The 57,101-nt window shown below is 71.3% G+C and carries 55 protein-coding genes (1 of these 55 running past the window's edge); 33 read left to right on the top strand and 22 right to left on the bottom strand.

Going from position 1 to position 57,101, the window contains the following annotated elements; genetic code table 11:
- The 6 genes from VHW64_RS01735 to VHW64_RS01710 form a co-directional block, all read left to right on the top strand.
- Window positions 1-338, top strand: the 3' portion of a protein-coding gene (locus VHW64_RS01735) for an FAD-dependent oxidoreductase (protein WP_329648774.1). Its footprint begins 481 nt before the window's first position; 338 of the gene's 819 nt are visible here — the last part of the coding sequence; its start codon lies off the left edge, out of view; it ends in the stop codon at window positions 336-338.
- Window positions 339-361: 23 nt separating this feature from the next.
- Window positions 362-580 carry a hypothetical protein gene (locus tag VHW64_RS01730; RefSeq protein WP_329648773.1) on the top strand — a complete coding sequence of 73 codons (219 nt, stop codon included), beginning with the start codon at window positions 362-364 and terminating at the stop codon, window positions 578-580.
- A complete protein-coding gene (locus VHW64_RS01725; RefSeq protein WP_329648772.1) occupies window positions 577-1,356 on the top strand; it encodes an HAD-IA family hydrolase in 780 nt (259 codons plus the stop codon). Before VHW64_RS01730 ends, VHW64_RS01725 begins: the two co-directional genes overlap by 4 nt.
- Window positions 1,353-2,336 carry a phosphotransferase gene (locus tag VHW64_RS01720; protein WP_329648771.1) on the top strand — a complete coding sequence of 328 codons (984 nt, stop codon included), beginning with the start codon at window positions 1,353-1,355 and terminating at the stop codon, window positions 2,334-2,336. The genes VHW64_RS01725 and VHW64_RS01720 overlap by 4 nt, the downstream gene beginning before the upstream one ends.
- Before the next feature lie 157 nt (window positions 2,337-2,493).
- Window positions 2,494-4,056 carry an amino acid permease gene (locus VHW64_RS01715; protein ID WP_329648770.1) on the top strand — a complete coding sequence of 521 codons (1,563 nt, stop codon included), beginning with the start codon at window positions 2,494-2,496 and terminating at the stop codon, window positions 4,054-4,056.
- A 141-nt stretch (window positions 4,057-4,197) separates the two neighbouring features.
- Window positions 4,198-5,067: a class II fructose-bisphosphate aldolase gene (locus VHW64_RS01710; RefSeq protein ID WP_329648769.1), complete on the top strand. Its 870-nt coding sequence runs from the start codon at window positions 4,198-4,200 to the stop codon at window positions 5,065-5,067.
- A 621-nt stretch (window positions 5,068-5,688) separates the two neighbouring features.
- On the opposite strand, the gene VHW64_RS01705 is transcribed toward VHW64_RS01710, so the two are convergent.
- The 11 genes from VHW64_RS01705 to VHW64_RS01655 form a co-directional block, all read right to left on the bottom strand.
- Complete coding sequence (locus tag VHW64_RS01705; protein WP_329648768.1) at window positions 5,689-6,060, bottom strand: hypothetical protein; 372 nt, start codon at window positions 6,058-6,060, stop codon at window positions 5,689-5,691.
- A gap of 318 nt (window positions 6,061-6,378) precedes the next feature.
- Window positions 6,379-6,810, bottom strand: a complete 432-nt coding sequence (locus VHW64_RS01700) for a hypothetical protein (protein ID WP_329648767.1) — start codon at window positions 6,808-6,810, stop codon at window positions 6,379-6,381.
- 96 nt (window positions 6,811-6,906) lie between these two features.
- Window positions 6,907-7,125 (bottom strand): formate dehydrogenase subunit delta, encoded by a 219-nt coding sequence (locus VHW64_RS01695; RefSeq protein WP_329648766.1) that lies wholly within the window; start codon window positions 7,123-7,125, stop codon window positions 6,907-6,909.
- Window positions 7,122-9,977, bottom strand: a complete 2,856-nt coding sequence (fdhF, locus tag VHW64_RS01690; RefSeq protein WP_329648765.1) for a formate dehydrogenase subunit alpha — start codon at window positions 9,975-9,977, stop codon at window positions 7,122-7,124. Before fdhF ends, VHW64_RS01695 begins: the two co-directional genes overlap by 4 nt.
- A 2-nt stretch (window positions 9,978-9,979) precedes the next feature.
- On the bottom strand, window positions 9,980-11,569 hold the full coding sequence (locus VHW64_RS01685) for an NADH-ubiquinone oxidoreductase-F iron-sulfur binding region domain-containing protein (protein WP_329648764.1): 1,590 nt from the start codon (window positions 11,567-11,569) through the stop codon (window positions 9,980-9,982).
- Complete coding sequence (locus tag VHW64_RS01680; RefSeq protein WP_329648763.1) at window positions 11,560-12,015, bottom strand: NAD(P)H-dependent oxidoreductase subunit E; 456 nt, start codon at window positions 12,013-12,015, stop codon at window positions 11,560-11,562. Before VHW64_RS01680 ends, VHW64_RS01685 begins: the two co-directional genes overlap by 10 nt.
- A 103-nt stretch (window positions 12,016-12,118) precedes the next feature.
- The gene (locus VHW64_RS01675) at window positions 12,119-13,411 is read right to left on the bottom strand and encodes an alanine racemase (RefSeq protein WP_329648762.1); all 1,293 of its coding nucleotides are present in this window, start codon (window positions 13,409-13,411) and stop codon (window positions 12,119-12,121) included.
- Window positions 13,412-13,455: 44 nt separating this feature from the next.
- A complete protein-coding gene (locus VHW64_RS01670; protein WP_329648761.1) occupies window positions 13,456-14,064 on the bottom strand; it encodes a hemerythrin domain-containing protein in 609 nt (202 codons plus the stop codon).
- Complete coding sequence (locus VHW64_RS01665; protein ID WP_329648760.1) at window positions 14,061-14,726, bottom strand: class I SAM-dependent methyltransferase; 666 nt, start codon at window positions 14,724-14,726, stop codon at window positions 14,061-14,063. The genes VHW64_RS01670 and VHW64_RS01665 overlap by 4 nt, the downstream gene beginning before the upstream one ends.
- Entirely contained in the window at window positions 14,723-14,899 is a 177-nt protein-coding gene (locus VHW64_RS01660; RefSeq protein ID WP_329648810.1) for a CDGSH iron-sulfur domain-containing protein, read from the bottom strand. Before VHW64_RS01660 ends, VHW64_RS01665 begins: the two co-directional genes overlap by 4 nt.
- A 14-nt stretch (window positions 14,900-14,913) precedes the next feature.
- Window positions 14,914-15,885 carry an iron-containing redox enzyme family protein gene (locus VHW64_RS01655; protein ID WP_329648759.1) on the bottom strand — a complete coding sequence of 324 codons (972 nt, stop codon included), beginning with the start codon at window positions 15,883-15,885 and terminating at the stop codon, window positions 14,914-14,916.
- Window positions 15,886-16,064: 179 nt separating this feature from the next.
- On the opposite strand from VHW64_RS01655, the gene VHW64_RS01650 reads away from it, so the two are divergent.
- Window positions 16,065-16,220 carry an Hsp20/alpha crystallin family protein gene (locus VHW64_RS01650; RefSeq protein ID WP_329648758.1) on the top strand — a complete coding sequence of 52 codons (156 nt, stop codon included), beginning with the start codon at window positions 16,065-16,067 and terminating at the stop codon, window positions 16,218-16,220.
- A 98-nt stretch (window positions 16,221-16,318) separates the two neighbouring features.
- Here the strand turns inward: VHW64_RS01650 and VHW64_RS01645 are convergent, their stop codons facing one another.
- Window positions 16,319-17,812, bottom strand: coding sequence for an FAD-dependent oxidoreductase (locus VHW64_RS01645; protein WP_329648757.1), 1,494 nt, complete (start codon window positions 17,810-17,812; stop codon window positions 16,319-16,321).
- 235 nt (window positions 17,813-18,047) lie between these two features.
- Between VHW64_RS01645 and VHW64_RS01640 the strand changes: the two genes are divergently transcribed.
- The 3 genes from VHW64_RS01640 to VHW64_RS01630 all read left to right on the top strand — a co-directional run bounded on the left by VHW64_RS01640 (window position 18,048) and on the right by VHW64_RS01630 (window position 20,469).
- Window positions 18,048-18,482, top strand: coding sequence for an SRPBCC family protein (locus VHW64_RS01640; protein ID WP_329648756.1), 435 nt, complete (start codon window positions 18,048-18,050; stop codon window positions 18,480-18,482).
- The gene (locus tag VHW64_RS01635; protein ID WP_329648755.1) at window positions 18,479-20,104 is read left to right on the top strand and encodes an NAD(P)/FAD-dependent oxidoreductase; all 1,626 of its coding nucleotides are present in this window, start codon (window positions 18,479-18,481) and stop codon (window positions 20,102-20,104) included. The genes VHW64_RS01640 and VHW64_RS01635 overlap by 4 nt, the downstream gene beginning before the upstream one ends.
- Window positions 20,105-20,268: 164 nt before the next feature.
- A complete protein-coding gene (locus tag VHW64_RS01630; RefSeq protein ID WP_329648809.1) occupies window positions 20,269-20,469 on the top strand; it encodes an HNH endonuclease in 201 nt (66 codons plus the stop codon).
- Between the two features lie 16 nt (window positions 20,470-20,485).
- Here the strand turns inward: VHW64_RS01630 and VHW64_RS01625 are convergent, their stop codons facing one another.
- On the bottom strand, window positions 20,486-20,965 hold the full coding sequence (locus VHW64_RS01625) for a DUF421 domain-containing protein (RefSeq protein WP_329648754.1): 480 nt from the start codon (window positions 20,963-20,965) through the stop codon (window positions 20,486-20,488).
- Between the two features lie 30 nt (window positions 20,966-20,995).
- Window positions 20,996-21,535, bottom strand: a complete 540-nt coding sequence (locus tag VHW64_RS01620) for a hypothetical protein (protein WP_329648753.1) — start codon at window positions 21,533-21,535, stop codon at window positions 20,996-20,998.
- Window positions 21,536-21,722: 187 nt separating this feature from the next.
- Here VHW64_RS01620 and VHW64_RS01615 point away from each other — a divergent pair, with 187 nt between their 5' ends.
- Window positions 21,723-23,129, top strand: a complete 1,407-nt coding sequence (locus tag VHW64_RS01615) for an MFS transporter (RefSeq protein WP_329648752.1) — start codon at window positions 21,723-21,725, stop codon at window positions 23,127-23,129.
- 82 nt (window positions 23,130-23,211) lie between these two features.
- On the opposite strand, the gene VHW64_RS01610 is transcribed toward VHW64_RS01615, so the two are convergent.
- Window positions 23,212-23,673 carry a MarR family winged helix-turn-helix transcriptional regulator gene (locus VHW64_RS01610; RefSeq protein WP_329648751.1) on the bottom strand — a complete coding sequence of 154 codons (462 nt, stop codon included), beginning with the start codon at window positions 23,671-23,673 and terminating at the stop codon, window positions 23,212-23,214.
- Window positions 23,674-23,776: 103 nt separating this feature from the next.
- On the opposite strand from VHW64_RS01610, the gene VHW64_RS01605 reads away from it, so the two are divergent.
- Genes VHW64_RS01605 through VHW64_RS01575 form a run of 7 tightly spaced genes read left to right on the top strand, consistent with a single transcriptional unit; the run spans window position 23,777 to window position 32,487 of the window.
- Window positions 23,777-26,782, top strand: a complete 3,006-nt coding sequence (locus tag VHW64_RS01605) for an FAD-binding and (Fe-S)-binding domain-containing protein (protein WP_329648750.1) — start codon at window positions 23,777-23,779, stop codon at window positions 26,780-26,782.
- A complete protein-coding gene (locus VHW64_RS01600) occupies window positions 26,779-28,620 on the top strand; it encodes a thiamine pyrophosphate-requiring protein (protein ID WP_329648749.1) in 1,842 nt (613 codons plus the stop codon). Before VHW64_RS01605 ends, VHW64_RS01600 begins: the two co-directional genes overlap by 4 nt.
- Window positions 28,607-29,734, top strand: coding sequence for an enolase C-terminal domain-like protein (locus tag VHW64_RS01595; RefSeq protein WP_329648748.1), 1,128 nt, complete (start codon window positions 28,607-28,609; stop codon window positions 29,732-29,734). The genes VHW64_RS01600 and VHW64_RS01595 overlap by 14 nt, the downstream gene beginning before the upstream one ends.
- Window positions 29,735-29,759: 25 nt before the next feature.
- Window positions 29,760-30,104 carry a hypothetical protein gene (locus tag VHW64_RS01590; RefSeq protein ID WP_329648747.1) on the top strand — a complete coding sequence of 115 codons (345 nt, stop codon included), beginning with the start codon at window positions 29,760-29,762 and terminating at the stop codon, window positions 30,102-30,104.
- On the top strand, window positions 30,101-31,120 hold the full coding sequence (locus VHW64_RS01585) for an SDR family oxidoreductase (protein ID WP_329648746.1): 1,020 nt from the start codon (window positions 30,101-30,103) through the stop codon (window positions 31,118-31,120). Before VHW64_RS01590 ends, VHW64_RS01585 begins: the two co-directional genes overlap by 4 nt.
- Window positions 31,117-31,536 (top strand): hypothetical protein, encoded by a 420-nt coding sequence (locus VHW64_RS01580; RefSeq protein ID WP_329648745.1) that lies wholly within the window; start codon window positions 31,117-31,119, stop codon window positions 31,534-31,536. Before VHW64_RS01585 ends, VHW64_RS01580 begins: the two co-directional genes overlap by 4 nt.
- Before the next feature lie 3 nt (window positions 31,537-31,539).
- Entirely contained in the window at window positions 31,540-32,487 is a 948-nt protein-coding gene (locus VHW64_RS01575) for a TIGR03557 family F420-dependent LLM class oxidoreductase (protein ID WP_329648744.1), read from the top strand.
- Between the two features lie 9 nt (window positions 32,488-32,496).
- On the opposite strand, the gene VHW64_RS01570 is transcribed toward VHW64_RS01575, so the two are convergent.
- From VHW64_RS01570 to VHW64_RS01550, 5 genes are all read right to left on the bottom strand, one after another.
- Window positions 32,497-32,667 (bottom strand): hypothetical protein, encoded by a 171-nt coding sequence (locus VHW64_RS01570; RefSeq protein WP_329648743.1) that lies wholly within the window; start codon window positions 32,665-32,667, stop codon window positions 32,497-32,499.
- Window positions 32,668-32,695: 28 nt separating this feature from the next.
- Window positions 32,696-33,382, bottom strand: a complete 687-nt coding sequence (locus VHW64_RS01565) for an HAD family hydrolase (RefSeq protein WP_329648742.1) — start codon at window positions 33,380-33,382, stop codon at window positions 32,696-32,698.
- 67 nt (window positions 33,383-33,449) lie between these two features.
- A complete protein-coding gene (locus VHW64_RS01560) occupies window positions 33,450-35,045 on the bottom strand; it encodes a D-aminoacylase (protein ID WP_329648741.1) in 1,596 nt (531 codons plus the stop codon).
- Entirely contained in the window at window positions 35,033-35,791 is a 759-nt protein-coding gene (locus tag VHW64_RS01555; RefSeq protein WP_329648740.1) for a gamma-glutamyl-gamma-aminobutyrate hydrolase family protein, read from the bottom strand. The genes VHW64_RS01560 and VHW64_RS01555 overlap by 13 nt, the downstream gene beginning before the upstream one ends.
- Window positions 35,788-36,687: a MurR/RpiR family transcriptional regulator gene (locus tag VHW64_RS01550; protein WP_329648739.1), complete on the bottom strand. Its 900-nt coding sequence runs from the start codon at window positions 36,685-36,687 to the stop codon at window positions 35,788-35,790. Before VHW64_RS01550 ends, VHW64_RS01555 begins: the two co-directional genes overlap by 4 nt.
- 78 nt (window positions 36,688-36,765) lie before the next feature.
- Here VHW64_RS01550 and VHW64_RS01545 point away from each other — a divergent pair, with 78 nt between their 5' ends.
- From VHW64_RS01545 to VHW64_RS01475, 15 genes are all read left to right on the top strand, one after another.
- Window positions 36,766-38,163 (top strand): hypothetical protein, encoded by a 1,398-nt coding sequence (locus tag VHW64_RS01545; protein WP_329648738.1) that lies wholly within the window; start codon window positions 36,766-36,768, stop codon window positions 38,161-38,163.
- On the top strand, window positions 38,160-40,031 hold the full coding sequence (locus VHW64_RS01540) for an ABC transporter substrate-binding protein (RefSeq protein WP_329648737.1): 1,872 nt from the start codon (window positions 38,160-38,162) through the stop codon (window positions 40,029-40,031). Before VHW64_RS01545 ends, VHW64_RS01540 begins: the two co-directional genes overlap by 4 nt.
- Before the next feature lie 19 nt (window positions 40,032-40,050).
- Window positions 40,051-41,103, top strand: coding sequence for an ABC transporter permease (locus tag VHW64_RS01535; RefSeq protein WP_329648736.1), 1,053 nt, complete (start codon window positions 40,051-40,053; stop codon window positions 41,101-41,103).
- Entirely contained in the window at window positions 41,100-42,056 is a 957-nt protein-coding gene (locus tag VHW64_RS01530) for an ABC transporter permease (protein ID WP_329648735.1), read from the top strand. The genes VHW64_RS01535 and VHW64_RS01530 overlap by 4 nt, the downstream gene beginning before the upstream one ends.
- On the top strand, window positions 42,053-43,096 hold the full coding sequence (locus VHW64_RS01525) for an ABC transporter ATP-binding protein (protein ID WP_329648734.1): 1,044 nt from the start codon (window positions 42,053-42,055) through the stop codon (window positions 43,094-43,096). Before VHW64_RS01530 ends, VHW64_RS01525 begins: the two co-directional genes overlap by 4 nt.
- The gene (locus VHW64_RS01520; RefSeq protein ID WP_329648733.1) at window positions 43,089-44,186 is read left to right on the top strand and encodes an ABC transporter ATP-binding protein; all 1,098 of its coding nucleotides are present in this window, start codon (window positions 43,089-43,091) and stop codon (window positions 44,184-44,186) included. The genes VHW64_RS01525 and VHW64_RS01520 overlap by 8 nt, the downstream gene beginning before the upstream one ends.
- On the top strand, window positions 44,183-45,130 hold the full coding sequence (locus VHW64_RS01515; protein WP_329648732.1) for an LD-carboxypeptidase: 948 nt from the start codon (window positions 44,183-44,185) through the stop codon (window positions 45,128-45,130). The genes VHW64_RS01520 and VHW64_RS01515 overlap by 4 nt, the downstream gene beginning before the upstream one ends.
- A gap of 489 nt (window positions 45,131-45,619) precedes the next feature.
- The gene (locus VHW64_RS01510) at window positions 45,620-46,522 is read left to right on the top strand and encodes a LysR family transcriptional regulator (RefSeq protein WP_329648731.1); all 903 of its coding nucleotides are present in this window, start codon (window positions 45,620-45,622) and stop codon (window positions 46,520-46,522) included.
- A 203-nt stretch (window positions 46,523-46,725) separates the two neighbouring features.
- On the top strand, window positions 46,726-48,957 hold the full coding sequence (locus VHW64_RS01505; RefSeq protein WP_329648730.1) for a M36 family metallopeptidase: 2,232 nt from the start codon (window positions 46,726-46,728) through the stop codon (window positions 48,955-48,957).
- 170 nt (window positions 48,958-49,127) lie between these two features.
- Window positions 49,128-49,742 carry a hypothetical protein gene (locus tag VHW64_RS01500; protein ID WP_329648729.1) on the top strand — a complete coding sequence of 205 codons (615 nt, stop codon included), beginning with the start codon at window positions 49,128-49,130 and terminating at the stop codon, window positions 49,740-49,742.
- A complete protein-coding gene (locus VHW64_RS01495; RefSeq protein ID WP_329648728.1) occupies window positions 49,739-50,353 on the top strand; it encodes a hypothetical protein in 615 nt (204 codons plus the stop codon). The genes VHW64_RS01500 and VHW64_RS01495 overlap by 4 nt, the downstream gene beginning before the upstream one ends.
- Before the next feature lie 63 nt (window positions 50,354-50,416).
- Window positions 50,417-51,055: a hypothetical protein gene (locus tag VHW64_RS01490; protein ID WP_329648727.1), complete on the top strand. Its 639-nt coding sequence runs from the start codon at window positions 50,417-50,419 to the stop codon at window positions 51,053-51,055.
- 195 nt (window positions 51,056-51,250) lie between these two features.
- The gene (locus VHW64_RS01485; RefSeq protein ID WP_329648726.1) at window positions 51,251-52,699 is read left to right on the top strand and encodes an LCP family protein; all 1,449 of its coding nucleotides are present in this window, start codon (window positions 51,251-51,253) and stop codon (window positions 52,697-52,699) included.
- 4 nt (window positions 52,700-52,703) lie between these two features.
- On the top strand, window positions 52,704-54,296 hold the full coding sequence (locus VHW64_RS01480) for an HD domain-containing phosphohydrolase (RefSeq protein WP_329648725.1): 1,593 nt from the start codon (window positions 52,704-52,706) through the stop codon (window positions 54,294-54,296).
- Between the two features lie 113 nt (window positions 54,297-54,409).
- Entirely contained in the window at window positions 54,410-54,778 is a 369-nt protein-coding gene (locus VHW64_RS01475; RefSeq protein ID WP_329648724.1) for a hypothetical protein, read from the top strand.
- On the opposite strand, the gene VHW64_RS01470 is transcribed toward VHW64_RS01475, so the two are convergent.
- Window positions 54,742-55,752 (bottom strand): ABC transporter permease, encoded by a 1,011-nt coding sequence (locus VHW64_RS01470; protein WP_329648723.1) that lies wholly within the window; start codon window positions 55,750-55,752, stop codon window positions 54,742-54,744. The two genes, VHW64_RS01475 and VHW64_RS01470, sit on opposite strands and share 37 nt — an antisense overlap.
- Before the next feature lie 252 nt (window positions 55,753-56,004).
- On the bottom strand, window positions 56,005-57,101 hold a 1,097-nt coding region (locus tag VHW64_RS01465; RefSeq protein ID WP_329648722.1), incomplete at its 5' end, for an ABC transporter substrate-binding protein.

Below are 57,101 nucleotides of genomic sequence, written 5' to 3'. Positions count from 1 at the left end.
GCCGTACCGCCGAGCCGACGGAGTCGGGGGACGGCGAGCTCGGCGAGCTCGGGGAGGTCCGGTTCGCCGACGCCACGGTCGAGGCGGTGCACGGCTTCCCACGGGTGAGCGGTGCGACCGTCCGTCAGGGCGGGCGAGTGACTCACGTGGCGACCGACGCCGTGCTCCTGGCTGCCGGGCGGATCCCGATGCGCAACGTCGAAGGGGCGCTCTTCGCGAGCGACGACGTGGTCGAGTGCTTCAGCTCGGCCGACCCCAAGACCCACGAGGACGCGGTCGCAACAGCGACACGTGCATGCGAGCAGGCTCTGGCGGCCGTTGGACGCCGGACGTTGTGACGGTTGGACGGAAGTGGGAAGAGATGCAGGTACTGTCGCCGGTCGGCCGGTTCCGGGTGAGCCTGGGTGGCGTCCGCATGGACCGCGGCCGTCCCGTGCTCGACGTTCGCATGGGTGCCTGGCGGTCCGAGGTCACCCTGGAGCCTCGGGACCTACCCCTCCTGGGCGCGGCAGCCGGCATCGTCGCCTGCGCGGCGTGGGGCGGTTGGCGGGCCGGGCTGCGGAGCCGGGCAGCCTCGTGAAGGCCCTCGTCTTCGACTGCGACGGCGTACTCGCAGAGACCGAGCGCGACGGGCACCGCGTCGCCTTCAACCAGATGTTCGACGAGCAGGGCCTGGGTCTCTCCTGGAGCACCGAGGACTACGCCGAGCGGCTCACGGTGGCGGGCGGGCGTGAGCGGCTCATGCGGCTGTGCACCGATGACTTCGTGCGCAGTCACGGTCTGCCCACCGACCCCGCCGAGCTCGAGGGCGTCGTTCGCGGCTGGCATCGGCGCAAGACCGAGATCTTCGTGGGGATGGTCCGCGACGGCCTGCTCGAGCCGCGACCGGGGGTACGCCGCCTGGCGGAGGACGCGCACGACGCCGGCTGGGTCCTGGGGGTGGCGTCGACCTCGGCACAGGAGTCGGTGTGCGCGATCGCCGACCGCGCGCTGGGGGACCTGATGCCGCACCACATCGTGGTCGTGGCTGGCGACATGGTCGCCCACAAGAAGCCGGCCCCCGACGTCTACGTACGGGCCCTGGCCGACCTGGGGAGCAGACCCGAGGACTCGGCGGCGATCGAAGACTCAGCCATCGGCGTCGCCTCGGCGCGCGCCGCGGGGATGTCGGTGGTGGCGACCCAGAGCCACTACACCCGGGAGGAGGACCTCGGCGGCGCCCGGATCGTGGTCGACTCGCTCGGCGAGCCTGGAGGGCCGCAGCTTCGCGTGGTGCTGAACACCACGAGGGTGCCTGTCGGCGACTACGTCGGTGTCGCCCACCTCGAGGCCTGTGTCGGGGCGGGCGTCTCGTGAGCGGCGCCAACCAGCCTTTCGAGCGGCCCGGCTCGCCGTCGACCATGCCGCCGACGGTGGAGCTCGCGCTCCAGCGGCTGTGGCCCGGAGCTGCGTGGAGCTCGGAGCCACTCGAGGGCGGCATGACCAACCGCAACTTCAAGGTCGTGCTCGAGTCCGGGCCCGAGGCCGGTCGCGCGGTCGTCGTTCAGGAGCAGCTGCCCGACGCGTTGGCCGGCGTGGTCGGGATCCAGCGTCGTACCCAGAGCCTGGCCCTGGAGGAGATCGCGTCGCTCGGCCTCACCCCGCCGGTGCTCGCGCAGCTTGCTGACCTCGGCGTTCTCGTCGTCGACTTCGTCGACGGCTCCCTGCTTTCCGACGTCGCAGACCGCGCCGGCGCACTGACGATGCTGGGTCAGACGCTGGCTCGGCTGCACGCCCAGACGCGGGGAACGTCGGTGCACGGCCTGGTCTCCGACCCGTTCTCGGGCACCACATGGCTGTTCGAGCAGGTGGACCGGGAGAGCCCGGAACTGGTCGAGGACTTCGGCTGGACGATGCACACCCTCCATCGGATCGGTACCGCTCGTGGATCCTATGTGGCGCCCCTTCTGCACGCTGACGTGTCCGAGGGCAACGTCGTCTTCACCGCCGACCGGGCCTTCCTGATCGACTGGGAGTACGCCGGCTCCGGTGACCGGTTCTTCGACGTCGGCGACTTCGCGGAGAAGGCGAAGCTGGGACCCGAGGAGGTGGCCGCTCTCGTCTCCGGGTACGGCGAGGCCGCCGACGAACGAGTGCTCGCGGCGGTCCGGTGCTACCGCTTCGTCAGCATGCTCCGCGAAGGGCTCTGGTCGCTGCGCGCGGGGACCACCGGCTTCCTCGACTTCGACCACGCCGGATACGCGCGCACCTGCCTGGCGCGGATGGCCGAGATCGCCTCCGAGGCGTCGTTCGAGTCGGACCTGGCGCTCCTCGAGCGGGAGGAGAAGCTGCCGTGATCGCTCGGGCCAGCCCGCGACCGGTGGGCACTCGTCGTACGTCTTCCGAGAGCGCCCGCTCTCGACCCGCCAACGCGGGGCAAGGCCGGGGCTCCGGTCAGGCGACACCTGTCGCTCCAGGAAGGTCTCGGACTCCAATTGTGTCAACGAGGTGAACATGAGCATCAACCAAGATGACTCCGACTCGGCGGTGCTGGCCCGGCTCGGGTACCAACAACAGCTGAAGCGCCGCATGGGCGCCTTCACCAACTTTGCGATCTCCTTCAGCATCATCTCGGTGCTGGCGGGTCCGATCACCAGCTACTACATCGGGTTCTCCTACGGCGGCCCGGTGATGATGGCCTGGGGATGGCCGCTCGTCTCCCTCATGTGCGTCATCGTGGCGCTGGGCATCGCCGAGCTCGCGTCGGCCATGCCTACCGCCGGCGGCCTCTACTTCTGGGCCTGCCGGATGGCGTCTCCGCGGTGGGGATGGTTCACGGGGTGGTTCAACATCGTCGGGCTCGTCGGCGCCGTCGCAGCCGTCGGGTACGGCTTCTCGCTCACGTTCACCTCTCTGCTCGTGCTGCTGTGGCCGGGCGCGTTCTCGGCTACGACGGGCACCCTGTACGCGGTGTACGCGATCGCCATCATCGCGATGGGAGCCGTCAACTACTTCGACATCCGGGTTGTGGCTCTGACCAACAACATCTCGGCCTGGTGGCACATCATCGGCACCGCGGTGATCGTCGTGGCGCTCGTAGTCGTCCCCGACCACCACCAGTCCGCCTCGTACGTCTTCACCAAGACGATCAACGCCTCAGGCTTCGGCGGACATCACTGGTCGCAGCCGATGTTCTGGTTCGTGCTCGGACTCGGACTCCTCCAGGCGCAGTACACGATTGGTGGCTTCGACGCCTCGGCGCATATGTCCGAGGAGACCAACAACGCCGCCCGCGCCGCCGCACGAGGAGTGTGGACGTCGGTGTTCTGGTCGGGCGTCGGGGGGTGGATCCTCCTGCTCGCGATCACGTTCGCGATCCCCAACACCCAGGACACGCTCAACGCGGGTGCGTTCGACGTCCAGTACATCTGGTCGACGGCGCTCGGATCGCGCTGGGCAGAAGCGCTGCTCCTCATCGCCAGCGTCGCCCAGTTCCTGTGCTGCAACGCGGTTGTCACGGCGAGCTCCCGGGTGGTGTGGGCGCTCTCACGAGACCGGGCCACCCCGGCGTCGCACCTGTGGACCCGGCTCAACAAGTTCCAGGTGCCGTTCAACGCCGTGGCCGTCATCGTAGGCATCAACCTGCTGCTGATGCTGCCGACGTTCTGGAACGCGACCATCGGCTACCTGATCGCGACCGCCGTCGTCGTGATCGGGCTGTACCTCGCCTATGCCTTCGTGATCCTCCTGAGGTTCCGGCTCGGCGACGAGTTCGAGACCGGACCCTGGAACCTCGGCCGCTGGTACAAGGTCGTCGACCTCGTGAGCATCGTGTGGATCGGCCTGGTCTGCCTGCTTTTCATCTCGCCCACCACGCCGGCCGGAATCCCGTTCCACCACGACTTCTCGTGGAACTCGTTCAACTACACACTGCTCGCCGTCGCCGGTGCCCTGCTGCTCTTCGGAGGATGGTGGGTCCTCTCGGCCAGGCACTGGTTCAAGGGGCCGGTGCCTGACATCGACCCGGCAACTCGCGCCGCCGCCGAGGCTGCCGGACCGGAAGGCGTCCCTACCTGATCGAGCGTCCACGGCGGCGCGGCTGCGGCCCCGCGCTGCTGCGCCGCCGTGGCCCTGTTGGCACCAATCGGAGGAGCTGACCTTGTCGAGCCATGCCGCCTTCGGGCACGCGACCACGGCTGCGCCGGAGCACGTGCGCTGATGACCACCACTTCGTTGTCGACGATCCTCGACGACGCGTTCAGCAACCGGTACGGCGTCCCGGCGATCAACGTCGTCAACGACCTGACGATGGAGGCGGTGCTCCGGGGCGCCGTCCAGGCCGGGTCGCCGGTGATCGTCCAGACATCGGTCAAGACGGTCCGCAGCGTCGGCGTCGACGTGCTCGCAGCCATGTGGCGGGCGATGACCGAGGGGATCGACGTACCCGTCTGCCTGCATCTCGACCACTGTCCGGACCGGGAGGTTCTCTCAGAGTGCCTCCGGGCGGGATGGAACTCGGTGTTGTTCGACGCCTCCCTCCTGCCGATTGAGGAGAACCTCCGGCAGACCATCGAGGTGGTGGCCGAAGCGCGGAGGTACGGCGCGAACGTGGAAGGCGAGATCGAGCACATCCAAGGCGTCGAGGATGGCGTGGGCAGTGACGAGGCGTCGGCTCAGCACTCGCTGGACGTCACCCTGGACTTCCTGAGGCGGACGGAGGTGGACGTCTTCGCCCCCGCCATCGGGAACGCCCACGGCGCCTACACGCGCACACCTACGCTCGACGGCGACCGCGTCAGCGCCATCGTGGCCGCGCACCCGATCCCGATCGCCCTCCACGGTGGCAGCGGGCTGACCGACGAGCAGTTCCGAGACCTCATCTCCCGCGGCTGCGCCAAGGTCAACATCTCGACCGCGCTCAAGACGACGTTCATGCGGTCGTCGCTTCGCGAGCTACGTCGTGCCGAGGAGACGGACCGGTGGGACCCACCATCGGTCTTCCGCTCGGTCGGTGACGACGTCGCGGCACTGACCGTGCAGCTCGCCGAGATCCTCGGGAGCGCCGAGCGGGCGCCCGGGGCTGGGTGAGCACGTCGATGCCGTCCCCCTCCGAGGTGCCCCGCCGGACCCTGTGGGCATCACCCAGGCGGGTTCTCGGGCTCGTCGCCTGAAATGCGAGGCGCCCCCGCTCGTGTGTGACGAGCGGGGGCGATCGGCGCCGGCTTCTCTCCCCCCGGTGTGAAGCGCACCCCCGGTCGGCTCGCGACCTACCCCCCGATGGTCCGAGCCAGTGTTCGTGGTTGGGCTTCCCCCGAAGTCCTGGCCACAAGGATGATTGAACGCGACCCGTGCCACCGTCGTAAGGTGTTGCCAGCACACTGGCCTTTACCTTGCCCGCCGGTTGGCAATTCTACGGATTCCGCAGCATTCCCTCGTTTGCGCCGCCAAGATCGACCTCAAGACGTTCAGATCTATGGGGAGAACTGACGATGATGATTACCTTGTGCACCGTGTTCGGCTTCGCGATGGTCGTAGGGACCATGCGGGTGAACGACTGGCTCCGGACCCGCCGTCCGATCGTCGTGATGGCGACGCCGGCGTGGGAGATCGACTGACGATCGACGCACCGCTCAACCGGTGCCGTAACGGCGACCACACGCTCGTCCGCTCTGCCCGAGGATCGTGGGCACGACCGCCGATCGCACCGCGTCAGCAGGCGGCGTGGTCCACCTTCTTGGTCACGGTGACGGCGATGGTGCCGTCGCTCAGCACGGGGGTGAGCGCGAAGAATGCGGCTGAGCCCTTGTTCACGACCCGGCGCGTCTCGAGGCCTCTGACCGTGGAGACCGGGGCGGGCCCCAGCCCGGCCTGCGAGTCGGCGTACTGCACGTCGTAGTGGTCGACGTGGGCGTAGGGGTTGGGGGTCCACGACAGCTCGACGTCGCACTGGGTGGAGCTGTGGTTGCTGACGGAGATCGACACCCGAGCGACACCCACGGGCGAGGACTGCGCCGAGGCCGCGGTCGCGCCGGCTCCGACAAGGGCGGCGGCGGTGAGGGTGGTGGCGAGGATGCGGCGCATGTCGAGTTCTCCCAGGGTCGTGTGGCCAGCGCTTGCGGCTGGTGACGGGCGGTGCTTGTGAGTGCAACTGTCCAGGAGCCAGGCTTGGCGGACCGTTCGCCCGCTGACACTTCCGGCTCCTCGGGGGCGAGTCGGGGACCGGCGCTGTGCCTCAGCTGACGCGGGTACCGTGCCGTCGTACGCCCGCGTCCGCCGGACTTCCTGGCCTCTTCTGGCACTTCCCGGGGGTTGCAGCGGCCAGGAAGTGCCAAATCCCCCGCTTCAGCGGGGGATTTGGCAGCCACCGCCCACCCGTCCGGAGCAGGGAGAGTCGAGACGTCAGGAGGTGCGCGGCCGGTAGTGGCCGTCGAACGCCGTCGTCCAGGTGGTGCCGTCGTCGGCCGAGGACTCCCAGTGCTGGCGCACCCCACCATCCTCGGGGGTCCAGGTGATCCGCTGGCGCTCGAGCACGTCGTTCTCTCCGGGCGCGGTGCCCTCGAGCACCATCGACTCCTTGACGAGCCCGCCGTCGAGAAGCAGCAGGCCACCGGTCGAGTCGACCCAGGTCTGGTGCCAGCGGTCACGGCTGGGGTCGTAGGCGTTCAGGCTGTGGCCCTCGACCCCGCCGCCGCCCTGCCAGTGCTCGGCGACGGCGCCGCCGTCGAAGAGCAGGGCGACGGTGTTGGTGCCGACCAGTCGCCCATGGGGGCCGAACACGTCCCACCCTCCGACCCAGAAGTCGAAGTCGCGAGCGGAGCCCTGCTGCGCCATGACCAGAACCTAGGGAGAACCTCCCGGCTCGGGGAGGGCCCGGACCGAGTCGTCACCGGATCGAGACCCCGTCGTGACCAGCAGGTAAGGGGCAGGTCAGCTCGCGCGCGCCGCCAGCAGCCCGGCAGCGTCGACCACCAGCGGGTCCAAGGCGTCGTCCTGCGCCGCCACCAGGGCCTCGAGGTTGCGGCGCATCCGCGGCTCCCAGAAGCGCTCGATGTGGTCGGCGATGGCCTCGGCCGCCTGGGCGGTCGGCAGGTGTCCCAGCTGGCGCGCGATGTCGTTGCCCATCCTCGCCTCGGGGGGCACGTTCATGCGTGCGTCTCTGCCGGCTCGCGCACCTCGGTGACGGCGTCGGTGCCGCGCGCGTTCGCGACCCCGACCTGGACGGCGGTGACCTTGTACTCCGGGCAGTTGGTCGCCCAGTCGGAGTTCTCGGTCGTCACGACGTTGGCCCCGGTGATCGGGTGATGGAACGTCGTGTACACCACGCCCGGAGGCATCCGCTCGGAGACCAGGGCACGCAACGTCGTCGAGCCGACCCGGCTCGCAAGGTCGACGAGGTCGCCGGAGGAGATGCCCCGCAGCTCGGCGTCCGCGGGATGGATCTCCAGGACGTCCTCGGGGTGCCAGGTGTTGTTGTCGGTGCGTCGCGTCTGCGCGCCGACGTTGTACTGCGTGAGGATGCGCCCCGTCGTGAGCAGCAGCGGGAACTTCCGGTTGGTGCGCTCGGTGGTCGGCACGAACCACGTCGGGATGAGGTGACCCTTGCCGCGGACGAACTCGCCGACGTGCATGGTGGGCGTGCCGTTCGGGGCGTTGTCGTTGATCGGCCACTGCATCGACCCCTCCGCGTCGAGTCGCGCGAAGCTCACGCCTGCGAAGGTCGGGGTGGTCGCGGCGATCTCGTCCAGGATCTGCGCGGGGGACTCGTAGGACATGGCGAAGCCCATGGCGGTGGCGAGCTCGCAGACCACCTGCCACTCGTCCTTGCCCACGCGCGAGGAGAAGACCGGCCGCACCCGACCGAACCTGCGCTCGGCGTTGATGAACGTGCCGTCCTTCTCCAGGAACGACGTGCCGGGCAGGAAGACGTGGGCGAAGCGAGCCGTCTCGTTGAGGAAGAGGTCCTGCACGACGACCAGGTCCATGGCGCGCAGGGCCGCCTCGACGTGCTGGGTGTTGGGGTCGGACTGGGCGATGTCCTCGCCCTGCACGTACAGCCCTCGGAAGCTGCCGGCGATGGCGGAGTCGAACATGTTCGGGATCCGCAGGCCGGGCTCCGGGTCGAGCGTCTTGCCCCAGAGCCTCTCGTAGATGCCGCGGACGTCGTCGCGGCCGACGTGGCGGTAGCCGGGGAACTCGTGCGGGAAGGAGCCCATGTCGCACGAGCCCTGGACGTTGTTCTGGCCGCGCAGCGGGTTGATGCCCACGCCGGGACGGCCGATGTTGCCGGTGAGCATGGCCAGGTTGGCCAGGCCCATCACCATCGTCGAGCCCTGGGAGTGCTCGGTGACCCCGAGGCCGTAGTAGATCGCCCCGTTGCGTGCCTGGGCGTAGAGCCGGGCGGCTGCCCGGAGCTCGTCGGGGTCGACTCCCGTCGCGCTCGCGGTGGCCTCGGGGGAGTTCCCCGGGTCGCGGACGAACTCGAGATACTCGTCGACGCCCTCACAGCGCTCGCGCAGGAACGCCTCGTCGTGCAGCCCTTCGGTGACCACCGTGTGCGCCATCGCGTTGATGTAGGCGACGTTGGAGCCGGGTTGCAGCGGGAGGTGGTGGGTCGCCTCGACGTGGGGACTGCGCACCAGGTCGATCCGTCGCGGGTCGGCGACGATCAGCTGGGCACCCTCGCGCAGCCGCTTCTTCATCCGCGAGGCGAAGACCGGGTGGGCGTCGGTCGGGTTGGCGCCGATCAGGAGGATGACGTCGGCCTGGTCGACCGAGGCGAAGTCCTGGGTGCCGGCCGAGGTGCCGAAGGTCTGGCTGAGGCCGTAGCCCGTGGGGGAGTGGCACACGCGTGCGCAGGTGTCGACGTTGTTGTTGTCGAACGCCGCGCGGACCATCTTCTGGACGACGTAGACCTCTTCGTTGGTGCAGCGGCTCGAGGAGATCCCGCCGATCGAGCCGACGCCGTACTCGGCCTGGATCGCCTTGAAGCCGGACGCGGCCCGGGCGATGGCCTCCTCCCACGAGACCTTGCGCCACTCGTCGTCGATGGAGTCGCGCACCATCGGTGACATCTGGCGGTCGCGGTGGCTGGCGTAGCCGTAGGCGAAGCGGCCCTTCACGCAGCTGTGGCCCTCGTTGGCGCCCCCGGACTTCGAGGGCGTCATCCGGACGACGCGGGCGTCGTCGCCGTCGCCCTGGACCTCGGCGCGGAACGAGCAGCCGACGCCGCAGTAGGCGCACGTCGTCTCGACCGACCGGGTCGGCATGCCCAGCGAGACGATGGAGTTCTCCTGGAGGGCGGACGTCGGGCAGGCCTGCACGCAGGCGCCGCAGGACACGCACTCCGAGCTGAGGAAGTCGGTGCCGCCGGCGCTGATCCGGGAGTCGAAGCCGCGTCCCTCGACGGTCAGGGCGAAGGTGCCTTGGATGTCGCCGCAGGCCCGCACGCAGCGGGAGCAGACGATGCACGACGACGCGTCGAACGCGAAGTACGGGTTGGACTGGTCGAGAGGCTGCGGGTGCGCGACGTCCAGGCGCGTCTCGGGGCGGCCGTAGCGCACCTCGGCGGACCCCACGGTGGCGGCGAGCGACTGGATCTCGCAGTTGCCCCGGGCGCAGCCGTCGCAGTCTTCGGGGTGGTCGGAGAGATAGAGCTCCATGACGTTGCGCCGCAGCTCGCGCACCGTGTCGGTCTGGGTGCTGACGACCATGCCGTCGGCGCACGGCGTGGTGCAGGAGGCGGGCACACCCCGGACGCCGTCGACCTCGACCAGGCACATCCGGCAGGAGCCGAACGCATTCAGCGAGTCGGTCGCGCACAGCTTGGGGATCGTCACCCCGGCCTCGGTGGCGGCGCGCAGGACGGAGGTCCCAGCGGGGACGTCGACCTGGTGGCCGTCGACGGTCACGGTCACCGATGGCGTCACGGTATCGACGTCGTGCATCGGCGGCGTGCCGAAGTCGAGCTCGGGTGACCAGATGCTCGGCTCGTCGACCATGCTCATACTGCTGCTCCGCTCGCTTCGTCTCGCTGAGGCTCGAAGTCCTCGGGGAAGTGCTTGACCGCGCTCTGGACGGGCATCGGCGTCAGTCCGCCCATGGCGCACAGGGATCCCTTGGTCATGGTCTCGCAAAGATCGTCGAGCAGCACCAGGTTTGCGGTGATGTCGTGGCCGGCGATGATCCGGTCGATCGTCTCCACGCCACGCGTCGACCCGACCCGGCAGGGCGTGCACTTGCCGCACGACTCCACCGCGCAGAACTCCATCGCGAAGCGCGCCATCTTGGCCATGTCGACGGTGTCGTCGAAGACGACGATGCCGCCGTGCCCGAGCATCCCCCCGGCCGCGGCCATCGCCTCGTACTCCATGGCGACGTCGAAGCCGGACGCGGGCACGTAGGCCCCGAGCGGGCCTCCGACCTGCGCGGCCCGCAGAGGACGCCCGGACAGGGTGCCGCCGCCGTACTCCTCGACGAGCTCGCGAAGGCTCACGCCGAAGGGCAGCTCGACGATGCCGCCCTGCTTGATGTTGCCGGCCAGCTGGAAGACCTGGGTGCCGCGCGAGCGGCCGGTGCCCAGCTCGGCGTACCCCTGCCATCCAGGGCCGCCGTCGACGGTGTTGCTCAAGATCATCGGCACCGCGCACAGCGTCAGCACGTTGTTGACCGCGGTCGGGCGGCCCCAGAGCCCCTTGATCGCCGGGATCGGCGGCTTGGCCCGCACCTCGCCGCGCCGTCCCTCGAGGCTCTCGAGCATCGAGGACTCCTCGCCGCAGATGTAGGCGCCGGCACCGACTCGCACGTGCAGGTCGAAGGTGAGGCCCGAGCCGAGGATGTCGCCGCCGAGGAAGCCATGGGTGTACGCCGCGTCGATCGCGCGGCGCAGGGCGGCGACGGCGTGGGGGTACTCGGAGCGGGCGTAGACGTAGCCCTCGCTGGCGCCCACCGCGTGGGCCGTGATCGTCATTCCCTCGATCAGGGTGAACGGGTCGCCCTCGACGACCATGCGGTCGGCGAAGGTCCCGGAGTCGCCCTCGTCGAAGTTGCACGCGACGAACTTGAGGTCGGACCCGGCCTCCAGGACCGTCTTCCACTTGATGCCTGCCGGGAAGCCGGCGCCGCCACGGCCGCGCAGACCGGAGTCGGTCACCTCCGCGACCACCTCGGCCGGTGACAGCGACAGCGCGCGCCGGAGTCCGGCCCACCCGCCGTGTGCCTCGTAGTCGGCGACGGACGTCGGGTCGACGACGCCGACTCGGGCGAAGCTCACCCGGCGCTGGGAGGCCAGCCAGGGATGCTCGTCGACGACCCCCATGGATCCCGGGCGGGCGAGGAGGTCGCTCTGCGACCGGGTCGCAAGCGCCTGCATCAGGGCGGGGACGTCCTCGGGGGTGACGTTGCCGAACCCCACCCGCCCCGCGTCGGTCTCGACCTCCACCAGCGGCTCGAGCCAGAGCATGCCGCGCGAGCCGTTGCGCACCACCTGCGCTCCGGCCGCCTCGACCGCGGCGGCCACCTCGTCGGCACCCACCGATACCGCAGCGGCGTCGCCCGGGACGAACACCCTGCCCGCCTGGTCCGTCAACGCCATGCCTCCGTGAGGGTGTCGAGCCGCTCGCGGGACAGCCGGCCGTGCAGGCGCCCGTCGAGCATGCCGGACGGGCCGAGCGCGCAGTTGCCGAGGCAGAAGACCTCGCTCACCTCGACGCCGTCGCCGAGCTCAGCGGCCCTGGCATGCGTGTCGTCGTAGAGCGGCTGGGCGCCGACCGACTGGCAGGCCTCACCGCGGCAGAGCGCGACCGTGTGTGCGGCCGGAGGGGTCGTGCGGAAGTCGTGGTAGAAGCTCACCACGCCATGGACCTCGGCGACCGAGAGGTTCAGCACGTCCGCGATCGCCTCGACGTCCTCGCGGGCGACGTGCCCGAGCTCCTCCATGACGTCGTGCAGGATCGGCATCAGCGGTCCGCGCTCGGCGAGGTGCTGGGTGGCAATGGCGCGGACCAGCGCGACCCGGTCGGTCGTGGGCGCGGTCGTCATCAGGCGGCTCCGGTGGTGGTGTGTCCTCATCCTAAGCGGTTGTTCACTATGAGCAATGCTCGCTCGCCCAGCGAATTCCGTACCCCCGAACGGGCGTGGTGGCTCACATGTCGACGGTCACCACGTCGAGGACCCGATGCGACTCGTCGACCAGGGGGATGGCGGGCCACCGGTCGAAGGCGCCACACGGGTGGCTGATGCCGAACGCGAGCAGGTCTCCGGGAGCCAGATCGTGCTGGCTGCCGGGTTCCTCGCCGTGACCGTCCTCGAGGCGCAGGTGGCCGTGCTGGTCGTTGACCTTCGCCACCGGGATACGGGGGAGCGGCTGGAGCACGCCGTCGGCGTAGCGACCCAGCAGGATCGGCAGCTGGTCGTCGAACGGGACGTCGCGGCGGCCGAAGTCGACGATCGCGAGGCCGCGCTCCGGGGTCGACAGCACCCGCGCCAGCAGCTCGAGAGCCGGGCGGAACGTCGGAGCGTCCGGTGAGGTGCGACGTCCGTCGAACGGCGAGGCGCGGTGGTACATCCCGTGGTCGTGGGTGACGTAGCAGCCGCTTCGCAGGACTGTTCGGAACCGCGGACCGACGATGTCGGGACCGAGTCGCGCAACCACCTGGTCGAAGTAGGAGCTGCCTCCGGCGGTGACGATGGGCGCCTCGACCTCCAGCAGGTCGGCGGTCACGAGGTCGCGAGCCGTCTCCGCGATCGCGTCGAGGAACGGCACCAGGCCGGCCGGGTGGCCGGCATCGGGGTCGCGGTGCATCAGGCCCTCGTAGCCCCCGACCCCGCTGAGCACGAGCCGCGCCGAGCGTTGCACCGCCCGGGCGGTCCAGAGTGCCTCCTCGCGGCTGCGCGCGCCGGTGCGGCCGCCGTCGTAGCCCCGCTCGACAAGGACCTGGAGGGGTCGCTCCGCGTGCAGCTCGGCGAGCGTGTGCTCCAGGAGGTCGACCCCGGCGACGCTGTCGACGTAGCACCACAGGTCGGTCTGGTCGTGGCCGGTGCTGTGGGTGCTCGTGGCGAGCAGCGTCCGTGCCAGCCACTCGATGGCCTTCGGGTCCACGAGGACGTTGGCGAGCAGGATCCGCCGGACGCCCCAGCGATGCAGGGCTCGCACCTGTCCCACCGTCGCCGCGGTCATGCCCCAGGCGCCGCCGTCGAGCTGGGCAGAGACGACGTACCTCGACAGCGACGTCTTGGCGTGGGGAGCCAGGAGCACCCCGGCGTCGCGCACGTAGGCCTCCATGGTCGCGATGTTGTGCCGGAGCGCCTCGGCGTGCAGCACCATCACCGGCGTCTCGAGGTCGGTCAGGGCACTCCACCCGAGATCGCCGACGGCGTCGAGCGGGACGCCGTCCGGCAGCACGATGCCCTTGAGGCGGTGTTGCTGCTCGCTCATGAGCGGGAGACTACGACGCGGGTCCGGGGCTCATCGCCCAGGGCTCAGAGCTCCGCCTCGTCCTCCAGCGCGTCCTTCAGCTCGGCCTTCGACCTCTGCGTGGAGCGGCTCAGGTCGAGGTTGCGCGCCTGCTGCTCCAGCTCGGCCCTCGTCATGTCGTCCGGCTGGTCGCCGAGGTGCTCGGCGCGGGCGGCGAGGAACCGCTCTCCGAGCTGCTGCAGGCTGTCGGCGTCCATCCGCTCGCGCATGTGTGGCAGCACGGTCTCCTCCTCCTCTTCGAGGTGGTGGGTGACCGCATGGACCAGCTCGTCGAGCACCTCGCCGAACTCGTCGGACTCGGGGTCGAGCCCCGTCAGCCGCTCAGCCAGCTGGTCGGCGACCAGGTGCTCCTTCTGGCTGTGCTCGACGTCCTCCTCGACGCCGGCGTCGCGGGCCCGGGGATAGACCTCGGACTCCTCGGCCCGGCTGTGGGCGAAGAGCAGGGTGCTCATCACCGGTGCCATGGCCGCGCGCTTGGAGCGGTCGGTGCGGAGCACCTCGAACATCCGCTGGAGCTCGCGGTGGTCGGAGATGATCAGGTCGACGACGTCGGGCATGGGTCCTCCGGAGGCGGTGGGTGCGACGAGGGCGTACCCGCCTCGGGGAGCACTCATGCGCGAGCGGGTCCTGCGGCCCGAAGGTGGTGATCCCGCTCGGGCGAGGGCGTGACCCGGGCGACGACACCGCCTTCGAACGTCCTCGTCTCGGCCACGTCGAGCGAGCCCCACCCAGGGCGAAGGAGAGTCGAGACCTGCCCGAGGTCGCCGAGCTGGAGTAGGGCTTGTCCGGCGTCGGTCACGTGACGCTCGATCACCCGGAGGCACTCCCGCGCGACCGACAGCCCGTCGTCGCCCCCGTCGATGGCCCGCGGCGGGTCCGCGGGGAACCTGCCGATCTCCGGATGGGCCACCCAAGGCGGGTCGGCGATGACCAGGCAGAACCTCTCGTCCCTGTCGAGAGCCTCGCGCAGGGTCCCGACCCGAACCTGCACCCGACCTTCCAGCCCGGCCCGGCGCGCGTTGGCTCGCGCGAAGTCGGCCGCCACAGGGTCGACGTCGACGCAGACCAGGGACCTTGTGGTGCCGCTCACGGCCGCCAGCCCGATCTGCCCGGCGCCACAGCAGAGCTCGAGCACCGGTCCGGGAGAGAGCTCGGTCAGGAGCTCGGCCGCCCAGCGCGACTGCGCGAGCGTCCACGGGCGTGGTCTCAGCACGCGCGAGTCGAAGGCGATGCGGAGCGCGCCGAACTCGACGAACTCCGGGGAGGTCCCCGTCAAGGCACGTCCCTGCGTACCGACTTGTGGGTGCCGTCGCACCAGGGCTTGCGTGCAGATCGGTCGCACGCGCACAGGGCCACGACCGGCCGTCCGACAGGGTGCTCCTTCCCTTCGTCGTCCACCACGACGTCGGCGCCCCGTACCAGGAGCGGACCACGCGGACAGGCCCGCACGCGCACCTCGGCGCTCACGACGCCATCCCGCCGAGGGGACCCGCGACGAGCTCACCGTCGGCCGGGTGCCAGCGGCCGAGGAGCTCGTCGGCGAACAGCTCGTCGAGATGGAGAGCGCATGCTGCGCCGAACACGATCTCGCCCACAACGCCCGGGTCCTCGGCCACCATCGCCCCGCACACGTCGCGGGCCGCGATCTGCTCGTGGACGGCGTCCGCCTCGACGTGCTCGTCGAAGTACGGGATGGCATCGGGGAGCCCGAGTCGCTCGAGGCCGGCCGCGATGCGCCGGGACGGCGTCGAGCTCGAGGCCTCGAACGCCGCGAAGTGACCGACGCCGACCGGCACGAGCCGACGGTTGAGTGCGAACAGCGACATCACGTTCGCCGACGCCAACGACAGAGCGGAGACCTGGTCGACATAGGCGCCGTAGGCCGGGTCGAGTCCGACCGCAGCCAAGGTCTGCGCGAAGAGGGCCTGGTGGAGCGCCTCCGGCCGGCCCGCGCCGAACTCGTCGTACTGGACCTCGGCCAGCGCGACCTTGGCGGCCCCGCTCATGCGCGGCAGCAGGAAGGCCTGCGGGTCGGACTCCTTCAGCTGCTGGACGCTGCGCTCCCTGAGGTACTCCCGCATCTGGTCGGCAGTCGCCTGCCGTCGCAGGTACGACGAGAGGCGCGGGCCCTGGTCGTCCGCCGCCATGCCCAGCACGATGTCGCCGATGTTCCCCTCCTGGTCGAGCTGGGACGTGACCCGAGTGCGGGTGGCCGATCGCAGCTCGCGCTCGAAACGCGTCTCGAGGGTGCGGCGCAGGCCCACGACCTCGACGTCCCACTCCAGGTCGGGGTCGACGTCCGCGAAGCCGCGGTAGGACAGCTCGTAGATCGTCCAGAGCGCCAGCTGGCAGTCCCGGTCGTGGACGATCCCGTCGCCCGTGCCGTCGTCCCAGGACAAGGGAAACGCGCTTCGCCGACCGCGCAGCGTGTTCACGACCCTGCGGCTGACCGGACCGCATGCCCTCGGAAGGTCCACGTTCCCGTTCGTCCTCTCGTTCGGTGTCTGTTGGCGGTGCGGGTCCGTACCCAGGCATCCAGGCCGCATGCCAGCGAGGTGTTGATCCGTGTCAGACCCGTCGGCCGCCACGCTCCTCACCCGTCCGCGCCGAGCGCGTGCGGCGCAACGGCGACTGGGAGATGCTCGCCTCGGAGCGGCCCCGCGGGATGTTCAGCCGGCAGCTCGTGCTCGGCGACAACCTCGATCTCGACCGGATCGAGGCGAGCCACGACGCAGGTGTGCTGCGCTTGACGATCCCGGCCGAGGCCTGACCTCCGCGGTCCGGCCGCACGGGCCGACGTACGCCGGACGGCCCGTGGCGGTGCCACGTCCCGGACCGGCCGGGTCGAGCGGGATCTGCCGAGCGCTCCTAGGCAACCGGCCCGGGCCGGAGAGGCCGCGTCGCCGGTCCTTCGAGCACGTCGCCGTCGGGGCCGAAGCGAGAGCCGTGAAGTGGGCAGTCCCAGGACCGCTCCGCGTCGTTCCAGGTGAGGGTCCCGCCGAGGTGGGTGCACAGCGCGACGACGGAGCATCGCCGTCCGTCTACCCGGGCCTGCCCGACGGGAAGGGCTCCCCGGCGGGCGACGACGCCCTCGCCCTCGGCCGGTTGGCGCGGCGCGCGGAGCTCCGCGCGCGCCAGGTCGCCCACCAGTCGCACGCCGACCGCGGCGTTGAGTCGCGCGATCTCCAGGGCGCCGCTCGGCCGAGTCACGCGTCGCGAGATCGGCTGCTGCCAGGTGGCGCGATGGCCGTGGACCTGCTTGGTCAGGGAGAGAGCTGCCGCGACGCCGTTGGTCAGACCCCACTTGCCGTACCCGGTCGCGACGTAGACGTGCCCACGCCCGCGCGGAAGATGGCCGATGGCAGGAAGGCCGTCGTGCGAGGAGTAGTCCTGGGCGGACCAGGCGTGGGTCTCCTCCGCAGCGGGGAACCACGACTGCGCCCAGCCCCGCAGCGAGTCGAGATGGTGGCTGGGAGAGTGCGCTCGGCCGACCGTGTGGCCCTCACCGCCGACCAGCAGCAGCGGTCCGTCGTCGGAGGCGGCGTCGCGAACGCTCCGCGTCGGCGAGCCGGCCGAGAGGAGCATGAGCTGTGGTGGGCTCGGGTGCGTGAACGCCAGGGCGTAGGAGCGCTGAGGCTCGACCTTGGCGAAGTACAGGCCGCGGTCGAGGATCGGGGTCCCGGTCGCCAGGATCAGGTTCTCCGACTCGACGCGGGCTCCGTCCTCGAGGTCGACCGCCGTGGGGTGCGCGAGAGGTGCGGCGACCACTCGCCTCCCGGTGACCACCGTGCCGCCTTCGCGGCGTACCTCGCGGACCAGGACCTCCAGGAGTTCCATCGCGTCGAGCTGCGCCTGGTCGGCCAGCGTCGTGGCTCCGGCGTGCGGGAAGGGCACTGCGAGCTCGTCTTCCCAGACGACCTCCAGGCCGAGACTGCGGGCGGCCTCGTGCTCCTCCCTGGCGGCGCGCAGCGAGGAGGCGTCCGCCGCGTACGTCGCCGCGGTGCGCCGCTGGAATCCGACACCGTGCTCCTCGCAGAAGCGGAGCAGCCAGGCCTGGCCTTCCCGGTTGGCCTCGACGTACGCCTCGGCGACCCGGCGGCTCTGTCGCTGGAGGACGCGCGAGAGGCGAGTGCCTTGGAGCAGGGAGACCTTGCCGGTGGTGTTCCCGGTGGTGACCGCGCCGACCTCTCTCGCCTCGATCACCGCGACGTGACGCCCGGAGCGCGCGAGCAGCAGTGCGGTGGCCAGCCCGGTCAGCCCGGCGCCGACCACGACGTCGTCGTAGCGCCCGGCCAGCTCGGTGTCGGTCTCGATCGGCGGACGGTCGCGCCACAGGGAGGTCAGAGGAGTCGTCGGGGGCATGCGACCTCGGTACCCAGTGCCGGCGAGGGCACGCGCGTCCGGGCGCATGCGCGCGGATCGCCACGGGCACCGGGTCGTCAGGCTGTGTCGCCCGATACGGGGCGGCACGCCCAGCGCCGAGCGGACGCGGCCTTGGTGCCGGGCCCCACGACCCGCGAGGTCACTGCCCGTCCAGCACGCCGGATCCGCGACGACGGGGCCGGTTCAATCGCTTGTCGGCGGGGTACGGACGGTTGTGAACCGAGTGCAGCAGGACGTCGATGCCCCGCCGGAGGACGTCTGGAAGGTCCTGGCTGACGGATGGCTCTACCCCTTGTGGGTCGTGGGCGCGACCAGGATGCGACAGGTGGACGACGAGTGGCCCAGCCCGGGCTCGCGGCTGCATCACTCGGTCGGCGTGTGGCCGCTGGTGGTCGATGACGACACCGAGGTCGTCGACTCGGTGGAGGGTCGGATGCTGCGGCTGCGCGCCAAGGCCTGGCCCGGAGGTGAGGCTGACGTGCAGATTCGGGTCGAGGACCGTGGTGCGGGCGCCTCGCTGACCATCGAGGAGGACCTCGTCACCGGTCCCGCCCGGTTCGTGCCACAGCCGATCCGGGCGCTGACCCTTCAGGTGCGCAACCGCGAGACGCTGCGCCGGCTCGCCTGGCTCGCCGAGCGGCGTGGGTGACCGTGCCCGCCCCGCACGAGACCTACGACGCGGTCGTGATCGGCGCCGGCCCCAACGGCCTCGTCGCCGCCAACCGGCTCGCTGATGCCGGTTGGTCGGTCGTCGTCCTCGAGGGCCGGCCGCACATCGGTGGGGCGGTGCACAGCGACCGCTCGGTCGACCCGGCGTTCGAGCACGACATGTTCAGCTCGTTCTACCCGCTCGGCGCGGCATCCCCGGCGCTACGGTCGCTCGATCTCGAGGGGCACGGGCTGCGGTGGCGTCACGCTCCGGCGGTGCTCGGGCACCCACGCCCGGACGGCACCTGGGCGACGCTCCACCGCGACCGGGAGGTGACCGCGTCGCTCCTGGACGGTCTGTGTCCCGGCGACGGAGAGGCCTGGCTCGCGCTGTGCGAGCGGTGGGACCGCATCGGCGACGCCCTGGTCGAGGCGCTGCTCACGCCGTTCCCGCCGGCGCGGGCGACTGCCAAGGGACTGCTGCGGCTGCGCTCGGCGGGCGGGATGGACCTGGTCCGGATGCTCCTGACGCCGGCACTGGACGACGCGCTCTGGCCCTTCCGCGGTGAGGCGCCACGGCTGCTGGTCGCGGGGAACGCCGCCCACTCCGACATCCCGCTGGACGCACCCGGATCCGGGCTGATGGGCCTGCTGATGACGTTGGTCGGTCAGGTCCATGGCTTCCCGGTGCCCGAGGGCGGCAGCTCCCGGCTCGTCGAGGCTCTCGCCCGCAGGCTGGACTCGCGAGGTGGTGAGGTGCGGTGCTCCGCCCCGGTCGACAGGATCGAGGTAGAGGGCGGGCGGGCCGTGGCCGTGCGGTACGGCGGCGGGTCACGGGTCGTCGCCGGACGGGCGGTGGTCGGTGCGGTCGTCGCTCCGATCCTCTACGAGCGCCTCCTCGACCCCGCGGACCTGCCGGACCGCGTTCGCCGGGGGATGCGGCGCTTCCAGCTCGATCCTTCGACGGTCAAGGTCGACTGGGCGCTCGACGGCCCGGTGCCGTGGCAGGTCCCCGCGCCGTACGCCCCGGGCACGGTCCACGTCGGCGACTCGCTGTCGCAGCTCAGCGAGTCCGTGGGGCAGATCTGGGCCGGCTACGTGCCGGCCCGACCGTTCCTGCTCATGGGTCAGATGACCACGACCGATCCGACGCGCTCGCCCTCCGGGACCGAGGCGCTCTGGGCCTACACCCACGTGCCCCAGCAGGTGCGTGGCGACCGGGGCGACGAGGGCATCACGGGCTCCTGGGATGCCAGCGAGCGCGAGCGCTTCGCGGACCGCATGCAGGCCAGGATCGAGGAGCGGGCACCGGGGTTCGCCGGTCGGATCCGGGCCCGGCGGGTCCTCGGGCCGCGCGAGCTCGAGGCCGCGAACCCCAACCTCATCGGCGGAGCCGTCAACGGCGGCACGACGCAGCTGCACCAGGAGCTGATCTTCCGGCCGGTGCCCGGGTGGGGACGGGCGGAGACCGGGATCCGCGGCCTCTACCTGGGCTCGGCGTCGGCGCATCCGGGCGGGGCGGTGCACGGGGCGCCGGGCATGAACGCCGCGCGAGCCGCGATCGCCCACGAGCGCTTCCGAGCTCTCAAGCTGGGTCGGCGATCTCGGCCCGGGTCGAGGTAGCTGCCTCCGGCGGTCTGCGCCGGGGTGTCGTGGTCTCTCGGTGGCTGTCCGCAGATCCTCTGGTGCCGTGGACTCGTCGGCAAGAGTGAGATCTTGGGCGTGGGTCGCGCCGGCCGCCTGTTCACCGGGCCGCTCCGCACCGCCCTGGACGCCCGCGACCAGCACTGCCGCACCGAGGGCTGCGACTGCCCCGCCGCCTGGACCGAGGCCCACCACAAGACCCCTGGACCCGAGGCGGCCCCCCTCCCTCGACCTCCCTCGACAACGGCATCCTCCTCTGCCCCTACCACCACCGCGCCCACGACCCCGCCACACCACCGAGCTACCTCCTCAACGGAGACAGCCGACTCCACCGGAGAACCTGAGGGGTGACCCTGAGGGCTAGGAGACCCCGGCGCCGGTCTCCGGCGCGCCTTCCGGTGAGCTCTGGGTGAAGAAGGAGACCTTGCCGTCCGCCTCCAGGACCGCCAGCTCGACGTCGCCGATGCTGCGGATCCCCTGCTGGCGGGCGATGGCGAGAAGGTCCGCGGTGGAGAGCCGCTGCTGACGGACCGGCGTCGCGAGCACCTCGCCGTCCCGGACGATGACGACGGGCTTGCCGTTGATCATCGGGCGCGTGCGCGGGAATCGCCACTGTGTCCAGCCGAGGACGACGGTCAGCAGGGCGAACACCGAGATGGCCAGGATCCCGGAGGTGACCGAGTAGTCCTGCTGGGTCACCGCCTGCTGGATCAGGTCGCCCAGCACGACGTACAACAACAGCTCGAAGGTGCTCAGCTCGCCCAGGGTCGAGCGGCCGACAGCGCGCGTGACCGCCCACAGGAACAGGAACATGACGGCCGCGCGGATGACGATCTCCACGTCGGGCTCCTCTCTCGGGACGGATAGCGGTCAGGGCAGCAGCCGGGTGCGGTAGTCGAGCGAGACCACGGGCTTGCCCGCGTCGAGCACCGCGAGTCGAGCGGACTTGCCCTGCTGGCTCGCGGGTTGGATGTAGGCGTCGTAGTAGACGACGAAGGTGCTGCCGGGGGGCGCCTCGAAGGTCAGGTACAGGGTGTGGCCGTCGCGGGTCTCGTCCGACGGCTCGGGGTGGAAGCCCTGGGTCTCGAAGATGTCGAAGTAGTCGGCCGTCACCGCCAAGGTGACCTCCTTGCCGAACCCGCCCGGGTGGGTGACCGTCGCCTGCCACTCGACGTCCAGCCCGGCGCGGGCGACCCAGGGGTAGCGCAAGGAGAGGGTGTAGCCGTTGCCACTGGCCGTGGCCGTGCTGGTGTGGACGCCGAGGAAGCTGGTGAGTGCGCCCAGGACCACCAGGACCATGGCAGCGAGCATCACCCGGCGGGCCCAGACGGCGGCCGGATGGCTGCCGGAGTCCAACGGCACACCTGCGTCGAACTGGAGGGTGGACACCTCCGGGACAGCCCTGCTCACGTGCCGCACGTACCCCTCGGGGTGAGTCAGCATGCCAGGGCTCCGGCCCGGGCCGGAGGCTCACGGTCGCGCTCATGGCCAGGCCGCGTACCGGGTAAGGAGTGGTGTGCAACGCCCTGACTGCGACGCAACGTCAGCGTCCTCGAGGCCTGACGCCCCCGAGACCACGTCGACCAGCCCACCCGAGATGGATGCCGAGGAGCGGGGCCATCGGTGGCGCGCCTTGGTGCTCTGCCTGGTGGCCGGCGGGATGTGCTTGCTCGATGTCAGCATCGTCAACGTCGCGCTGCCGTCGATCCGCACCGGCCTGCACGCCGGAGAGAGTGAGATCCAATGGGTCGTCGCCGGCTACTCGGTCGCGTTCGGCATGGCCCTGGTCCCCTCAGGCCGGCTGGGAGACGCGCGCTCGCGACGGCTCGTGTTCCTGGTCGGCGTGGCGGTCTTCACCGCCTCGAGCGCGGCCTGCGGGGCGGCCGTGAACCCGCTCTGGCTGGCCGTGGCCCGAGTCGTCCAGGGAGTCGGCGGAGGGCTGATCACCCCGCAGGTCTCGGGGTTCATCCAGACGATGTTCCGCGGCGAGGAGCGGGGGCGTGCGTTCGGCCTGTTCGGCGCCACCATCGGCATCTCGACGGCGCTGGGGCCGTTGCTGGGCGGAGTGCTGATCCAGCTCGGTGGCGTGAGTGAGGGCTGGCGCTGGGTGTTCTACGTCAACGTCCCGATCGGGATCGCCCTGGTCGCGCTGGCGCGCCGTTGGCTGCCCAAGGCCGAAGGCAGCCGGTCGGCGTCGTTGGACCCGGTTGGGGTGCTGCTGTTCGCGGCGGCGACCTTGCTCGTGCTGCTCCCGGTGGTCGGCGGCTCCCAAGGACAGGCCCTGTCCAGCCGGCCGTGGTGGCTGGTGGGAGCGGCCGCCGGGGTGCTGGTGGCCTTCTTCGTCTGGGAGGTGCACTCGACGCGGCAACAGCGCCAGACGCTGGTGGACCTGAGCCTGCGCCGCATCCCGTCGTACGTGTTCGGACTCTCCGTGGGGACCTTCTACTTCGCCGGGTTCACCGCGATCTTCCTGATCCTCACGCTCTACCTCCAGGAGGGGCTGGGCTACTCGGCGCTCCAGGCCGGGGCCACCCAGACGTCGTTCGCCGTGGGCTCGGCGGCCTCCGCGTTTCTCGCCGGTCGCCTCGTCAACCGGTTCGGGCGGCGGCTCGTCGTGGTCGGGTTGGTGGTCATCTGCGGCAGCCTCGTGGCGCTCGACCAGGTGGTGCCGCACGTGCACAGCCACGTCGGGCTGGCCCTGGCTCCGCTGCTCCTCTGCGCGGGCTTCGGCGGGGGGATGGTGATCTCGCCGAACGTGACCCTGTCTCTGGCCGAGGTCGACCCGGCTCGCGCGGGAGCCGGCGGTGGGCTGCTCCAGACGGCGCAGCGAGTCGGGTCGGCCATCGGGGTGGCCGTCGTCCTTGCACAGTTCTTCGAGTCGCTGAGCTCGACCCGGGGGGACTTCGCCCAGGCGTTCTCCGACGCGCTGCACACGACGATCGTCCTGCTCCTGGTGGCCCTGGTGCTGGCAGTCGTCGACGAGGTACGCCGGCAGCGGACCTGAGCGAGGCCCGAGTGTGTCCGAGTGGGCCCGAGTGGGCCCGAGTGGGCCCGAGTGTGTCGTAGGTGCCGTTCGCCGGTCCCTGTCAGAGCAGCGGCGCGGGACTGTCGGGGTGCACCGAGTCCGCGGCCGCGGCGAAGGTCGCGAGACTCGCGACGAGCGGGCCGATCTCGTCGGAGTCGAGGCGGGTCAGGACAGCGCGGGCCCACCGCCGGCGGGCCTCGCGCACCGCCCGGACCTGGCGGCGACCCGCCGGTGACAGCCGGAGCTCGACCGACCGACGGTCCGCTGGCGCCTCGCGGCGGTCGACCAGGCCGAGCTCGTCGAGGCGGGTGCAGTGCCGACTGGCGTTGGACTGGTCCACGCCGAGCCTCGTCGCCACGTCGGTGACCGAGAGGCCTCCGCTCTCGTCGAGCAGGAGCAGCACTCGGTGCTGCGCCACCGTCACCGGCATCGGCCCTTCGGCGACGGTCTGGATGGCCATCCCGACCAGTGCCCTGGCGGACGTCAGCAGCGCGTCCACCACGGCGTCAGGCGGTGCCTCCACGCAGTCAGGTTACATGCGACGCCGCATGTAGTCCGACAAGCGTGGGTACGGCGTGCCCGAGGGGGTACCTGACCCGCGTGCTGCCGTTCTCCGGAGGTGACCTATGACCCACACGCTCGACCCGACCCGACCTCGCGACCCCGCCGCGGCGGAGACCCTCGACGCCGTCTCGGCCCTGCGCGCGCGGGTGGACGGCGAGGTCAGGTTCGACACGGGGTCCAGGGCGGCGTACTCCACCGACGCCTCGAACTTCCGCCAGGTGCCGATCGGTGTCGTCGTGCCTCGCACGACCGAGGCAGCCGCGGAGGCGGTCGCGGTCTGTCGCGAGTACGACCTGCCGATCGTCAACCGCGGAGGCGGCACGAGCCTGGCGGGCCAGTGCACCAACGAGGCCGTCGTGCTGGACTTCACGAAGTACTGCCACCGGCTGGTGTCGGTGGACCAGGATGCGCGCACCTGCGTGGTCGAGCCCGGGATCGTCCTCGACGTCCTCAACCGGCAGCTCGCCTCGACCGGCCTCCGCTTCGGGCCCGAGCCCGCGACCCACCAGAACTGCACGCTCGGCGGGATGATCGGGAACAACTCCTGCGGCGCCACCGCGCAGCGCACCGGCAAGGTGGTCGACAACGTCGTCTCGCTCGACGTCCTGCTGTACGACGGCACCCGCTTCACCGCCCGGCGCACCGACGACCAGCAGTACTCGGTGATCGAGCGGATGGGCGACCGCCGCTCCCAGATCTACCGCTCGCTACGACGTCTGCGCGACGAGCACGCCGAGCTGATCCGGAGGCGCTACCCCGACATCCCGCGGCGTGTCTCGGGCTACAACCTCGACTCGCTCCTCCCCGAGCACGGCTTCGACATCGCCGGCCTGCTCGTGGGCAGCGAGTCCACCCTGGTCACGATCCTGGGAGCGGAGCTCGAGCTGGTGCCGGTCGTGAAGGCGCGCACCCTGGTGGTGCTGGGCTTCGACGACATCGCGAGGGCGGCCGACGCCGTGCCGGCGATCGTCGAGCACGAGCCGATCGCGCTCGAGGGGGTCGACCACTACCTGATCCACGACGAGCAGCTGAAGGGCATGAACGCCCAGGCGCTCGGAGAGCTGCCGGACGGGACCGGCTTTCTGCTGGTGCAGTTCGGAGGCGAGGACGCCGACGAGTCCGACCGGCGCGCGCACGCCATGCTCGACAGCCTCGGCGACACCGAGCACGACCCCGACGTGAGGTTCATCGACGACCCGGAGCGCGAGGACGAGCTGTGGCAGGTGCGCGAGGCCGGACTCGGTGCCACTGCCCACGTGCCCGGCAAGCCGGACACCTGGGAGGGCTGGGAGGACTCCGCGGTCCCCGTCGACCGACTCGGCGACTACCTGCGCGACCTGCAGCGGCTCTATGAGGAGTTCGGGTACGCCTCGGACACCGGCCCCGCCCTCTACGGCCACTTCGGCCAGGGGTGCGTGCACACGCGGATCCCCTTCGGCCTGTACACCACCGAGGGCGTCGCGAGGTACCGCCGGTTCCTCGAACGTGCCGCGGACCTCGTCGTGTCGTACGGCGGCTCGCTGTCCGGCGAGCACGGCGACGGCCAGACCCGTGGCGAGCTGCTGCCTCGGATGTTCGGCGGCGAGGTCGTCTCGCTGTTCGAGGAGGTGAAGGTGCTCTTCGACCCGCAGGACCGGATGAACCCCGGCAAGGTCGTGCACCCAGCCCGCCTCGACGAGCACCTGAGGCTCGGCGGCGCATGGGCCCCCCGCGACCTCCACCCCCTCTTCTTCCACTACCCCGACGACGGCGGCTCCTTCCGCCAGGCGGCGAACCGCTGCGTCGGTGTCGGCAAGTGCCGCAAGCACGAGAACGACGGCGGCACCGTGATGTGCCCGTCGTACCAGGTGACGCAGGAGGAGGAGCACTCCACGCGTGGTCGGGCGCGCCTGCTCTTCGAGATGCTGGACGGCCACCCGGACGGCGTCATCAGGGACGGCTGGCGCTCCGAGGAGGTCAAGAACGCCCTCGATCTCTGCCTGGCCTGCAAGGGGTGCAAGACCGACTGTCCGGCCAACGTCGACATGGCGACGTACAAGGCCGAGTTCCTGGCGCAGCACTACCGGCACCGGCTGCGCCCCCGTGCCGACTACGCCACCGGGTGGCTCCCGGCGATGGCCGCGGTCGTCGCACGAACCGGCGCTGCGCGCCCGCTGAACGCGCTGGCCGCTCGACGTCCCCTGGCCCGCCTGGCCACGCGCGCGGCCGGCCTGGAGGACCGGCCGGTCCCGCGCTTCGCCCCCGAGACCCTCCAGCAGTGGTGGGGCCGCCGCATCTCGGGCGCGGCGGACTGCCACCGCCCCGCACCCCGCGGCCGGGTGCTGCTCTGGCCGGACACCTTCACCAACGCCTTCAACCCCGAGATCGGCAAGGCGGCGGTCGAGGTGCTCGAGGCTGCCGGGTGGGAGGTGGAGATCCCCACGGAGCATCTGTGCTGCGGCCTCACCTGGATCTCGACCGGCCAGCTGGGGATCGCGCGACGAGTGCTGCGTCGGTCGATCCGCGCGCTCGCGCCGCACGTCCGTGAGGAGGGCTACGTCGTCGGCCTCGAGCCCAGCTGCACCGCGGTCTTCCGCTCCGACATGCACCAGCTCTTCCCCGACGACCAGGACGCGCACCGGGTGGCCGACCACGTCGTCACCCTGGCCGAGCTGCTCACCGAGCACACGGACGGCTGGGAGCCGCCCGTGGCGCCGAAGGACACCCGGGCCATCGCCCAGGTCCACTGCCACCAGCACGCGGTGATGAGCTGGGACGCCGACCAGAGGGTGTTGGAGAGGGTCGGCGTCGACGCCGAGCGGCTCGACTCGGGGTGCTGCGGCCTCGCCGGGAACTTCGGGTTCACCGCGGGCCACGGCGACGTCAGCAGGGCCCTGGCCGAGCAGACGCTCCTGCCACGCGTCCGCGACGCGGCCGACGACACCGTCGTCCTGGCCGACGGCTTCTCCTGCCGCACCCAGATCCAGGACCTCGACAGCGGCGGCCGTGAGGGCGTCCACCTGGCCGAGCTCCTGGCCGACCTGCTGCACCGACAGACCGAGGACCCGAACCGAGGAGGAACACGATGAGCACCACCGTTGCCGACCAGCTGCTGGAGCGACTCCGTGCATGGGATGTCCAGCAGATCTTCGGCTACCCCGGAGACGGCATCAACGGCATCGTCGGCGCCCTGTCGCGAGCCGACGACCAGCCCCGCTTCATCCAGGCCAGGCACGAGGAGATGGCGGCGTTCGAGGCCGTGGGGTACGCGAAGTTCAGCGGCCGTCCCGGCATCTGCCTGGCCACGTCCGGCCCCGGCGCCATCCACCTGCTCAACGGCCTGTACGACGCCAAGCTCGACCACGTTCCCGTCGTCGCGATCGTCGGCCAGACCAACCGCTCGGCCATGGGCGGCAGCTACCAGCAGGAGGTCGACCTGCTCAGCCTCTTCAAGGACGTCGCCAGCGACTACGTGCAGATGGTGACGGTGCCCGAGCAGCTGCCGGGCGTCCTCGACCGTGCCATCCGCATCGCGACGAGCCGCCGTGCCCCCACCGCGATCATCATCCCGAACGACGTCCAGGAGCTGGAGTACGAGCCGCCTGGTCACGAGTTCAAGATGGTCCCCTCGAGCCTGGGCACCAGCTGGGGTCACGTCGTCGCGGACGACGACGGACTGGCGGCCGCCGCCGAGATCCTCAACGCCGGCTCCAAGGTCGCCATGCTCGTGGGCCAGGGTGCTCGAGGTGCTGCTCACGAGGTGATGCAGGTCGCCGACGTCCTCGGAGCGGGGGTCGCCAAGGCCCTTCTGGGCAAGGACGTGCTCTCCGACGAGCTGGCGTACGTGACAGGCTCGATCGGCCTGCTCGGCACCCGGCCGAGCTACGAGATGATGCAGGGCTGCGACACGCTGCTCACCGTCGGCTCGAGCTTCCCCTACACGCAGTTCCTGCCCGACCTCGACCAGGCACGCGGCGTCCAGATCGACCTCGACGGCGGCATGATCGGGATGCGCTACCCCTACGAGTGCAACCTCGTCGGAGATGCCGGGCGCACACTCCAGGCGCTGTTGCCGCTGCTGGAGCGCAAGGCCGACCGCGGCTGGCTGGAGACGATCCAGCACAACGTGAGCCGCTGGTGGGAGGTGATGGACGCCGAGGCGCACGTCGCCGCCAAGCCCGTCAACCCGATGCGGATCTTCAGCGAGTTCTCCAGCCAGGCGCCCGAGGACTGCATGGTCGCCGCCGACAGCGGCTCGGCTGCCAACTGGTACGCCCGTCAGGTCAGGTTCCGCGGCGGGATGCGCGGCTCGCTGTCCGGAAACCTCGCCACCATGGGCCCGGCCGTGCCCTACGCGATCGGAGCGAAGTTCGCCCATCCGGAACGGCCGGCGGTGGCGTTCGAGGGCGATGGCGCGATGCAGATGAACGGGCTGGCAGAGCTGCTCACCATCGCGCGCTACTACAGGTCCTGGAGCGACCCCCGGCTCGTCGTCGCGGTGCTGCACAACAACGACCTCAACCAGGTCACCTGGGAGCTGCGGGCGATGGGCGGGACGCCGGCCTTCATCGAGTCGCAGGCGCTCCCCGAGACGTCGTACGCCGAGTTCGCGGCCTCGATCGGTCTGGACGGGCTGACGATCACCGACCCCGACGACCTCCAGGGCGCCTGGCGCCACGCGCTCTCCGCCGACAAGCCGGTGCTGCTCGACGTCCACTGTGACCCGGACGTGCCACCGATCCCGCCCCACGCGACCCTCGAGCAGATGACGAACATGGCGCGGGCGCTGATCAAGGGCGACACCTCGCGCTGGGGTGTGGTCAAGGAGGGGTTCCGGACCAAGGCCCAGGAGCTCCTGCCCCTGGGCTCCGACTCCGAGGGGAGCTCGGACACCTCCGGGCGAGCCGACGGCCATGACCGCGACTGAGACGAGCCGCGTCGAGGTGCCAGTGGCCTCGGTCGAGGCGACGGCGTACACCGTCCCGACCGGTCGTCCGGAGGGCGACGGCACGCTGACCTGGGACTCCACGACGCTGGTGCTCGTGCGCGTCTCGACGCCGGACCCGTCCCTGCCGGTCGGCACCGGATGGACCTACGGGCCGGCGGCGGCTGCGGCCGTGGTCGGCGACCTGCTCGCCGGCACCGTGGTGGGAGAGGGGGCCATGGACGTCGCCCGGTCGTGGCAGTCCATGGTGCGGGCGGTCCGCAACGCCGGGCGGCCGGGGCTGGTCGGCATGGCCGTCTCTGCTGTCGACACGGCCTTGTGGGACCTGCGTGCACGCCTCCTGGGTTTGCCCCTCGCGACGCTGCTCGGCGCCGTCCGCGACGACGTCCGCGTGTACGGCAGTGGCGGGTTCACCACCGACTCCGGACCGCACCTGAAGCACCAGCTCGAAGGCTGGATGCAACAGGGCTTCGTGCAGGTGAAGCTCAAGATCGGCGAGTCCTGGGGCACCGAGGTCGACCGGGACCTGGTCCGGGTGGCCCTGGCGCGCGAGGTGGTCGGCGACGCCGTCGACGTCTTCGTCGACGCCAATGGCGGCTACCAGGCGCAGCAGGCGGTGCGCGTCGCCCGCCGGCTGGAGGACATGGGGGTCGTGTGGTTCGAGGAGCCGGTGAGCTCCGAGGACCTGCCGGGTCTGCGTCGGGTCCGCGAGCAGAGCGTCGCCGACGTGACCGCGGGGGAGTACGGCGACAGCCTTGCCTACTTCGCCCACCTCCTGTCCGCCGACGCCGTGGACTGCGTCCAGGTCGACGTGACGCGCTGCGGCGGCTACACGGAGTGGCTGCGGATCGCGGCGCTCGTGGCGGGGTACGGCCTTGAGGTGTCCGGTCACTGCGCTCCCTCGCTGGCGGCGCCGGTCGCCCTGGCCACTCCGAACCTGCGACACCTCGAGTGGTTTGAGGACCACGTGCGCGTCGAGAGCCGGTTCTTCGAGGGATTCCCCGATCCGGCCGGGGGCCGGATCGTGCCGGCGCACGCACCAGGCCACGGCCTGGCTCTGCGCGACATCGACCTCGCGACGTACCGCGTCGCCTGACGGGAGGAGCAAACGAGTGAGTCACATGTCCGAGCCACCCGTGCGCCACGGGCGCACCCACACGGTCCGCCCACGCTGGACCTGGATCGCGCTGGTCGTCATGGTGGCGGCTCTGGTCCTGATCGGTGCGGGCATCATCGTGCCGTCCTGGGCGTGGGCCGTCTCCGGCCTCGTGCTCCTGCTGGTGGGCGGTGGGCTCGCCCTCTACGGCGGCTTCTTCTACGACGTGCAGGGCGGCGGCTCGGCGTCCGACCAGCTGCGCGACGTGGTGCAGGACAACGAGCACGAGTTCCCGGACCCCACCACGAAGCGCACCGAGGACGAGGTCAAGCGCGACGTGCACCGACGCTGGCTGGGAAGGCGGGCATGACCACCGCGTCCGGGCAGCGCGTCGTCGTCGTCACCGGTGCCTCCGGCGGGATCGGGCGGGCGAGCGCGAAGCTCTTCGGCGGCCGGGGCGACGCCGTGGCGCTGGTTGCCCGGGGCGTGCGTGGCCTGGAGGGCGCCCGCGCCGACATCGAGGCGCTCGGAGGTACGGTCGCGGTCTTTCCCGCCGACACGGCCGACGCCGCGGCGTTGGACTCGGTCGCGAGCCAGGTCGAGGAGCAGCTGGGCGAGATCGACATCTGGGTGAACGTCGCCTTCACGTCGGTGTTCGCGCGCTTCGTCGACATCGAGCCCGACGAGTTCGAGCGGGTCACCCGGGTGACCTACCTCGGCTTCGTCAACGGCACCCGCTCGGCGTTGTGTCGGATGCTGCCGCGCAACCGCGGCACGGTCGTGCAGGTGGGGTCGACGCTGGCCTACCGCGGGATCCCCCTGCAAAGTGCCTATTGTGGCGCCAAGCACGCCACCCAGGGCTTCCACGAGTCCGTGCGCACCGAGCTCCTGCACGAGAAGAGCGCCGTCCAGGTGACGATGGTGCAGATGCCGGCTGTCAACACCCCGCAGTTCTCCTGGGTCCTCTCACGGCTTCCGGACCAGGCTCAGCCGGTGCCGCCGATCTACCAGCCCGAGGTGGCCGCCCGGGCCGTGGTCTTCGCCGCCGACCACCCGCGTCGCCGGGAGTACTGGGTGGGGGAGACGACGGCCGCGACCCTGCTGGTGAACGCCGTGGCGCCGGGACTGCTCGACCGGTACCTCGCCCGCACCGGGTTCGACTCTCAGCAGACGGGCTCGCCCAAGCCGGCCGACCAGGCGGCCAACCTGTGGGAGCCGGCCGACGGGCCCGACGGCCGCGACTACGGCGCCCACGGGCTCTTCGACGACCGTGCTCACGGCCGCTCCCCGCAGGTGTGGGCCTCCCAGCACCATGGGACGGTCGCCGTCGCCGGGCTGTGCCTGGCCGGGGCAGTCGTGGCCGCCGTGCGCGCCGTACGCCGGTGAGGGCGGCGACCGCCTCGCGGCTCGCCGTCGGAAGCGCCTGCCTGGTCGTGCCCCGGCAGGCGCTGGCACTGCTCGGCGCCGCCGATCGCGACGACCCCGTGGTCGCCGCTGTGGCCAGGGTGCTGGGGGTGCGACTTCTCGTGCAGGCCGGCGTCGAGTCCCTTCTGGGCGGTCAGGCGGCAGGCCGGGCTCGGTGGCTCGGTGCGGCCGTCGACCTCGCGCACGCGGCGAGCATGCTGCCCGTCGCCCATCGGTGGCCCGAGCATCGCCGCAGCGCCCTGGTCAGCGCCGCCGCCGCCACCGCGACCGCCGCCCTCGACCTCGCCTCCCGTCGAGACGGGTCCGAAGGCGTCACTCGACGGGTCGGCGCGGATCTCAACGGGTACATGGAGCGGCGTGGGGCGGGTACTGGGTGAGCCATGGAGATCGGCTACTTCCTGTCTTGCGAGGAGTACGGCCCGGACGAGCTGCTCGAGCAGGCGGCCGCCGCTGAGCGGGCCGGCTTCACCGGCCTGTGGGTCAGCGACCACTACCACCCGTGGAACGACGAGCAGGGCCACAGCCCGTTCGTCTGGGGCATGATCGGAGCGCTGAGCCGGGTGTGCTCACTGCCCGTGACGACCGCGGTGACCTGCCCGACGGTGCGCGTCCACCCCGCCGTCATCGCCCAGGCGGCCGCGACGGCCGGGGTTCTGCTCGACGGCAGGTTCCGGCTCGGCGTCGGCAGCGGCGAGGCCCTCAACGAGCACATCCTCGGTGACCCTTGGCCCTCCGTCGACCGGCGACTGGAGATGCTGGAGGAGGCGGTCGCGGTGATCCGCGAGCTCTGGAGCGGCGAGGTCGTCTCCTGGGAGGGCAAGCACTACCGGGTCGACCACGCGCGCATCTACGACCTGCCCGAGACCCGCCCGGAGATCTACGTCTCGGGCTTCGGGCCGAAGGCGATCGACGTCGCCGCGAAGATCGGGGACGGGTTCGTGAACACCGCGCCCGAGGCCGAGGCGGTGCGCCGGTTCAAGGACGCGTCGGGTGGCAAGCCGGCCCAGGCCGGCGCGAAGGTGGCCTACGCCTCCTCCGCCGAGGAGGGCTGGGAGCACGCCCACCGCTTGTGGCCGAACGCCGGCCTCCCTGGCGAGCTCGCCCAGGTGCTGCCGACGCCCGAGCACGTCGAGCAGGCCAGCGAGCTGGTGACGATGGAGTCGACTCGCGGCTCCGTCGTGGCGGGACCGGATCCCGAGCGACACCTGGCGCAGATCGCGGCCTACCGCGAAGCCGGCTACGACGCGCTCTACATCGCGAACATGGGACCGGGCTACCGCGAGATGATCGACTTCTACGGCGAGCAGATCCTGCCAGCCGCAGGATGACCCCCGCGGTCAGTCCTCCTGGTCCTCCTCGTCCCAGACAGGGTCCTTGCGGTTCACCTGCTCCTCGGGCTCCTCGTCGACGCGCTCGGCCGCATCGGCGTCCGAGATCTTCTCGCCGGCGGGCACGCCGCCGAGGTCGATGCGGTCCTCATCCAGCTCGCGGTCACCGAACTCGCTCATGGGGCGGACGTACCCGCCGCGAGGAGCCTCATGCGGAGTCGCCGCCGGCGCAGCGGAGCACCTCGTCGATGCGGTTCAGCAGCTCGTCGGGGCCGTCACAGACGAGGGCTGCGCCCTCGTCTGTGAGCTCGGCGCGGCCGAAGCCGCCGCAGAGCAGGCCGATGACCGGAAGGCCCGCGGACCGGGCGGAGCTGACGTCCCACACGGAGTCGCCCACCATGACCGCGCGGGAGGCGTCGACCTCGTCGAGGGCCACCTGGACCAGCTCGGGGTGGGGCTTGGACTCGTCGGCATCCTCGCTCGTGGTCGCCGCGTCGATGTGTCCGCTCGACCCGAGTAGAGCGAGCGCGTTCCGGGTGTGTCGGGGAAGCCCCGAGCTGGCCAGCGAGACTCCGAACCCGCGTCCGTCGAGCTCCGAGACCAGCTCGGGTGCGCCGGGGAGGGGGCGGATCTGCGCCAGCACCGCGTCGTAGTGCCGCTCCCAGGCGGTGCGCACGCGGTCTCCGTCGCGTTCCTCGGCGTCGTCGCCCGCCACGGCTGCCACCAGGCGGTCGCCGCCCATGCCGATGGAGCGGTGGATCCGCCAGGCCGGGACGTGCCTGCCTACGTCACCGAAGGCTCGCCACCACGCCAGCGTGAGGTGGTAGTTGGAGTCGACCAGGGTGCCGTCGACATCGAGGACGACGGTGTCGACGACGATCGGGAAGGAAGGCATGGGCCGGGCGTACCCGTCCAGGAAGGTCCCATGCCGGCTGGTGTCACAGCCGTGCCTCCCACCGGGCTCACGACAGCCGGGTACGGCGGAGCCGGCGGCCCGGGCGGGCACCCGTGGGGGCACCGTCGCGGAGGGCCAGGACGCCGTTCACGACGACGTCGCGCACCCCGACGGAGAGCTGGTGGGGATCGGCGAACGTCGCGCGGTCGGCGACCGCGGCCGGGTCGAGGACCACGAGGTCGGCGGCGTAGCCGGGCTCCAGCACGCCGCGGTCGGTGAGGCCGAAGGTCGAGGCGGGCAGCGAGGTCATCTTGCGTACGGCGTCGGGCAGGGTCAGCACGCCCAGCTCTCGGGTGTAGTGCCCGAGCACCCGCGCGAAGGAGCCGTAGGCGCGCGGATGGGTGGGGGAGTCCAGGCTGCGCCCGGACGGCGCGATCGAGGCCGCGTCGGAGCAGACGCCGACCCACGGGACGGCCAGCTGTCGACGCAGGTTGTCCTCGCTCATGGAGTGGAAGGCGGTGAAGACCGACGTGCGCTCCGAGGCCAGGATGTCCAGTGCGGTGTCCAGCGGGTCGTGTCCGCGGTCGTCGGCGATCTCGGCGAGGGTGTGGCCCTGCCAGCGTGCGTTGTCGGGATGACGCAGCCGCAGCAGCAGCACGTTGCGGGCGTCGGGGGTGTCGCCGTACCTCCCGATCGTGGCCATCTCCGCGCGGATCCGGGCCCGGGTGTCGGGGTCGCAGAGGCGGTCGAAGAGGGCGTCCGGGCCGCCCTCGTGCCAGTGCGGGGGCACGTTGGACGACAGGCCGGTGCCGCTCCAGGTGTAGGGGTAGACGTCGGCCGTCACCGACAGCCCGTCGTCGCGGGCCGCCTGGAGCATCTCCAGGGCGGGTGCCATCAGCGGCCACTCCGTCTCGCCGGCTGCCTTGAGGTGCCACATCTCGCCGTGCACGCCGGACCGGCGGACGATCTCGAGCAGCTCCTCGATCGCAAAGAGCAGCTCCGCGCCCTCGTTGCGCACGTGGGAGGCGTAGGTGCCGCCCACGCGGCCCGCGACCTCGCACAGCGCGACCAGCTCGGCCGTCGAGGCGTAGCTGCCCGGCGCGTAGATCAGCGACGAGCCGATGCCCAACGCGCCGTCGGCCATCTCCTCGGCGAGGACCTCGCGCATCACGTCGAGCTCGTCGTCGGTGGCGGGTCGGTCGTCGTAGCCGACGCCGAGGATGCGCATCGTGGCGGCCCCCACCAGAGACGCGACGTTCTGCGTGCAGCCGGCCCGCTCGACGGTGTCGAGGTACTCCGACAGCCGGGTCCAGGTCACCTCCACGCCGTACGCCGCGGCCTCGCGGACCAGGGTCTCGCGGTCGTCGGGCGGCACGGGACCCATCGAGTCGCCCTCGCCGAAGATCTGCGTGGTCACGCCCTGGACCAGCTCGCCGAGCGACGTGCCGTCCTCGAGCACCGACAGGTAGGAGTGCGACAGCGGGTTGACGAAGCCGGGACAGACGACGAGGCCGTCGGCGTCCACCGACGCGGCCGCGGGCTCGTCCGCCGGGAGGTCGCCGACCGACACGATGCGGTCGCCGGCCACCGCCACGTCGGTGCGGCGTGGCTCGCCACCCCGGCCGTCGAGCACCTGTCCGCCTCGCAGGATCAGGTCGTACATCCGGTCCACTCCTCACTCCTCGCGCGCGACCGCCGGGCCTGGTCCAGGAACGCCGTGAACAGCCGCAGGTGCGCGGGCTCGGCGGCACGCAGGTCCTCGGGGTGGTACTGCACCGCGACCAGCCACCGTTCGTCGCCGCCCCACTCGAGCGCCTCGACGCAGTCGTCCTCGGCCCAGCCGGTGGCGACCAGTCCGGCCCCGAGCCGGCCGACGCCCTGGTGGTGTGCGGTGTTGACCCGCAGGCGCGTGGACCGCGAGATCGCCGCGATCCGCGAACCCTCCAGCAGTCGCAGCTCGTGGGCGATGGTCGTGCGGTCGCCTGCGCCGCGGTGGTCGACCGGCTCGGGCGGGAGGTCTTGGACCAGCGAGCCGCCGAGCGCGACGTTGACCACCTGGAGCCCCCGGCAGACACCCAGGACGGGGAGGCGGCGCTCGAGGCACCCGCGCAGCAAGGAGTACTCCAGCTCGTCGCGGCCCTCGTCGATGACCGTCGTGGGGTGGACCCGCTCGCCCCACAGCCGTGGGTGCGGGTCCGGTCCGCCGGGGAGGACCAGCCCGTCGAGACCGTCGTAGAAGGCCTCGTCGAACGGCGCGTGACCGAGCGCGGAGACCAGCCGCAGCGACGCGCCCGCCGCGACCAGCGTCTCGAGGATGGCCCCCCGGACGCCCAGCTGCCCGGGGTTGCGCGGGAGGTCGTACCCCAACGTCACCGCGACGACCGGCCCGGGCCGGGGACTGGTCGTCATGCGTCGCCGTCCGGGCCCGAGCCGCCGAAGGGACGCACCCACTGGTCGGCGATCGACCCGTACCGGTCGAGCCGGGCATTGCCGGCCGCGCCGAGCCGGCGGGCCACGTCGGTCGCGAGCGTCTCGACCACGGCGACTGTCGGCGTCAGGCTCTCGAACGGCGACGGGCCGTCGACCTGGGCGGGCAGGACCGCGTCGGCCAGGTCCGCGATGGGGGAGAGCCAGGGGTCGGTGACGAGCACCAGGTGCCCGCCCCGGTCGCGAGCCAGGCGCGCGAACTCGAAGGTGTCGAGCTCGTAGCGCCGGAAGTCGAAGACGACCACCACGTCGCCGCGCCTCAGGTCTGCCAGCGCCGCGGCCCGCTCCGCCGCCAGGGAGGGCACGTGATGCACGCCGGAGCGGAACGGCCGCACCAGCGAGGTGAGCATGGCCGCCAGCAGGTGGCTGGTCCAGCCGCCGGTGACCAGCACCCGGTGTCGCTCCGCCGCGAGCAGGGCGGCGGCCCGCTCGAAGTCGGGCGGACTGAGCTGGGCCAGGGTCCCGGTGACCGCCTGGGCCAGGGCGTCGGCGGCGAGCCCGAGCGGAGTGCGGTCGGAGCTGGCCAGGTCGTGGCTGCGGTACACCTCCACCGGCGAGAGCACCCGCGCCGAGAGGTCGTCGCGCAGTGCCTGCCGGAACGCCGCGTAGTTGTCGAAGCCGAGCCGGGTCACGAAGCGGCTGACCGTCGGCCCGCTCACGTCGGCGCGCGCGGCGAGCTGGCTGACCGACTCCAGCCCGGTCGTGGGCGGGCCCGACAGGAGGGCCCTGGCCACCTTCCGCTCCGACTTGCTGAGCTGTCCCAGGCTACGACGGACCCGCTCGGTGACACCCAGGGACGACGCCGGGCCCTCTGACATGGCCCGAAGAGTAACTGATTCATTTCGTTCAGACGAGAGCGTTGACCAGACGTTCTGAATGGTGCTGTACTTCCGCGCGTGACGCTCGACACACCTCCGGCGTCGATGGGCACGTCGACGGGAACGGGGACGACGGACGGGTCGAGCGCGCCGGCAGCCGCCGTCCAGGCGGGGCTCGCCGAAGCCGCGGCGCGGTTCGGGACACCGGTCTACGTCGTCGACGTGGATGCGGTGACCCGGGCCGCGGCCGCGGTCGAGCGTGCCTTCCCGAGTCCGTGGGTCCGGCAGTACTCCCTGAAGGCCAACGACCTCCCGGCGGTGGCGGCACTGCTGTCGAGGCGCGGCTGGGGAGCCAACGTCGTCTCCAGCGGTGAGTGGGCCGGTGCCCGCGCCGCCGACGTCCCGGTCGGGCGGACCACGCTCGAGGGCGTGGGCAAGACCGACGCCGACCTGCTGGCCGCCGTGGACGCCGCGGTCGCCGGCACGCCCCTGCGGTGGCTGGCGGTGGAGTCGGCCGACGAGCTGACCAGGCTGGCCGAGCTGCACCGGCTGCGCTGCGATGCCGCGGGGCACGACGCCGACCTGCCGGTGCTGCTGCGCCTCAACCCCGACGTCCAGCCCGAGACCGCACCCGGCCTCGCGGTGGGACTGGCCGTCAGCAAGTTCGGCCTCAGCGCCGGCGACCTCCTGGGGCTGGCGGCGTCGTCGGTCTGGCGCCGCGGGCTCCGCCTCGCCGGCATCCACGTCCACATGGGGTCGCACCTTCGCGACGTGTCCGCCTGGGCACTGGCCGGCTGCCGCGCCGTCGGCCTGCTCGAGCGGGCCGGCGCGGCGTACGCAGGTGACGGGACGCCGGACACCGTCGACTTCGGAGGCGGCTTCCCGGCACACGGCACGAGCCCGGCGCCGGAGGACTTCGCCGCGGCCCTGGCCGACGAGCTCGGGCGTGTCGGGCTCGCCCTCCCCGCGACCGCCGCCATCGAGCCGGGTCGCGTGGTCGTCGGGGGCGCCGGCTGGCTGGTCGCGGGCGTCCTGCACACCCGGCTGCGCGGTGACCAGCGGCAGGTCGTCCTCGACGCGGGCATGACCGAGCTGATCCGGCCGGCCCTCTACGGCAGCCACCACCGGGTCACCGCGCTCCTCGACCCGGAGCCCGGCGACCTCGGCCAGGGCGCGCGCGACGGGGTCGGCGACGTCCTGGTCCAGGGCGCGGTCTGCGAGTCCACCGACACCTTCGGCGTGCATCGCCTCCCGACGCTGCGGCGCGGCGACCTCGTCGTGCTGCACGAGGCCGGCGCCTACGCCGCCTCCTTCTCGTCTCGGTACAACGGCCGGCCACCAGCACCCGAGGTGCTGCTGTGGCCGGACGGCACGCTCTCGCTCGGAGAACGGGCCCCGCTTCCCTCCCGGGCAGCGGCGGGGGACCTCATCCGGACCGACGACGCGCGGTCGCGGTCAGAAAGGAGTCAGCAGTGACCACAACGAGGCGAGATCTCACCCGGAGGCACGGCCGTCGGCGCAGCGTGGCAGCCCTGGTGGTCGCCGGGCTGGCGGCGGCCGCGCTGCTGACCGGTCAGGCGGCCGGCGGGAGTGCCCAGGCGGCGTCCTCGGACACCACGACCCTGACCGTCAACGCCGACACCCAGATGACGACGTTCAACCCGTTCCTGAGCTACTACGACGGGGAGCTCAACGTCATCGGCACGATCTACCCGTCGCTGACGATGCTCAACGACCAGGGCGAGCCGGTGCCCTACCTCGCCGACTCCTGGACGACCTCGCCGGACAAGCTGACCTGGACCTTCAAGATCCACCCGGGCCTGAAGTGGTCCGACGGCCAGCCGCTGACCGCGGCGGACGCCGCGTGGACCTTCAACCTGATCATGCACAACGCGACCGCGGCCACGTCGAACGGCTCCCTGGTCGCGAACTTCAAGTCGGTCACTGCGCCCGACGCCACCACCTTGGTGATCAAGACCAAGCAGCCACAGGCCAACATGCTCTACCTGAGCGTGCCGATCTCGGGAATCCCGATCGTGCCCGAGCACGTGTGGAAGAGCCACGTCTCCGGCTTGAAGAACTACCGGAACATGGACTTCCCGGTCGTCGGCTACGGTCCGTTCGTGCTCACCGGCTTCAAGACCAACCAGTACGCCGAGATGACCGCGAACAAGAGCTTCTTCCTGGGCGCGCCGCACTTCGACAAGGTGGTCACCAACTACTACTCCAACAGCGACGCCGCGGCCGCGGCGCTGACCAGCGGCGAGCTCGACCAGATCGACGGGCTGACGCCCGCTCAGTACAACGCGATCTCGAAGAAGAGCGGGATCCAGACCTACCAGACCCAGTCCAACGGCTGGTCGGCGATCGAGATCAACTCGGGGGCCAAGACCCGCAGCGGAAAGCCGCTGGGCACGGGGAACCCGATCCTGAAGGACATCAGGGTGCGGCAGGCCATCGCCCTGGGCATCAACCGGCAGGAGCTGGTCACCAAGGTGCTCGACGGCAACGGCGTCGTCGGGGCGGGCTATCTGCCACCGGGGTACCCGCAGTTCTTCTGGAAGCCGTCGGCCTCGGAGTCCCTGGACTACAACCCGGCCCGGGCCAAGCAGATGCTCGACGCCGCCGGCTACAAGATGGGGCCGAACGGCGTGCGCGTGGCGCCCGACGGCAAGCCCCTGGAGTTCCGGCTGGGCATCCACTCGGACGACGCGACCGACGCCGCGATCGCGCCGTACGTCAAGGAGTGGATGAGCGCCATCGGGATCAAGCTCGACGTGAACTCGATGAGCTTCGACCAGCTCAACAACAACCTGGCCAAGGGCGACTGGGACATGCTGATGGATGGGTGGAGCACCGGTCCCGACCCGACGTATCTGCTGTCGATCCAGACCTGCGGGACGCTGCCCGACGACAACGGGCAGAACGGCAACACCGACGCGTTCTTCTGCAACAAGAGCTACGACAGGCTGTACTCGCAGCAGCAGACGCAGTTCAACGCCGGCCAGCGGGCGGCGACGATCGCGAAGATGCAGAAGATCCTGTACGCCGGGAACGGTGACCTGATCCTGTTCTACAAGAACGGTCTGGACGCGCTGCGCACGGACTCGGTGACCGACTACCTCCAGGGAGCCAAGGCAGCCAACGGCTTCTACCCGCTCCAGCACGGCTTCACCAGCTGGTGGAAGGCCGAGCCGCCCGCCGGTGCGGCGACCGCGGGACAGAAGGCCAGCCAGCAGAGCTCCAACGCCTTCAAGTGGATCGGGCTGGCGGTCCTGGTCGTCGTCCTGATCGGGGTCGCCGTGATGTTCCTGCGTCGACGTACCGCGGCCGAGCGCGAGTGAGCCGACAGATGGCTACTTCGTGAGTGTCGGCGTCCAGCTGGATGCTCCGGCCGTCTCGGGCCCCGAGGAGGCGCCCGAGCGGTCGGAGTTCTGGGTCTACCTGGCTCGCAAGGTCGGAGCCGCGATCGTCAGCTTCGTCATGCTGCTCGTCGTCGGGTTCGTGATCTTCAGCCTGATCCCGTCCGACCCGGTCTCGGCGCTGACCCGAGGTCGGCCGACCTCGGACGCGCAGATGAACCACCTGCGTGCCCAGCTGGGCCTGGACAAGCCGCTGTGGGAGCGGTTCCTGACCTTCGTCGGGCACACCGTGACGGGGAACCTCGGCTACTCCTACGAGTACCACCAGTCCGTCTCGTCGCTGATCGCCGACCGGCTGTGGCCGACGCTGCTGCTGATGGGCACCTCGACCCTGATCTCGATCTGGCTGGGGATGTGGCTGGGCATCCGCGCAGGGTGGAACCCGGGCAGCGTCTTGGACCGCAGCGCCAGCGCCGTCTCGCTGGCGCTGTGGTCCGTCCCGACGTTCTGGCTCGGGCTGATCCTGCTGGTGGTCTTCGGCAGCGGGTCGGTCGGCGGAATCCCCGCGATCTTCCCCGCGGGCGGGCTCCAGACCCAGGGGACGGCGGGTGGCCTCGCGCCCTCGCACATCCTCGACGTCGGCTGGCACCTCGTGCTGCCGTGCCTGACGCTGGTGGCGGTGATCTTCGCGCAGTACGTCACGATCATGCGCTCCTCGATCATCGACGAGCGCGGCAACCCCTACCTGTTGACGGCCCGGGCCAAGGGTCTGCGCGACGAGGTCGTCCGCCGCCGGCACGCCGTCCCCAACGCCCTGCTGCCGTCGGTCACGGTGATCTTCCTCCAGGTCGGCGGCATGATCGGAGGGGCGATCACCGTCGAGGTGGTCTACTCCTGGCCCGGCCTGGGGTACCTCACCTTCACGGCCCTGCGCATCCCCGACCTCCAGCTGCTCGAGGGCACCTTCATCGTGTTCAGCGCCGCGGTCATCATCTGCAACCTCATCGCGGACCTGCTCTACCGCGCACTCGACCCCCGGGTGAGGCGACAGTGAGCGCCACCGACCAGTCCCGCCCGCCGCAGCCTCCGCAACAGCGGCAGCCGGCCGGAGCCGGACCCGGGGCGGACATCGAGGAGAAGGCCCCGTCCCGGCTGGTGCCGGTCTGGCGCTTCACGGTCGCGGTCCTGCGGATGCCGAGCGGCCTGTTCGGCGTGCTGGTGATGCTCGGGTTCGTCGTCCTGGCGCTGGCGTGCCCGCTGTTCATCCATCCCAGCGACCTCTCGGTCACCCAGGCGACCGGGCCCCTGCTGGCCTCGCCGCGGCACGGCTACCTCCTCGGCACCGACCCGGCGGGTCGGTCGGTGCTGACCCTGGTGCTCTGGGGGTCACGCACCTCGTTGGCCATCGGCGTCATGGCCACGGCCCTGACGATGGTGCTGGGCGCGACGATCGGGCTCCTGGCCGGCCACTTCCAAGGGCACGTCGGCCGTCTGCTGATGCATGTGACCGACTGGTTCATCGCGCTGCCGAGCCTGCCCTTGGCGATCGCCCTCGCGGCGGTCCTCGGGCAGGGCGCGGCCTCGATCACGATCGCCATCGGCGTGACCTCGTGGACGGGCACCGCCCGGCTGGTCCGGGCCCAGACCCTGGCGGTCGAGGCGCGCCCGTTCATCGAGCGCGCGCGGGCCCTGGGGGCGACCGACACGCAGCTGATCACCCGCCAGGTGCTGCCCAACGTGATGCCGCTGATCCTGGTCTCGAGCACCCTGACGGTGGCCAGCGCGATCCTGTCGGAGGCGACGCTGACCTTCCTCGGGCTCGGCGACCCCACCTCGGTCTCGTGGGGCTCGCTGCTCAACAACGCCTTCATGCAAGGAGCCGTCACCGCCGGTGCCTGGTGGTACCTGGTCCCGCCCGGCATCGCGATCTTGGTGATCGTCCTGGGCTTCACCCTGGTCGGCCGGGCGGTGGAGCACGTCCTCAACGCGCGGGTGCAGCCCCGGTGACCGCGCGCGCCACCGATCCGAGCCCGAGCCGTCGTACGCCGGGGGAGCTGCTGCTGGACGTCCGCGGCCTGACCGTCACGTACCGGTCGGGTCGCGACTCGGTGTTCGCGGCGCGCGGCGTCGACATCGCCCTGGCTCCGGGCGAGACGCTCGGGATGGCAGGGGAGTCGGGATCGGGCAAGACGACCGTCGCGATGAGCCTGCTGCGGCTGCTGCCGGCCGATGCGCTGGTGACGGGCGAGATCCGGTTCCACGGCGAGGACCTGCTCCAGGCCAACTGGGCCCGGATGCGCTCCGTGCGCTGGGCCGAGGCGTCGGTGGTGTTCCAGGGCGCGATGAGCGCGCTGAACCCCGTCCGCTCGGTCGGCGACCAGATCGTCGAGCCGATCCTGCTGCACGAGAAGGTGGGCGAGAAGGCGGCCCGCGCCCGGGCCCGCGACCTGCTCGACAGCGTCGGGGTCCCGTCCCGCCGCGTCGGCAGCTACCCGCACGAGCTCTCGGGCGGCCAGCGGCAGCGGGTCATGATGGCGATGGCGCTGGCCTGCGACCCGGACCTGCTGATCGCCGACGAGCCGACGACGGCGCTCGACGTGATCGTGCAGGCGCAGATCCTCACGCTGCTCACCGACCTCGTGCGCGAGCGCGGGATCTCGCTGATCATGATCAGCCACGACCTCTCGGTCCTCGCCTCCACGTGTGACCGGATCGCGGTGATGTACGCCGGGCGGCTGGTCGAGACCGGACCCTCGCGGCAGGTCATCGGCTCGCCGCTGCATCCCTACAGCCGCGCGCTCGCCGGGGCCTTCCCGACCCTGGGCGACCCGGCCTCACGCCTGGCGCCCGGCGGTCTGCCCGGTGACCCACCGGACCTGCGCGAGCGGATCGACGGCTGCCCGTTCGCGCCGCGGTGCCCCGAGGTCGAGGAGCGCTGCCGGTCCGGCGAGGTCCCGCTGCTGGAGCTGGAGGGCGGTCGGGCCGCGGCCTGCCTCCATGCGCCCGGCTACGACCAGGGCCGGGACAGGGCGGTGTCGCGTGGCTGAGCAGCCCGAGCAGGAGCAGGCGCAGGCACGAGAACGGGAACAGGCGCGGGGCGAGCGAGGAGGGACACGGCAGCCGGCCCCACCGGTGCTGGAGGCCCGCGGGGTCGCGGTCACCTTCCCGGCCCGGCGCGGGCACGGCGCGGCGCACGCGGTCGACGACGTCAACCTGACCTTGGGCCGAGGCGAGGTCCTGGCGCTGATCGGCGAGTCGGGCTGCGGCAAGTCCACGCTGGCCCGGGCGCTGGTCGGTCTGGTCGTGCCCGACCGCGGTGAGATCCGCTACCTCGGCAAGCCGCTTCGTCGCACGCGTGCCGGCCTGCGCGAGTTCCGCCGCCACGTGCAGCTGGTGCTCCAGGATCCGTACGGCGCGCTGAACCCGCGGCAGAACGTCCACGACGCGGTCGCCGAGGGCCTGCGGCTGCACGGGCAGCGGGCGGGGCTGACCCGACGCGTCTCGGAGGCGCTGGACGAGGTCGGGATGCGGCCGCCGGAGCACTTCTTCGACCGCTACCCCCATCAGCTCTCGGGTGGACAGCAGCAGCGCGTGGTCATCGCCGGGGCCCTCACGCTCGGTCCCGACGTGCTCGTGGCCGACGAGCCGGTCTCGTCGCTGGACGCGTCGGTCCGCGGCGAGATCCTCAAGCTGTTCCTCCAGCTGCGCGACACCCTGGGGCTGGCCGCGCTCGTGGTCAGCCACGACCTGGGTCTGGCCTGGAACATCGCCGACCGGGTGGCCGTGATGTACCTCGGGCGCATCGTCGAGGTCGGTCCGGTCGAGGACGTGCTGCTCCGCCCGCAGCACCCGTACACCCGGGCCCTGCTCGACGCCGTCCCCTCGACCTCGCAGATCGAGGCGGCGCGCGTGCTGCGCGGCGAGCCACCGGACCCGACCCGGATCCCGGGCGGCTGCCGGTTCCACCCGCGCTGCCCGCTGCGTCCCACGCTGGACGAGGCCGCTGCGCAGCAGTGCCTGACCGACGTACCGGTGCTGCCGCCGGGCGTCGGCGAGCATGCGGTCGCGTGTCATCACGTGACGGCCCCCCCAGCGGCCTCCCGCTCCCCCCGCGACCCCTCCGAGGTGACCCCGTGACCGAGCACGACCCGCGCCGTACGTCGCTGCGTCGCCCGCCCCGGCTCCGCCCCGGAGACCGGGTCGCGCTGCTCACGCCGTCCAGCCCGGCCAACATCGAGCGCATCGACGAGGGCATCGACGTGCTGCGCTTCTGCGGGCTCGAGCCGGTCGAGCTGGCGTCGGCCCGCGCGCGGGGCACCAGCCAGCCGTTCCTGGCGGGCAGCGACACCGACCGGGCCGCGGACCTGCGGGCGGCTCTGCTCGACGACTCCGTCGCCGGAGTGATGACCGTCGGCGGCGGCTACGGCTCCCAGCGGATGCTCGAGCGGGTCGCCTGGACCGGCCTCGACGCGGTGTCGCCCAAGGTGGTCGTGGGGTACTCCGACGTGACCGGGCTCCTCGAGGCGCTGGCGAGCCGCCTCGGCTGGTCGTCGGTGATGGGCCCGATGGTGGCCGAGGGCGAGTTCCGCGAGTCCTACTCCTTCTCCTCCCTGTGGGCCTGCCTGAGTGCGCCGGACCGCTACGGTCCGCTGGCCTTCCGCGGGGCCCGGACCCTGTGCGGCGGGGCCGCCGAGGGGCTCACCGCGGGCGGGAATCTGTCACTGGTCGCCGGCTCCCTCGGCACCGACACCACGTGGTCACCGCCCGGGGCGATCGTCCTGCTCGAGGACGAGAACGAGGACGCCGCCCGGGTCGACACGATGATCACCCACCTGCGTCGCTGCGGGTACTTCACCGACGCCGCCGGGGTGGTGACGGGGAAGTTCACCAACGCCGGGGACTCCTCGGAGGCCGAGATCCGAGCCGTCCTCGATGACCGTCTCGGTGATCTGGGGATCCCGGTCGTCGCCGATGCCAACCTCGGCCACGGAGGTCACGTCCAGACCTGGCCGGTGGGGGTGCGAGCGCGACTCGACGCCGACGCCCGCACCCTGACCTACCTCGAGCCGCCCCTCACCTGAGAGTTGCAGGGTCTGGTCGGAGGATCCGACCCCCAGAATCTCTGGGGGCGTCTTCCTTGAGAACGCCGGCGGCGCCTGACAAGACTCGACGTGCTCCCACCGTGCCGGGCACTCGACGGCTGGCGACACGCTCGTGCTGCCCACCGCGCCGTCGAGTGTCCGCCGACCTGCTCGGCGCATCGGGAGACCGGCACGTCCGGGTCCGGGTCGGTGGATGTGTCTCGCCCATGACAGACGTGGCGATGCGCCTGGCTGATCCTGACACGCGTCAGGTTCCCTTCGAGATCGGATGACGACGATGTTGGTTCACCACACCACCGTTTCCTCGGTCGCCGTCCTTGTGCGCTCGACGCGAGCCTCCACGAAAACCTCGCACTCCGGTCAGTTAGCACCACAGACCCTTGCCCTCGGGTGCGTGTGTGCCCCGGGCTCGCCTCGCTACGGTGCGCGCGTACCCCTTCCGGGTTCTCGGGGTGAAGGGCCACAACGATGCTGAAACCACTCCACCTGAACACGCTCGCGGTCGTCGTCCGCAGCGGCTCCTTCTCCCAAGCGGGCCGCGAGCTCGGGTACACCTCCTCGGCGGTGGCCCAACAGGTCGCCTCGCTCGAGCGCGAGCTGGGGCTGCCGCTGTTCGTCCGGGAGCCCCAGCGGATCCGGCCCACCGCGGCCGCGCTCGTCCTGGCTCAGCGCGGGCAGCACGCCCTGGACGTCCTGGAGTCCCTGGAGAACGAGGCCCGTGCCGTCGCCTCGGGGCGCCTGGGCCGGATCAGCCTGGGCACGGCGCTGGACGCCGGCAGCGGGATCGTCGCCGACACCATGAGCGTCCTTCGCGACGCCGGGCCGGGCCTGGACATCGAGATCCAGGACGGCCTGTCCACCGAGGTCCTCGATCGGGTGCAGATCGGGGCGCTCGACATCGGCCTGCTCTACGACTACGCCTGCGCTCCTCGCGAGCTCTCACCCAGCCTGCACGTGATCCGGCTCGAGGAGGCGCCGCTACGCGTGGTCACCCCCTCGGGGGTGGCCTGCCCGGCCAACCTCGCCGACCTGGCCGACCGCGAGTGGTTCTGCGGTCTTGACCAGCCCGACGGCGAGCGCGCGCTGCGCTCGCTGTGCCGCAGCGCCGGGTTCCAGCCCAGGGTCCAGGTCTCCACGGCCAACCCCGAGCTCGTCTTCGGGCTCGTCGCCGCCGGGCTCGGCGTCGGCGTGGTGCCCACCTTGGCGTGGGCGGCACCCGGTGGGGTCAACATCCGGGCCCTCCAGGAGGAGGACGCTCGTCGCCGCACGGTCGCGGTGTACCAGCGCCGCCTGGGCAACCGTCAGGCCGTGCGGGCGCTCCTTCGCGCAGCCCGTCAGGCCGTCATGCGTCCCGAGGCCGAGACCGCCTGACCGCACGTGGCCATGGCCTCGTGGGCGGTCATGGGCCTCTTGTCGGAATCCGTGGCGTGCCGGCCGGGATCTCGCTGGGATCTCGTTGCGATCTTCGTCGGGGATCTCAGCGGGGATCTCAGCGGCGTGTCACGAACCAGACGGAAGGCGTCCGGCCGAGGTCCCACCCTGGTGATCCCACAGGAGTCTCCCGAGGAGCGGACATGCCCCAAGACCAGTTCTCGTCGGGGCGGCGCCGGCGTCGTGCCGTCGTCGCGATCGCGTCGATCGCGTCGCTCGCCTCGCTGGCGTTGGCCGGCAACGGAGCGGTCGGCACCGGCGCGGCCGCGCAGGCGCCGTCCCGGCCGAGCCAGAGCGTGCTGGACATCGACGCCGCGACCGGCACCGTGCGGTTCCTCGCCGACCTCGACGGCTATCTGACCGCACCGAGCCGGCGGTCGCCGAGAGCCGTTGCGCTGGCCTACGTCCGCGCCCATGCCGCCACCCTCGGGCTGACGAGGTCCGACGTGGCGACGTTCCACCTCGAGCGCGACTACCGCGACATCGCGGGCATCCACCACCTCTACTTCACCCAGCGGGTCGACGGTCGAGCCGTGCCGAGCCACGGGCTGACCGCGTCGGTGACCCGGTCGGGTCGCCTGCTCACCGTGGGCGGCTCGCCGGTCAGCGGCGCCCAGCACGGCCGGGCAGGATCGGGGGCCCGAGCTGCCTGGTCAAGCTCGTCGGGGACCACCTCACGTGTTCATGCGCTGTCGACCGGGAAGGGCTCGACGCCCCCGGATCGGATGCTCGCAGCCTCGACGCCCCTGGCGTCGCTGCACAGCGGACCCCTGACGTCGCGGACGGCGGACGTCCAGGGCGGCCGCGCGTCATCGCCGCGGCACAGCACCGCCCGCGTCTTCCGCTACTTCCCCGGGGCCTCGCGCGGGGGACACCAGGTGCGGGTCGACCTGACCGCGAACGGCTGGCTCGGCGCCCACGCGCGCACCCTGTCGGGCAACAACGCCCACGCCTTCTCCGACGTCGACGCCAACGGACGGCCCTCGCGGCGCGAGGAGGTGCATCCCCGGCACGGTCAGTCCTGGGGGTACCCGCTCACGACGTTCCACCCCCGCTGGGCCGACGAGTTCTGCGGCAAGCCGTGGCCGTGCTCCTGGAACCCCAACCGGACCTACTCGTGGCTCAAGAACCGCGCGGAGGCCACCACCCAGGCCTTCTACCTCGTCAACCAGTTCCACGACCACCTGGACAAGAGCCCGATCGGCTTCACCGAGGCAGCGGGCAACTTCCAGCGGGCCAACCACACGGGCCTGGGCCGCGGGGGCGACCCCGTGCTCGTCGAGACCGACACGGGTGCGGACACCGGCACCGGTCGCCTTCACGGGTTGCCGGACGGGCACAACGTCGACGACGCCTACATGGACACCCCGCCCGACGGACGTTCGCCGACCATGCACCTGTTCTTGAACCACAAGCCCTTCCACGGCTACCCGCGGGCCGACCCGTGGGCCCCGGTCAACACCGCCGACGAGGCCGACACCGTCTACCACGAGTACACCCACGGCCTGTCCAGCCGGCTGGTCGTCGACGTGCACGGCCGGGAGACGATGGATCCGGTCCAGGGCGACGCGATGGGGGAGGCGTGGAGCGACTGGTACGCCATGGACTACCTCGTCGACCAGCACCTCCAGGCCGACCGGCCGGGGGTCGCGGACGTCCGGATGGGTGCCTACGAGGGTGCCGGGATGTACGAGGACCGCACCGAGGCCCTCGACTGCAAGGTCGGGCAGGACTCGCCGGCGTGCGGCGGGGGACGCTCGGGGCATCGCGGTGGCTACACCTACGCCGACTTCGGCCACGTGGTCGGTGAGCCCGAGGTGCACGCCGACGGCGAGATCTGGGGTCAGACCCTGTGGGACCTGCGCGACCGCCTCGGCTCGTCGAAGTCGGAGATGGTGGTGACCCGGGCGATGGAGCTCGCTCCGTACGACCCGTCGTTCCTCGACATGCGCAACGCGATCCTGGTCGCCGACACGGCCGTCTACGGCGGCTCACACCACACCGCGATCTGGCAGGTCTTCGCCCACCGGGGCATGGGGTTCGACGCCGGGTCCCTGGGTGCCGGCGACACCGATCCGGCCGCGGGCTTCGCGATGCCTCCGGCCGCCGTGACGACCGGGACGATCCAGGGGCAGGTCCTGGACCGTGAGACGGGTGAGCCGGTCGCCGGGGTGCGGGTCGTCCTGGCCTTCGACGCCTGGGGCGCGGTCGACCCGACCGCGGTCACCGACGCCGACGGGCACTACACGATCACCGAGGTGCCGGTGGGTCACTACGACAAGCTCGCGGTCGAGGGCGGGCACTACCGGGGCCGGCAGCAGGTGTCGGCGGACGCCGGTGCCACCACCGCCGACTTCGCGCTGCGCCGTCGCTGAGAGGCACGGCGAGGGTGTGTCCCCGCCACGGCCCTGCGGCTCGGAAGGGCCTACCCCAACAATCTTGCGGGCTCGTTCGCTCTCCAAGCCGGGTCTCGACCAGATCCGCTGGCTACCGTGTCGGTGGCGCTCGGGGCTCCGGGTGCCTTCGCACGGCATGAGGAGTGACGATGCACCCCGAGGACGGCCCCCTCCCGGCCTCCGGCCAGCCCTGGCGCCCGCTCTCTCGGCGGAGCCTGGTCCGTGCGGCTGCGTGGACGGTGCCGGTGGTGTCGGTCGCGGCAGCCGCTCCGGCGTACGCCGTCATCTCGAGCCACGGGCCGCTCCAGTCGACGACCGCGGAGTTCTACGTCGTCGACATCGGCGACGAGACCTTCGGGGTGGTCCCGTACCTCACGATCTACAACCCCCGCAGCGCGCCGGCGCACAACGTGCTGGCGACCATGGTCTTCCCGGTGGCTGACTTCCAGGGCGTGAACACGTTCACCGACCCCCCGACGCCCGGCGAGACGAACTCGCATCTCTTCGACGACCAGGGGTGGACGATGAGCTGGGAGGATCCCGAGCCCGGGGACAGCGACGTCTACATCGACTTCGCCCTCGCAGGGCAGCTGGCGGGCGGCTCCATCGCCTCGTTGGGAGCCTACGGCGGACCGACCCGAGCGAGCCTCGACTTCAGGCAGGACCCGACCGCGCAGTCGATCGCCGTGGCCATGTCTGCCACCTTCCCGGACGCGACGAGCACCAGCTCCTTGGTGCTGTCGCGGACCTCACCGCCGCGGTGAGCCCCTCGATCGAACCGGCCGAAGCCTCACGCCGGACCTTGATGCGTGCCGCCGTGCACACGGCGTGGGTGGTGCCTGCGGTGTCCTTGGCGACCGCCGCACCGGCCCTGGCCGCCGCCTCGGGGACGCCCCTGCGGCTCGATGCGTCGAGCGGGTGGTTCTGGGTGAAGGACTGGAGCTGGTACGACGGGACGTTCGGCGTCGTGCCCCAGCTCACCATCACCAACACCACGTCCCTCCCGGCGGGCACGGTGACGCTGACTCTGGAGTTCCCCGTCAGTGACTTCATCGGTCCGCTGACGAGCAGTGACCCCTCCTCGCCGAGCCTGGTGAACCTCTCCGAGCTCAGCAACGACCGCTGGACCGTCCAGACCCCTGGTCCGAAGCCGGGGGACTCCAGCGTGCTGATCGAGTTCACCTCGATCGCCGGCCTTGCGGCCGGCGCCTCCATCACGCTGGCCAGCTCGGGGGGCAGAGACAACCCTGGCTCCATCGGCTGGACCAACGACCCGACGGCGAGCGTGCCCTTCGTCGTCACGGCCACCGGCCCCGGCTTCGTGCCGACGACCGGCAGCTTGGTCAGGAGCGCGGAGCCCGCGGTCGGCAGCTGACCATCACCGGCTCGACAGCGTCTGACTGTCGAGCGCGCAGCCACCACAGATGAGGAGCACGTGATGCAGGGCGAGAGCGACACCACGACCGGACGCGCGGGCCGAGCCGCACCATCCCGGCGGGCCCTGGCTCGGGCCGGCGTCCACGCCGCCTGGGCCGTCCCGGCGGTGGCCCTGGCGACGGCGGCGCCGGCCGAGGCCGCGACGTCGGCGCCGGCTGCGCCGCAGCTGGTGATGACCGAGGCGACCTACTGGGTGAAGACGTGGTATTTCGCGACCGCCGTCTATGGCGTCGTCCCCCACTTCACGGTGACCAACCCCGCCTCCACCGCCACGTCGTTCTGGGTGACGATGCGCTTCAGGACCAGCGACTTCACCGGGCTCGACCACTCGCACCAGCCACCCCGGCCCATGATCTACAACTCAGGGCTCCTCCAGCCCTCTGGCTGGGAGCTGGAGGTGCTGCCGGGGGGTGCCAGTGACGACTTCGTCGACCTCCAGTACGTCCACGACGCAAGGCTGGGGCAGAACGAGTCCGTCGTTCTGGCGATTCCGACGAGCAACAACCCGGGCGCGATCGCCTGGGCCAACAACCCGACGGCGACGACCACGATCCCTTGCACCATCACGCCGTTCAGTGCGGCCCTCTCCGCCTCCGTGGGGTCACTCACGCAGATAGCGAAGCCTCCATCCGGCCCGTGACGCCGAGGGGTCGGCGTCACGGTCGGGTCCGCTGGCTCGCGACGGGGGTCGACCCGCAGGATCGATGCCGCGGGTGACCCAACCCGTCCCGCAAGGATCGCGGCCTCGCGGCGAATCGGGCATCGAGGCGCCCGATCGGGTTCAATGGGCCTGCTGTCGCCGATCCCGGTCTCGGACGCGCCCTGAGGAGCCCGCATGTCGATGCCGCCCTACGGCATCAAGCCCGGCCGCCGCAAGGCTGGACCCCACCGCTGTGGCTCCGTGCTGCACGCCGTCGGCTGGACCCTGCTGTCGGCCGTCGTGCCCGGCTCGGGACTGCTGCACAGCCGACGTCCTCGGCTCGGTGCGGCAGTCCTGGTCGTGGCCGTCGTCGGTGCGGTCTGGGCAGTGCTGGTCGCGCCGCACGACCTCACGGACGCACTCGACCTGGCCTTCGACCCGTCCCGGCTGACCCGGGCCGCGGCGGTGACCGTCGTGTGCGTGGTGCTGTGGGTGGCCTGCGTCGTGGGCACGTTCGTCGTCCTGCGGCCGCGGCCCACCGAGCCGCGCTGGCAGCTGGTGGGCGGTAGTGCCTTCGTGGGGGCGCTGTGCCTCGTCGTCATCGCGCCGGTCGGCTTCCTGGTGCGCGATGCCATCGCCCAGGCCCACGTGGTGAACGCCGTCTTCACCGGCAACCGCACCGCGACCCGGCCCTCGGTCAAGCCGGAGGACCCCTGGCACGGGCGGTCCCGGGTCAACGTCCTGCTGCTCGGGGGCGACTCCGGCCCCGGCCGCGAGGGCACCCGCACCGACACCATGATGCTGGCCTCGCTCGACACCCGCACCGGCCGGACCGTCACGTTCGGTCTCCCGCGCAACCTCGCCGACGTCCCCTTCCCGGCCGGCAGCCCGCTGCACACGCTGTACCCCGACGGGTTCACCGGCCCCGGGGATCCGAGCAGCTGGATGCTCAACGCGGTCTACCGCGAGGTCCCGATCCTGCACCCGCACGTGCTGGGCAAGTCCGCCGACGAGGGCGCCGACGCGATCAAGGAGGCGGTCTCGGGAGCGACCGGCCTACCGGTCGACTACTACGTGCTGATCGACTTCACCGGGTTCCGGCAGCTGGTCGACGCGATGGGCGGCATCACGGTCAACGTCAACGTCCCGGTCGCGATCAACGGTCAGACCGACGCCGGGATTCCACCCACCGGCTACATCCAGCCCGGAGCCGACCAGCACCTGGATGGCTTCCACGCCCTGTGGTATGCCCGCGGGCGCTACGGCGCCGACGACTACCAGCGGATGGCACGTCAGCGCTGCGTGGTCAACGCGATGATCGACCAGGCCAACCCGATCAACATGCTCCGGCGCTACCAGGCCATCAGCTCGGCGGGCAGCAAGGTCGTCAGCACCGACATCCCCAAGGAGCTGCTGCCGGCGTTCGTCCAGCTCGCCCTCAAGGCCAAGGACCATCGCGCGAAGTCGGTGCTGTTCCGGCTCAGCGACCAGTTCAACCCCAACGACCCCGACTTCGCCTACATGCACCAGGTCGTGCAGAAGGCGCTGGCCGCCCCCACCGGGCACCGCCGCCACCACCCGGTCTCGAACGGCACCCAGGACGACACCGACGCCTGCGCCTACCACCCGGGTCAGTCGTACTGAGCCGATGACGACCCAGCCGCGCCCTCAGCAGCAGTCGGGCGTGCGGCTGGCCGAGCTCCTCGCCGTGCTGTCGCTGGGGGCCGACCTCGGCATGGGTCAGCCGATGGAGCACGCCATGCGCCAGTGCCTGATCGCCCTACGGCTGGGGGAGCGGGTGGGCCTGTCGGAGGAGGAGAGAACCGATCTCTACTTCGGCTCCCTGATCGCCTGGGTGGGCTGCCACGTCGATGCCTACGAGCAGGCGAAGTGGTTCGGCGACGACCTCGCCCTCAAGGACGGGTTCCGCCATCACGACCTGTCCGGCCTGCGTCCCCGGCTGGCGATGACCGTCGAGCACCTCGGACAGGGTCGCCCGCTGGGCGACCGAGCCCGAACCGCCGTCGCGTTCGCCGGCCAGGGACGACGCGACGTCGGAGCGATGCTGGCCAACCACTGGTTCGCCGCCGACCAGCTCGCTGAGGCGGTCGGGCTCGCGGAGGGCGTGCGGACGACGCTGCGCCAGACCTTCGAGCGCTGGGACGGCAAGGGAGCGCCGTACGGCGCGCGAGGTGAGGAGATCTGCCTGACCTCCCGGATCGTCAACCTCGCCGACGTGCTCGAGGTCTACCACCGCACCGAGGGCGAGCTCGCCGCGGTGGAGGTGGCCAGGGAGAGGGCCGGCACCCAGTTCGACCCCGGCCTCGTCGCGGAGATCCAGGTCGGCTCCGACCAGCTGCTCGCCGACCTCGACAGCGCCACCACCTGGGACGAGGTGATCGCCGGCGAGCCGGGACTCCGGCGCCTCCTCACCGAGGGCGAGCTCGACCTGGCGGTGGAGGCGTTCGCCGACTTCATCGACATCAAGTCCCCCTACACGCTCGGGCATTCGCGAGGGGTGGCAGACCTGGCCAGCCGGGCCGGAGGGGCCGTGGGCCTGACCGCCGACGAGCAGCGACGCCTGCGGCACGCGGCGCTCCTGCACGACCTCGGGCGACTGGGCGTGTCGAACGCGGTCTGGGACAAGCCGGGCGCGCTCACGTCGGCCGAGAGCGAGCGGGTGCGCCTGCACCCCTACCTCACCGAGCGGATGCTCGCCTCGTGCCCCGCGCTGGCGGCGGCGGGCAGCATCGCGATCCAGCACCACGAGCGCCTCGACGGATCCGGGTACCCGCGGGGGCTGCGCGGCGACGCGCTGACGCCCGCCGGCCGGGTCCTGGCGGTGGCCGACGCCTACCACGCCAAGCTCGAGCCTCGTCCCTACCGGCCACCGCTGGCCCGCGACGACGCGGCGCGGTGGCTGCGCGACCAGGTTCGGGCGGGCCGGCTGGACGGCGAGGCGGCCGACGCCGTGCTGACCGCGGCCGGGCACGCCGTACGCCGGCGCCGCGACTGGCCTGCGGGTCTGACCACGCGGGAGGTGGAGGTGCTGCGCCTGCTGGCCCGCGGCCTGTCCAACCGGCAGATCGCCGAGCGCCTCACGATCTCGCGCCGGACCGTGGACAACCACGTCGAGCACGTCTACACCAAGCTCGGTGTCTCCAATCGTGCGCGGGCCAGCCTCCTGGCGGTGCGACATGGGCTGATGTCGGTCGCCGACGACGCCGAGCCGCATTCCTGACCCGGCCGACGGCCGGTGCGGAAGCCCGTGTCCCTTCTGGATGTCTCGGTATCCCTCTCAATGTTTCGACCTGTGGTGCCACGACGCGACCTGGCGACAAGGAGACTCAGTTGATGGCGATCCGAGTTCCGCGGGTGGTGCTGGGGCTGGCCTGGGTGGGCTCGGTCACGATCCGGAACGACGGCACGGTCGCCCCGGTCGCGGCCCCGGCGCTCGCGCCAAGCCCGATGCGCACGGCTGGTGGCGGCGGCGTCGGTGTCGGTGACCCGGAGCTGGACCGACCAGCTGTCCGGGTCGACGACTCGGCCTGCACGATCTCGGGCTCGGTCACCGACCAGGAGGCGACCACCGAGCGGGCGACCTGTGCCGACCAGGAAGGCAGCGTTCGGCATGGGTCATCAGATGAGGTGGGCCCGGCGATGCCGGGGCGACGACGCCTGAGAGCTCAGCCCACCGAGACCCGGGGGTCGAGGAAGCTGTAGACGATGTCGACGATGAGGTTCGCGACCACGATGAGGATCGCGGCGACCAGCACGGTGGCGCTGATGACGTTGACGTCGATGGGTGAGGTGAGGGCCTGGAGGCCCCAGTGACCGATGCCGTCGATCCCGAAGATCTGCTCGATGAACACCGTGCCAGACAGCAGGCTCGCGAGGTCGAGCCCGAAGATCGTGACCACCGGCACGATCGCGGCACGCAGGGAGTGCTTGAACAGGATGCGGGTGGTCCTGACCCCCTTGGCCTGGGCGGTCCGGATGTAGTCCTCGCCCAGGGTCTCGACCATCTGGCCGCGGGTGAACCTTGCGTAGTCGGTGAGGTTGGTGACGCCGAGCACGAGCCAGGGCAGCATCATCCAGCCGACGGTCTTCAACGGGTTCTGCGTGATCGGGTAGTACCCGACGTTCGGGAAGATCTGCCAGCGCAGGGAGAAGAAGATCCAGGCCATCAAGATGATCACGTAGTCCGGGATCGAGGACCACACCAGCGTGCCACCCACGAGGAGACGGTCCAGTGCGGTGCCCCGCCAGCGCGCGGCGATCGTCCCGAGGAGCACCCCGAAGACGAGGTAGAGGGTCGCCCCGCCCAGCGCGACGGTGAGCGTGGCGGGGTACTTCTGCCTCAGGTCTGTCCAGACCGGGTCGTCGGTGGTGATCGAGATCCCGAGGCAGGGAGCCGGGCACTTGTAGTACTTGCCGTCGGCATAGACCTTGTCGCGACCCACGAAGATGCCCTTGGCCCAGATGCCGTAGTCGGTGCTCATCGGCTTGTCGAAGCCCATCTGGTGCTTGATCGCGTTCAGCTTGAGCGTGCTGCACTTGCCCTGGGCCAGCTTCTCGCAGTAGTTCACGGCCGGGCTGTCGCCGAGGCCCTTGAAGAACAGCACGAAGACGAACATCGAGGTGAGCACGATGACCAGCACCGAGCTCACCATCCGGCGCACGATGAACCCCGTCATGCTCGTCCTCTCCTGCGCCATGCCGACGGCCCGCGCCAGGGTACGGCCTGGACGCAAGTCGCGAGACGTCACCCGCTGGCCTGCCCCCGACCGGACCCGGCATCTCGGCGCCCGACCCGGCTCGGAAATGGCGGAGGACGGGGCGCGGGAGCTCCGCGCCCCGTCCTCCGGGGGTGTCTGTCGATGAGTCTCGCTCACCGCGAGGTCACGGTGATCCTCAGCGTCCCTTCCGAGTAGTCGGCACCGCTGATGTCACTGTGAGACCCACATGTCCTTCCAGGTCGGCATGCCGACCGTGTTGTCATCGTTGTCGCCCATGATCTTCGACCCGTGCGCCTCGGCGATGCCGGTGTAGTACGTCGTGAACAGCGGGAAGTACTTCGTGGCGATCTGCTTGTCGAGTGCGTTCCAGGCGGCTGCCTGGTCGGCGAGCGGCATCCGCTGGATGGCGTCCATCCTCTGGTCGGCCTTCTTGTTGCCGAAGGCGGAGTAGTTCGACCCGAAGGAGTGGGACTGGTCCGGGTTGGTCGAGCCCAGCACCGGAGGCATCCAGGTCGAGCCGGACGGCCAGTCGGAGCACCAGCCGGCCGAGCGGACGTTGATGTCCTCGGAGGTGTTGTCCCGCGCCGCGGTGTAGTTCGCCGTCGTGGTCGGGACCGGCGTGGCCTTGAAGCCGGCCGCGGTCAGACCCTTGACGATGGCGTTCTTCACCTGGACGTTGACCGAGTCGTCGGTCCGGTAGAGGAACTTGATCTCGTAGCCCATGGCACCGGCCTGCCTGAGCAGAGCCTTCGCCTTGGCGGCATCGGTGTTGAAGCCCGTCCGGCCGGTCACGTTGTACTCGGTGCGGCCGGGGACCCCCGGAGGCATCAGGTTCGTCGACGCGATGGCCGTCACGCCGGGGATCAGACCCGAGGCCAGGATCACGTTCTTGTAGGGGTAGGCCCACGAGAGAGCCTCACGCACCTTCTTGTTCGTGATCTTGCGGTTGTCCGGTGCCCAGTAGTAGGTGCAGGGCGACGGGCCGAGCGTGAGCCGGTTCGGGTCCTTGGACTGCATCTGCGTGTAGTCCTGCGACAACAGGTTGTCGTAGGTCAGCGTGGACTGCCCGGGACCACTGTCGGCCAGCATGATCTGGTCGATCTTCTCCGACTGCTGCTGGAGCTTGAAGTCGTACGCGTCCGGGTACGCCGTGCGAGCCGGGTCGGTCGCGGCGTTCCAGTACGGGTTCCGCTTCAGCGTCAGCTCCTTCTGCGGGCTGAACTTGTCGATCATGTACGGACCGGTCGACCAGGGGTTGTTCTTGTAGGTCTTCGGGTCGCTGACCTTGCCCGAGGGAACCGGGCCGT

This window comes from Nocardioides sp., assembly GCF_036267815.1.
In the GTDB taxonomy this organism is placed as follows: domain Bacteria; phylum Actinomycetota; class Actinomycetes; order Propionibacteriales; family Nocardioidaceae; genus Nocardioides.
This window is presented reverse-complemented; position numbering and strand designations above follow the sequence as displayed.

Coding starts and splice junctions, on each gene's coding strand:
- VHW64_RS01730 (WP_329648773.1), top strand. CDS start 362: ATGCAGGTACTGTCGCCGGTCGGCCGGTTCCGGGTGAGCCTGGGTGGC.
- VHW64_RS01715 (WP_329648770.1), top strand. CDS start 2,494: ATGAGCATCAACCAAGATGACTCCGACTCGGCGGTGCTGGCCCGGCTC.
- VHW64_RS01710 (WP_329648769.1), top strand. CDS start 4,198: ATGACCACCACTTCGTTGTCGACGATCCTCGACGACGCGTTCAGCAAC.
- VHW64_RS01705 (WP_329648768.1), bottom strand. CDS start 6,060: ATGCGCCGCATCCTCGCCACCACCCTCACCGCCGCCGCCCTTGTCGGA.
- VHW64_RS01700 (WP_329648767.1), bottom strand. CDS start 6,810: ATGGCGCAGCAGGGCTCCGCTCGCGACTTCGACTTCTGGGTCGGAGGG.
- VHW64_RS01695 (WP_329648766.1), bottom strand. CDS start 7,125: ATGAACGTGCCCCCCGAGGCGAGGATGGGCAACGACATCGCGCGCCAG.
- fdhF (WP_329648765.1), bottom strand. CDS start 9,977: ATGGTCGACGAGCCGAGCATCTGGTCACCCGAGCTCGACTTCGGCACG.
- VHW64_RS01685 (WP_329648764.1), bottom strand. CDS start 11,569: ATGGCGTTGACGGACCAGGCGGGCAGGGTGTTCGTCCCGGGCGACGCC.
- VHW64_RS01680 (WP_329648763.1), bottom strand. CDS start 12,015: ATGACGACCGCGCCCACGACCGACCGGGTCGCGCTGGTCCGCGCCATT.
- VHW64_RS01675 (WP_329648762.1), bottom strand. CDS start 13,411: ATGAGCGAGCAGCAACACCGCCTCAAGGGCATCGTGCTGCCGGACGGC.
- VHW64_RS01670 (WP_329648761.1), bottom strand. CDS start 14,064: ATGAGTGCTCCCCGAGGCGGGTACGCCCTCGTCGCACCCACCGCCTCC.
- VHW64_RS01645 (WP_329648757.1), bottom strand. CDS start 17,812: ATGCCCCCGACGACTCCTCTGACCTCCCTGTGGCGCGACCGTCCGCCG.
- VHW64_RS01615 (WP_329648752.1), top strand. CDS start 21,723: ATGGATGCCGAGGAGCGGGGCCATCGGTGGCGCGCCTTGGTGCTCTGC.
- VHW64_RS01605 (WP_329648750.1), top strand. CDS start 23,777: ATGACCCACACGCTCGACCCGACCCGACCTCGCGACCCCGCCGCGGCG.
- VHW64_RS01600 (WP_329648749.1), top strand. CDS start 26,779: ATGAGCACCACCGTTGCCGACCAGCTGCTGGAGCGACTCCGTGCATGG.
- VHW64_RS01595 (WP_329648748.1), top strand. CDS start 28,607: ATGACCGCGACTGAGACGAGCCGCGTCGAGGTGCCAGTGGCCTCGGTC.
- VHW64_RS01590 (WP_329648747.1), top strand. CDS start 29,760: ATGTCCGAGCCACCCGTGCGCCACGGGCGCACCCACACGGTCCGCCCA.
- VHW64_RS01585 (WP_329648746.1), top strand. CDS start 30,101: ATGACCACCGCGTCCGGGCAGCGCGTCGTCGTCGTCACCGGTGCCTCC.
- VHW64_RS01575 (WP_329648744.1), top strand. CDS start 31,540: ATGGAGATCGGCTACTTCCTGTCTTGCGAGGAGTACGGCCCGGACGAG.
- VHW64_RS01570 (WP_329648743.1), bottom strand. CDS start 32,667: ATGAGCGAGTTCGGTGACCGCGAGCTGGATGAGGACCGCATCGACCTC.
- VHW64_RS01565 (WP_329648742.1), bottom strand. CDS start 33,382: ATGCCTTCCTTCCCGATCGTCGTCGACACCGTCGTCCTCGATGTCGAC.
- VHW64_RS01560 (WP_329648741.1), bottom strand. CDS start 35,045: ATGTACGACCTGATCCTGCGAGGCGGACAGGTGCTCGACGGCCGGGGT.
- VHW64_RS01555 (WP_329648740.1), bottom strand. CDS start 35,791: ATGACGACCAGTCCCCGGCCCGGGCCGGTCGTCGCGGTGACGTTGGGG.
- VHW64_RS01550 (WP_329648739.1), bottom strand. CDS start 36,687: ATGTCAGAGGGCCCGGCGTCGTCCCTGGGTGTCACCGAGCGGGTCCGT.
- VHW64_RS01510 (WP_329648731.1), top strand. CDS start 45,620: ATGCTGAAACCACTCCACCTGAACACGCTCGCGGTCGTCGTCCGCAGC.
- VHW64_RS01505 (WP_329648730.1), top strand. CDS start 46,726: ATGCCCCAAGACCAGTTCTCGTCGGGGCGGCGCCGGCGTCGTGCCGTC.
- VHW64_RS01500 (WP_329648729.1), top strand. CDS start 49,128: ATGCACCCCGAGGACGGCCCCCTCCCGGCCTCCGGCCAGCCCTGGCGC.
- VHW64_RS01490 (WP_329648727.1), top strand. CDS start 50,417: ATGCAGGGCGAGAGCGACACCACGACCGGACGCGCGGGCCGAGCCGCA.
- VHW64_RS01485 (WP_329648726.1), top strand. CDS start 51,251: ATGTCGATGCCGCCCTACGGCATCAAGCCCGGCCGCCGCAAGGCTGGA.
- VHW64_RS01480 (WP_329648725.1), top strand. CDS start 52,704: ATGACGACCCAGCCGCGCCCTCAGCAGCAGTCGGGCGTGCGGCTGGCC.
- VHW64_RS01475 (WP_329648724.1), top strand. CDS start 54,410: ATGGCGATCCGAGTTCCGCGGGTGGTGCTGGGGCTGGCCTGGGTGGGC.
- VHW64_RS01470 (WP_329648723.1), bottom strand. CDS start 55,752: ATGACGGGGTTCATCGTGCGCCGGATGGTGAGCTCGGTGCTGGTCATC.